Annotated in this window: 59 protein-coding genes and 1 tRNA gene (1 of these 60 cut by a window edge); 24 read left to right on the top strand and 36 right to left on the bottom strand. The window is 36.4% G+C overall.

Features of this window, described 5'->3' with window-relative positions:
• From AC1W31_RS07730 to rlmN, 5 genes are all read left to right on the top strand, one after another.
• Positions 1-612: the final stretch of a 4Fe-4S dicluster domain-containing protein gene (locus tag AC1W31_RS07730; RefSeq protein ID WP_481733846.1), read on the top strand. 717 nt of this gene lie to the left of the window's left edge; only the last 612 of its 1,329 coding nucleotides appear in the window; its start codon lies off the left edge, out of view; its stop codon occupies positions 610-612.
• 31 nt (positions 613-643) lie between these two features.
• On the top strand, positions 644-1,630 hold the full coding sequence (locus AC1W31_RS07725; RefSeq protein ID WP_481733845.1) for an alpha/beta hydrolase: 987 nt from the start codon (positions 644-646) through the stop codon (positions 1,628-1,630).
• A 56-nt stretch (positions 1,631-1,686) separates the two neighbouring features.
• Complete coding sequence (locus AC1W31_RS07720) at positions 1,687-2,556, top strand: sterol desaturase family protein (protein WP_481733844.1); 870 nt, start codon at positions 1,687-1,689, stop codon at positions 2,554-2,556.
• A gap of 5 nt (positions 2,557-2,561) precedes the next feature.
• Positions 2,562-3,353: a (Fe-S)-binding protein gene (locus AC1W31_RS07715; protein WP_481733856.1), complete on the top strand. Its 792-nt coding sequence runs from the start codon at positions 2,562-2,564 to the stop codon at positions 3,351-3,353.
• A gap of 137 nt (positions 3,354-3,490) precedes the next feature.
• Positions 3,491-4,549, top strand: a complete 1,059-nt coding sequence (gene rlmN, locus AC1W31_RS07710) for a dual-specificity RNA methyltransferase RlmN (RefSeq protein ID WP_481733843.1) — start codon at positions 3,491-3,493, stop codon at positions 4,547-4,549.
• Between the two features lie 51 nt (positions 4,550-4,600).
• Here rlmN and AC1W31_RS07705 read toward each other — a convergent pair whose 3' ends face one another.
• The 7 genes from AC1W31_RS07705 to AC1W31_RS07675 form a co-directional block, all read right to left on the bottom strand.
• Positions 4,601-5,098, bottom strand: coding sequence for a DUF456 domain-containing protein (locus tag AC1W31_RS07705; protein ID WP_481733842.1), 498 nt, complete (start codon positions 5,096-5,098; stop codon positions 4,601-4,603).
• A 58-nt stretch (positions 5,099-5,156) separates the two neighbouring features.
• Complete coding sequence (locus tag AC1W31_RS07700) at positions 5,157-6,137, bottom strand: AAA family ATPase (RefSeq protein WP_481733855.1); 981 nt, start codon at positions 6,135-6,137, stop codon at positions 5,157-5,159.
• Positions 6,138-6,285: 148 nt separating this feature from the next.
• On the bottom strand, positions 6,286-7,527 hold the full coding sequence (locus AC1W31_RS07695) for a DUF4350 domain-containing protein (RefSeq protein ID WP_481733841.1): 1,242 nt from the start codon (positions 7,525-7,527) through the stop codon (positions 6,286-6,288).
• A 6-nt stretch (positions 7,528-7,533) separates the two neighbouring features.
• A complete protein-coding gene (locus AC1W31_RS07690; RefSeq protein ID WP_481733840.1) occupies positions 7,534-8,073 on the bottom strand; it encodes a hypothetical protein in 540 nt (179 codons plus the stop codon).
• 9 nt (positions 8,074-8,082) lie between these two features.
• Positions 8,083-8,766, bottom strand: coding sequence for a DUF4129 domain-containing protein (locus tag AC1W31_RS07685; RefSeq protein ID WP_481733839.1), 684 nt, complete (start codon positions 8,764-8,766; stop codon positions 8,083-8,085).
• A 118-nt stretch (positions 8,767-8,884) separates the two neighbouring features.
• A complete protein-coding gene (locus AC1W31_RS07680) occupies positions 8,885-9,886 on the bottom strand; it encodes a hypothetical protein (RefSeq protein WP_481733838.1) in 1,002 nt (333 codons plus the stop codon).
• Between the two features lie 127 nt (positions 9,887-10,013).
• Positions 10,014-10,961: a stage II sporulation protein M gene (locus AC1W31_RS07675; RefSeq protein WP_481733837.1), complete on the bottom strand. Its 948-nt coding sequence runs from the start codon at positions 10,959-10,961 to the stop codon at positions 10,014-10,016.
• A gap of 213 nt (positions 10,962-11,174) precedes the next feature.
• On the opposite strand from AC1W31_RS07675, the gene AC1W31_RS07670 reads away from it, so the two are divergent.
• Positions 11,175-11,903, top strand: coding sequence for an RDD family protein (locus AC1W31_RS07670; RefSeq protein ID WP_481733836.1), 729 nt, complete (start codon positions 11,175-11,177; stop codon positions 11,901-11,903).
• 7 nt (positions 11,904-11,910) lie between these two features.
• Here AC1W31_RS07670 and AC1W31_RS07665 read toward each other — a convergent pair whose 3' ends face one another.
• Positions 11,911-12,771: an AraC family transcriptional regulator gene (locus tag AC1W31_RS07665; protein WP_481733835.1), complete on the bottom strand. Its 861-nt coding sequence runs from the start codon at positions 12,769-12,771 to the stop codon at positions 11,911-11,913.
• Between the two features lie 241 nt (positions 12,772-13,012).
• Between AC1W31_RS07665 and AC1W31_RS07660 the strand changes: the two genes are divergently transcribed.
• Entirely contained in the window at positions 13,013-13,828 is an 816-nt protein-coding gene (locus AC1W31_RS07660; RefSeq protein ID WP_481733834.1) for a phytanoyl-CoA dioxygenase family protein, read from the top strand.
• Positions 13,829-13,834: 6 nt separating this feature from the next.
• Here AC1W31_RS07660 and AC1W31_RS07655 read toward each other — a convergent pair whose 3' ends face one another.
• From AC1W31_RS07655 to AC1W31_RS07635, 5 genes are all read right to left on the bottom strand, one after another.
• On the bottom strand, positions 13,835-14,032 hold the full coding sequence (locus AC1W31_RS07655) for a hypothetical protein (protein WP_481733833.1): 198 nt from the start codon (positions 14,030-14,032) through the stop codon (positions 13,835-13,837).
• A gap of 132 nt (positions 14,033-14,164) precedes the next feature.
• Positions 14,165-15,013 (bottom strand): dienelactone hydrolase family protein, encoded by an 849-nt coding sequence (locus AC1W31_RS07650; protein ID WP_481733832.1) that lies wholly within the window; start codon positions 15,011-15,013, stop codon positions 14,165-14,167.
• A 104-nt stretch (positions 15,014-15,117) separates the two neighbouring features.
• Complete coding sequence (locus AC1W31_RS07645) at positions 15,118-17,175, bottom strand: penicillin acylase family protein (RefSeq protein ID WP_481733831.1); 2,058 nt, start codon at positions 17,173-17,175, stop codon at positions 15,118-15,120.
• A 33-nt stretch (positions 17,176-17,208) separates the two neighbouring features.
• A complete protein-coding gene (locus AC1W31_RS07640) occupies positions 17,209-18,093 on the bottom strand; it encodes a PIG-L deacetylase family protein (RefSeq protein ID WP_481733830.1) in 885 nt (294 codons plus the stop codon).
• A gap of 81 nt (positions 18,094-18,174) precedes the next feature.
• A complete protein-coding gene (locus AC1W31_RS07635) occupies positions 18,175-21,144 on the bottom strand; it encodes a TonB-dependent receptor (protein ID WP_481733829.1) in 2,970 nt (989 codons plus the stop codon).
• A gap of 159 nt (positions 21,145-21,303) precedes the next feature.
• Between AC1W31_RS07635 and AC1W31_RS07630 the strand changes: the two genes are divergently transcribed.
• Together AC1W31_RS07630 and AC1W31_RS07625 are read left to right on the top strand one after the other, a co-directional pair.
• The gene (locus AC1W31_RS07630; protein WP_481733828.1) at positions 21,304-22,356 is read left to right on the top strand and encodes a DUF3089 domain-containing protein; all 1,053 of its coding nucleotides are present in this window, start codon (positions 21,304-21,306) and stop codon (positions 22,354-22,356) included.
• 89 nt (positions 22,357-22,445) lie between these two features.
• The gene (locus tag AC1W31_RS07625; RefSeq protein WP_481733827.1) at positions 22,446-23,513 is read left to right on the top strand and encodes a mannose-1-phosphate guanylyltransferase; all 1,068 of its coding nucleotides are present in this window, start codon (positions 22,446-22,448) and stop codon (positions 23,511-23,513) included.
• A gap of 81 nt (positions 23,514-23,594) precedes the next feature.
• Here AC1W31_RS07625 and AC1W31_RS07620 read toward each other — a convergent pair whose 3' ends face one another.
• The 7 genes from AC1W31_RS07620 to AC1W31_RS07590 all read right to left on the bottom strand — a co-directional run bounded on the left by AC1W31_RS07620 (position 23,595) and on the right by AC1W31_RS07590 (position 29,575).
• On the bottom strand, positions 23,595-24,473 hold the full coding sequence (locus tag AC1W31_RS07620) for a MerR family transcriptional regulator (protein ID WP_481733826.1): 879 nt from the start codon (positions 24,471-24,473) through the stop codon (positions 23,595-23,597).
• A gap of 205 nt (positions 24,474-24,678) precedes the next feature.
• The gene (locus tag AC1W31_RS07615) at positions 24,679-25,389 is read right to left on the bottom strand and encodes a carotenoid biosynthesis protein (protein ID WP_481733825.1); all 711 of its coding nucleotides are present in this window, start codon (positions 25,387-25,389) and stop codon (positions 24,679-24,681) included.
• 48 nt (positions 25,390-25,437) lie between these two features.
• Positions 25,438-25,513 (bottom strand) — tRNA-His (locus AC1W31_RS07610).
• Between the two features lie 121 nt (positions 25,514-25,634).
• On the bottom strand, positions 25,635-26,243 hold the full coding sequence (locus AC1W31_RS07605) for a superoxide dismutase (protein ID WP_481733824.1): 609 nt from the start codon (positions 26,241-26,243) through the stop codon (positions 25,635-25,637).
• 111 nt (positions 26,244-26,354) lie between these two features.
• Positions 26,355-26,792: a nucleoside deaminase gene (locus AC1W31_RS07600; RefSeq protein ID WP_481733822.1), complete on the bottom strand. Its 438-nt coding sequence runs from the start codon at positions 26,790-26,792 to the stop codon at positions 26,355-26,357.
• Between the two features lie 112 nt (positions 26,793-26,904).
• On the bottom strand, positions 26,905-27,984 hold the full coding sequence (gene aroC / locus AC1W31_RS07595; protein ID WP_481733821.1) for a chorismate synthase: 1,080 nt from the start codon (positions 27,982-27,984) through the stop codon (positions 26,905-26,907).
• A 94-nt stretch (positions 27,985-28,078) separates the two neighbouring features.
• Positions 28,079-29,575 carry a BatD family protein gene (locus tag AC1W31_RS07590; RefSeq protein WP_481733820.1) on the bottom strand — a complete coding sequence of 499 codons (1,497 nt, stop codon included), beginning with the start codon at positions 29,573-29,575 and terminating at the stop codon, positions 28,079-28,081.
• Between the two features lie 174 nt (positions 29,576-29,749).
• On the opposite strand from AC1W31_RS07590, the gene AC1W31_RS07585 reads away from it, so the two are divergent.
• Together AC1W31_RS07585 and AC1W31_RS07580 are read left to right on the top strand one after the other, a co-directional pair.
• Positions 29,750-29,965, top strand: a complete 216-nt coding sequence (locus tag AC1W31_RS07585) for a hypothetical protein (RefSeq protein WP_481733819.1) — start codon at positions 29,750-29,752, stop codon at positions 29,963-29,965.
• 129 nt (positions 29,966-30,094) lie between these two features.
• A complete protein-coding gene (locus AC1W31_RS07580; protein ID WP_481733818.1) occupies positions 30,095-30,766 on the top strand; it encodes a hypothetical protein in 672 nt (223 codons plus the stop codon).
• Between the two features lie 45 nt (positions 30,767-30,811).
• On the opposite strand, the gene AC1W31_RS07575 is transcribed toward AC1W31_RS07580, so the two are convergent.
• Positions 30,812-31,978: an acyl-CoA dehydrogenase family protein gene (locus AC1W31_RS07575; protein ID WP_481733817.1), complete on the bottom strand. Its 1,167-nt coding sequence runs from the start codon at positions 31,976-31,978 to the stop codon at positions 30,812-30,814.
• A 177-nt stretch (positions 31,979-32,155) separates the two neighbouring features.
• Here AC1W31_RS07575 and AC1W31_RS07570 point away from each other — a divergent pair, with 177 nt between their 5' ends.
• The 3 genes from AC1W31_RS07570 (at position 32,156) to AC1W31_RS07560 (ending at position 35,114) form a co-directional block, all read left to right on the top strand.
• A complete protein-coding gene (locus AC1W31_RS07570) occupies positions 32,156-32,677 on the top strand; it encodes an HNH endonuclease (RefSeq protein WP_481733816.1) in 522 nt (173 codons plus the stop codon).
• A gap of 182 nt (positions 32,678-32,859) precedes the next feature.
• Complete coding sequence (hemE, locus tag AC1W31_RS07565; protein ID WP_481733815.1) at positions 32,860-33,885, top strand: uroporphyrinogen decarboxylase; 1,026 nt, start codon at positions 32,860-32,862, stop codon at positions 33,883-33,885.
• A gap of 152 nt (positions 33,886-34,037) precedes the next feature.
• The gene (locus AC1W31_RS07560; RefSeq protein ID WP_481733813.1) at positions 34,038-35,114 is read left to right on the top strand and encodes a T9SS type A sorting domain-containing protein; all 1,077 of its coding nucleotides are present in this window, start codon (positions 34,038-34,040) and stop codon (positions 35,112-35,114) included.
• 49 nt (positions 35,115-35,163) lie between these two features.
• On the opposite strand, the gene ribD is transcribed toward AC1W31_RS07560, so the two are convergent.
• Positions 35,164-36,243, bottom strand: a complete 1,080-nt coding sequence (gene ribD, locus AC1W31_RS07555; RefSeq protein ID WP_481733812.1) for a bifunctional diaminohydroxyphosphoribosylaminopyrimidine deaminase/5-amino-6-(5-phosphoribosylamino)uracil reductase RibD — start codon at positions 36,241-36,243, stop codon at positions 35,164-35,166.
• Between the two features lie 50 nt (positions 36,244-36,293).
• On the opposite strand from ribD, the gene prmC reads away from it, so the two are divergent.
• Complete coding sequence (gene prmC / locus AC1W31_RS07550; protein WP_481733811.1) at positions 36,294-37,145, top strand: peptide chain release factor N(5)-glutamine methyltransferase; 852 nt, start codon at positions 36,294-36,296, stop codon at positions 37,143-37,145.
• Between the two features lie 115 nt (positions 37,146-37,260).
• On the opposite strand, the gene AC1W31_RS07545 is transcribed toward prmC, so the two are convergent.
• Together AC1W31_RS07545 and AC1W31_RS07540 are read right to left on the bottom strand one after the other, a co-directional pair.
• Positions 37,261-39,153 (bottom strand): amidophosphoribosyltransferase, encoded by a 1,893-nt coding sequence (locus AC1W31_RS07545; protein WP_481733810.1) that lies wholly within the window; start codon positions 39,151-39,153, stop codon positions 37,261-37,263.
• Between the two features lie 214 nt (positions 39,154-39,367).
• Positions 39,368-39,610: a MoaD/ThiS family protein gene (locus AC1W31_RS07540; RefSeq protein WP_481733809.1), complete on the bottom strand. Its 243-nt coding sequence runs from the start codon at positions 39,608-39,610 to the stop codon at positions 39,368-39,370.
• Positions 39,611-39,764: 154 nt separating this feature from the next.
• On the opposite strand from AC1W31_RS07540, the gene moaA reads away from it, so the two are divergent.
• Entirely contained in the window at positions 39,765-40,748 is a 984-nt protein-coding gene (moaA, locus tag AC1W31_RS07535; RefSeq protein ID WP_481733854.1) for a GTP 3',8-cyclase MoaA, read from the top strand.
• Between the two features lie 11 nt (positions 40,749-40,759).
• On the opposite strand, the gene AC1W31_RS07530 is transcribed toward moaA, so the two are convergent.
• The 3 genes from AC1W31_RS07530 to AC1W31_RS07520 all read right to left on the bottom strand — a co-directional run bounded on the left by AC1W31_RS07530 (position 40,760) and on the right by AC1W31_RS07520 (position 42,545).
• Positions 40,760-40,999 carry a FixH family protein gene (locus tag AC1W31_RS07530; RefSeq protein ID WP_481733808.1) on the bottom strand — a complete coding sequence of 80 codons (240 nt, stop codon included), beginning with the start codon at positions 40,997-40,999 and terminating at the stop codon, positions 40,760-40,762.
• Between the two features lie 19 nt (positions 41,000-41,018).
• A complete protein-coding gene (locus tag AC1W31_RS07525; protein ID WP_481733807.1) occupies positions 41,019-41,675 on the bottom strand; it encodes a leucine-rich repeat domain-containing protein in 657 nt (218 codons plus the stop codon).
• Between the two features lie 72 nt (positions 41,676-41,747).
• A complete protein-coding gene (locus AC1W31_RS07520; RefSeq protein WP_481733806.1) occupies positions 41,748-42,545 on the bottom strand; it encodes a prohibitin family protein in 798 nt (265 codons plus the stop codon).
• A gap of 179 nt (positions 42,546-42,724) precedes the next feature.
• On the opposite strand from AC1W31_RS07520, the gene AC1W31_RS07515 reads away from it, so the two are divergent.
• Positions 42,725-43,702: a bifunctional heptose 7-phosphate kinase/heptose 1-phosphate adenyltransferase gene (locus AC1W31_RS07515; RefSeq protein ID WP_481733805.1), complete on the top strand. Its 978-nt coding sequence runs from the start codon at positions 42,725-42,727 to the stop codon at positions 43,700-43,702.
• Positions 43,703-43,745: 43 nt separating this feature from the next.
• On the opposite strand, the gene AC1W31_RS07510 is transcribed toward AC1W31_RS07515, so the two are convergent.
• Together AC1W31_RS07510 and AC1W31_RS07505 are read right to left on the bottom strand one after the other, a co-directional pair.
• Positions 43,746-44,057: a hypothetical protein gene (locus AC1W31_RS07510; protein ID WP_481733804.1), complete on the bottom strand. Its 312-nt coding sequence runs from the start codon at positions 44,055-44,057 to the stop codon at positions 43,746-43,748.
• Positions 44,058-44,220: 163 nt separating this feature from the next.
• Entirely contained in the window at positions 44,221-44,607 is a 387-nt protein-coding gene (locus AC1W31_RS07505; RefSeq protein ID WP_481733803.1) for a RidA family protein, read from the bottom strand.
• 107 nt (positions 44,608-44,714) lie between these two features.
• Between AC1W31_RS07505 and AC1W31_RS07500 the strand changes: the two genes are divergently transcribed.
• From AC1W31_RS07500 to AC1W31_RS07480, 5 genes are all read left to right on the top strand, one after another.
• Positions 44,715-46,070 carry a HAMP domain-containing sensor histidine kinase gene (locus AC1W31_RS07500; RefSeq protein ID WP_481733802.1) on the top strand — a complete coding sequence of 452 codons (1,356 nt, stop codon included), beginning with the start codon at positions 44,715-44,717 and terminating at the stop codon, positions 46,068-46,070.
• Positions 46,071-46,162: 92 nt separating this feature from the next.
• Positions 46,163-46,450 (top strand): hypothetical protein, encoded by a 288-nt coding sequence (locus AC1W31_RS07495; protein WP_481733801.1) that lies wholly within the window; start codon positions 46,163-46,165, stop codon positions 46,448-46,450.
• 149 nt (positions 46,451-46,599) lie between these two features.
• Positions 46,600-46,758: a hypothetical protein gene (locus AC1W31_RS07490; RefSeq protein WP_481733800.1), complete on the top strand. Its 159-nt coding sequence runs from the start codon at positions 46,600-46,602 to the stop codon at positions 46,756-46,758.
• A gap of 28 nt (positions 46,759-46,786) precedes the next feature.
• Positions 46,787-47,476, top strand: coding sequence for a response regulator transcription factor (locus tag AC1W31_RS07485; protein ID WP_481733799.1), 690 nt, complete (start codon positions 46,787-46,789; stop codon positions 47,474-47,476).
• A 47-nt stretch (positions 47,477-47,523) separates the two neighbouring features.
• The gene (locus AC1W31_RS07480; RefSeq protein WP_481733798.1) at positions 47,524-48,150 is read left to right on the top strand and encodes a LysE family translocator; all 627 of its coding nucleotides are present in this window, start codon (positions 47,524-47,526) and stop codon (positions 48,148-48,150) included.
• A 32-nt stretch (positions 48,151-48,182) separates the two neighbouring features.
• On the opposite strand, the gene AC1W31_RS07475 is transcribed toward AC1W31_RS07480, so the two are convergent.
• The 3 genes from AC1W31_RS07475 to AC1W31_RS07465 are packed head-to-tail and all read right to left on the bottom strand — an operon-like array spanning position 48,183 to position 49,724.
• Positions 48,183-48,866, bottom strand: coding sequence for a Crp/Fnr family transcriptional regulator (locus AC1W31_RS07475; RefSeq protein ID WP_481733797.1), 684 nt, complete (start codon positions 48,864-48,866; stop codon positions 48,183-48,185).
• 1 nt (position 48,867) lies between these two features.
• Positions 48,868-49,266, bottom strand: coding sequence for a DoxX family protein (locus AC1W31_RS07470; protein WP_481733796.1), 399 nt, complete (start codon positions 49,264-49,266; stop codon positions 48,868-48,870).
• On the bottom strand, positions 49,263-49,724 hold the full coding sequence (locus AC1W31_RS07465; RefSeq protein ID WP_481733795.1) for a YHS domain-containing (seleno)protein: 462 nt from the start codon (positions 49,722-49,724) through the stop codon (positions 49,263-49,265). Before AC1W31_RS07465 ends, AC1W31_RS07470 begins: the two co-directional genes overlap by 4 nt.
• 264 nt (positions 49,725-49,988) lie before the next feature.
• Between AC1W31_RS07465 and AC1W31_RS07460 the strand changes: the two genes are divergently transcribed.
• A complete protein-coding gene (locus AC1W31_RS07460) occupies positions 49,989-50,435 on the top strand; it encodes a DoxX family protein (RefSeq protein WP_481733794.1) in 447 nt (148 codons plus the stop codon).
• Between the two features lie 132 nt (positions 50,436-50,567).
• On the opposite strand, the gene rpsJ is transcribed toward AC1W31_RS07460, so the two are convergent.
• Positions 50,568-50,873: a 30S ribosomal protein S10 gene (gene rpsJ / locus AC1W31_RS07455; protein WP_481733793.1), complete on the bottom strand. Its 306-nt coding sequence runs from the start codon at positions 50,871-50,873 to the stop codon at positions 50,568-50,570.
• Between the two features lie 202 nt (positions 50,874-51,075).
• Between rpsJ and AC1W31_RS07450 the strand changes: the two genes are divergently transcribed.
• Positions 51,076-51,975 carry a 3-keto-disaccharide hydrolase gene (locus AC1W31_RS07450; RefSeq protein WP_481733792.1) on the top strand — a complete coding sequence of 300 codons (900 nt, stop codon included), beginning with the start codon at positions 51,076-51,078 and terminating at the stop codon, positions 51,973-51,975.
• A 51-nt stretch (positions 51,976-52,026) separates the two neighbouring features.
• On the opposite strand, the gene AC1W31_RS07445 is transcribed toward AC1W31_RS07450, so the two are convergent.
• The 3 genes from AC1W31_RS07445 to AC1W31_RS07435 all read right to left on the bottom strand — a co-directional run bounded on the left by AC1W31_RS07445 (position 52,027) and on the right by AC1W31_RS07435 (position 56,991).
• Positions 52,027-52,824 (bottom strand): LytR/AlgR family response regulator transcription factor, encoded by a 798-nt coding sequence (locus AC1W31_RS07445; RefSeq protein WP_481733791.1) that lies wholly within the window; start codon positions 52,822-52,824, stop codon positions 52,027-52,029.
• A gap of 2 nt (positions 52,825-52,826) precedes the next feature.
• The gene (locus tag AC1W31_RS07440) at positions 52,827-53,948 is read right to left on the bottom strand and encodes a sensor histidine kinase (protein ID WP_481733790.1); all 1,122 of its coding nucleotides are present in this window, start codon (positions 53,946-53,948) and stop codon (positions 52,827-52,829) included.
• A gap of 478 nt (positions 53,949-54,426) precedes the next feature.
• The gene (locus AC1W31_RS07435) at positions 54,427-56,991 is read right to left on the bottom strand and encodes a DUF5686 and carboxypeptidase-like regulatory domain-containing protein (RefSeq protein WP_481733789.1); all 2,565 of its coding nucleotides are present in this window, start codon (positions 56,989-56,991) and stop codon (positions 54,427-54,429) included.
• Positions 56,992-57,547: the final 556 nt, after the last annotated feature.

The raw sequence follows: 57,547 nt of genomic DNA, 5'->3' as shown, positions 1-57,547 counted from the left end.
CTTCATATTTTCTTAGCATTTCCGAATACGTATTTCTCAAATCTTGAACCAAAAGGTGAAATGCCAAATATGCCTGACGTAACCAAAGAAGTTCAAATTATGTTGGGATTGACGCAACCCGATGCCAACGCACCCACAGAAATTGCTCGTTTTGGCGCAAAAGACGTGAAGGATTTGACTTGGAAAAACCTCATGGATGCCTACTCATGTACGGAGTGTGGGCGTTGTACCGATGCCTGTCCTGCCAATATGACTGGGAAAAAACTTTCTCCAAGAAAAATCATGATGGATACTCGTGACCGTTTGGAAATTGTGGGAGCAAACATGGCTGCCAATGGAGGAAATTTTGTGGACGATGGCAAATCTCTCTACGGCGACCATATTTCTGCCGAAGAACTCCGTGCTTGTACGACTTGTAACGCCTGTGTGCAGGAATGCCCCATCAATATTTCGCCTTTAGATATTATTTTACAAATGCGTCGCTACCAAATTATGGAAGAATCTGATGCTCCAGCCTCTTGGAATGCGATGTTCTCGAACTTGGAAAATAATCAAGCTCCTTGGAAATTCTCACAAGGGGATAGATTTAATTGGGCGGAGGGAGTTAAATAGTTTAAACATAAAATCAACAAAAACCACCCAAATGAAAACATTCTCAATCATCATAATTGCTTTATTGAGTTTCGGAACAATTGCCTATTTATTAGGCCCAAAACCCGAAGCGCCAAAATTGGAAGTTCCGATGTTTAAACTCACGGGCGATTTACCTACTTTGGAAAAACAAATCAACGAAGGAGAAGCCGCCGAAAAAGGCATTCGTCCTGATTGTCAAGCTCGAATTGTTTGGGCCGATTCTACCAAAAAGGAGAAAACTAAAATAGCTTTTGTCTATATTCACGGATTCTCGGCAACGCAAGAGGAAGGAAACCCTATCCATAGAAATATTGCCAAAAAATACGGTGCAAACCTTTATTTGGTACGTTTGGCGGGACATGGCGTAAATTTGGGAGACTCCACAATGGAAAAAGTAACGGCTGATGATTTTATCCATTCGGCTGAATACGCTTTGGCAGTTGGTAAAACTTTGGGCGATGAAGTCGTGGTAATGTGTACCTCTTTCGGGGGTGCTTTAACGACTTATTTGGCATCTAAACATCCCGAAATTAAGGCAATCGTGATGTATTCGCCCTGCATAAAAATTTATGATGATAAGGCAGAAATATTGGATAATCATTGGGGCTTGGAATTAGGAAAGACTGTTTCTGGCTCATACGTGCGTGATTTTGCGGCTACTAACCCTCAACACGCTAAGTATTGGTGTCAGCATTATCATCTGAATGGCGTAATTGCTTTACAGAATTTTCTCACAAATGTGATGATTCCAGCGACTTTTGAGAAAATAAAATGTCCTGCTTTTATGGGTTATTATTACAAAAATGAAGAAGAGCAAGACAAAGTGGTTTCTGTGCCTGCAATGTTGAAAATGTTCGATGAATTAGGCTCAAAAATTAAACAAAAAGTCGCTTTCCCGAATGCTGGCAATCACGTGTTGGCATCCCCGATTTTGTCAAAAGATGTGCCGAATATTCAGAAAGAGACAGAGAAATTTTTAGATGGGGTTTTAAAATAATTTATTGTGTAAATCTATCGTTTTCAAACTATTAATTGTAAACCGAAATAACGCTCATGCCACCCAATTTAATCCTTTACGCAGTTCCTTTCTTTGCCATTTCGATATTGGTAGAAGGCATTTTCTTGTACCGTGAACAACGAGAACGGATTGATATTAAAGATACATTTACCTCGGTTGCACTGGGTTTTGGTAATTTGTTTTCAGGACTAATTACGAAAACCATCATGGCGGTGATATTTTGGTATCTCTACGACAATTTCCATATTTTTACCCTCGATGGTTCGGCTTGGTGGATGTGGGTTTTAGCATTTTTTGCCGATGATTTCAGCTACTATTGGTTTCACCGAGAAGCTCATTTGGTACGTTATTTTTGGGCATCGCACAAGGTTCACCATTCCTCTGAAAAATATAATTTGGCTACGGCTGTTCGCCAAACTTGGACGGGCAACATAACGTTTTCTTACGTATTCTATCTGTGGATGCCCATTGTGGGGTTTCATCCGATTGTCATTTTGGTGATGCAACAGATTAGTTTGTTGTATCAATATTGGATTCATACCGAAACCATCGGCAAAATGTGGCGACCTTTCGAGTATATCTTCAACACGCCTTCGCACCATCGGGCTCATCACGGTTCGGATGTAAAATATTTGGATAAAAATTATGCAGGAATCATGATTATTTGGGACAGAATGTTTGGCACTTTTATCGAAGAAACCGACCGTCCAACGTATGGATTAGTCGAAAATGTTAATACTAATAACCCAATAAAAATTGCTTTCGGGGAATGGGTTGATATGGGAAAAGATATAATTACAAGCCCAAAACATACTTTAAATTATGTCTTTGGACGACCTGGCTGGAGCCATGACGGTTCAAGAAAGACGGCGAGAGAAATGCAGAAAGAATTAAATCAACAATAACAATGATGCAAGAAATGGAATATAAAGTGCCTACGATGGCAGAAATGATGGCTTCTGGTGAAACGCCCGAAGTGCTTTTTTGGGTAGGTTGTGCAGGTTCATTTGATGACCGCTACAAAAAAGTAACGATTGCCTTTTGTAAAATTTTGAACCACGTGGGCATAAAATTTGCCGTTTTGGGTACGGAAGAATCCTGCACAGGCGACCCCGCCCGTAGAGCAGGAAACGAATTTCTGTTCCAAATGCAAGCCACTATGAACATTCAAGTGTTGGATGGTTATGGCGTTAAGAAAATCGTAACGGCTTGCCCGCATTGTTTTAATACCTTGAAGAATGAATATCCAGCTTTGGGAGGAAACTATGATGTTATTCACCATTCTACTTTTTTGCAAGAATTAATTGACTCAGGAAAAGTAAAATTAGCGGGAGGAGGAGAGTTCAAAGGCAGAAAGATTACTTTCCACGATTCTTGTTATTTGGGGCGTGCCAATGATATTTATGAAGCTCCAAGAGCAGTTTTGGAGGCTTTAGACGCTGATTTAGTGGAAATGAAACGTTGCAAAACCAAAGGGCTTTGTTGCGGTGCGGGCGGTGGTCAGATGTTCAAAGATGCCGAAAAAGGAACGAAGGAGGTAAACATTGAACGCATTGAAGATGCTCTTGAAACGGGCGCAACAACCATTGCCGTAGCGTGTCCATTTTGTATGGTAATGATGTCTGATGGGGTGAAAAACAAGGAAAAAGAAGATTCTGTAAAAGTGTATGACTTAGCGGAATTGTTGTTGGAGGCGATGTAGAAATTAGCTTTGAGCAATTAGCTACGAGCATTGAGTTTTTAGCATTATCGTTTCTTGATATTTCTTCGTAAATTTGTAGAAATAAAACCTAAAAGAGCTAAGACACAATCTTTGCTCTTTTTTTGTCGAAAAAAATCATGCTAATTAACGTTAAAAAAGATATACGTAAACAGTCAATTGCTCAAATAAAGGAGTTTTTGACCGAACATAAAGAACACGCATTCAGAGCGAAACAAGTTTACGAATGGCTTTGGAAAAAATCGGTGCAAAATTTTGAGGAAATGACCAATCTTTCCTTAAAAACCCGTGAATTATTGGCGGAACATTTTGAAATTCGTTCGGTGAAAGTGGCGGAAAAACAGGTTAGTTCCGATAGAACCATCAAATCATCATTTGAATTATTCGATAAAAATTTGGTCGAAGGCGTGCTGATTCCTAACGATGACCGCATGACTGCCTGTGTGTCTTCGCAAGTAGGTTGTTCGCTTACGTGCAAGTTTTGTGCAACGGGTTATATGGACAGAAAGCGTAACCTCGATGCTGCCGAAATCTATGACCAAGTAGTTAGAATTCGTGACCAAGCAGAGTCACATTATCAAACGCCACTGACAAATATCGTATATATGGGCATGGGTGAGCCCTTATTGAATTATGCAAATGTCTTAGAATCAGTTGATTATATTACATCTCCTGAAGGTTTAGGAATGTCTCCAAAACGTATTACGGTTTCTACGGCGGGTATTGCTAAGATGATTACGAAGTTGGGCGATGATGAAGTGAAGTTCAATTTGGCATTGTCGCTTCACGCTGCTAATGACATAAAACGCAATGAAATTATGCCCATCAACGAGTCAAATACTTTGGAGGCTTTGAAAGAATCGTTGCTGCATTTTTATAAAAAAACAGGTAGTAGAATTACGCTTGAGTATATTCTTTTTTACAAATTTAATGATTCCTTGGAAGATGCTCGTGAACTTTGGGAATTTGCCAAACAGTTTCCTTGTAAAATTAACATCATCGAATATAACCCGATTGCGGAGGCAAGTTATACCAATACCGATCCACAAACCTTGGCAAAATTTGCAGGATATTTAGAAGCAAAGAATATGATTATAAACGTCCGCCGTTCACGTGGAAAGGATATTGATGCGGCTTGCGGACAATTGGCAGGGAAGAAAGCACCTGTAATTGCGTAATTATTAATTGATAGAGAATAATGAATAGATCTTTCCATTCATTATTCTCTATCAATTATTAACCATCATAAAATACTCCCCAATTGCCAATCCCGCCAACACAATCATTGCTAAGCATAAAATTACCTTTCCAACGATTCCTGTAATCAAGCCAATAAATGAGCCAATGGCAGCTTTTAGAGCAATTTTAGGCTCAGTTTTACCAATTATCTCTCCTATAAAAGCCCCGAGAAAAGCACCCAAAAACATTCCGATTGGCGTGAAGAAAAGTCCTACCAATAGCCCAATCGTTGAACCCCACGAACCGTATTTTGTACCCCCAAATTTCTTAGTTCCCCAAATGGGTGCGTAATAGTCGAAGATGCTCATGCCTACCGTTAATAAAACGAAGAACGTTAAAGTTGTACGGTCAAATTGGGCATATTTTGAGTAATGTAAAAGGAACAGTCCAATCAAACTAATGGGAGGTCCAGGTAAAGGTAACACTGCACCCGCCAAGCCTGCGAAAAGGCAAATTATTGAACCAATTAATAGAAGTATATCATTCATTTTGATTTATAATTTATCGATTTTGTAACATTTTCATGATTCTAAATTTCGTTTAAAATCATCTTGGTACTTCAATTTTCTGTAAAATCTGGGCAATAACATCTTCTGCCGTTGAGCCTTCCATTTCCTTTTCGGGGGTAAGAATTATGCGGTGACAAAGTACGGGTTTTGCTAATTCCTGTACATCTTCGGGTGTTACAAAATCACGTCCACGAATGGCGGAAAGGGCTTTTGAGGCGTTCAATAATGCCACCGAAGCACGGGGAGAAGCACCCAAATATAAGAATTTTGAATTTCGAGTTTCGTGAATAATTTTGGCAATATATTCCAATATTTTCTCCTCAACCAATACCAATCTAACTTTCTCTCGAAGGCTCTGTAATTGTTCAGCACTCATGACCGCTTGTACCATGGCGACGGGATTATTCGCCTGATTTACCGAACGCTCGTGATTTCCTTGAAGAATCTTGATTTCTTCTTCGAAAGTGGGATATTTAATGACAATTTTGAACAAAAAACGGTCTAATTGGGCTTCAGGCAAACGATAAGTTCCTTCTTGCTCAATCGGGTTTTGAGTAGCCATCACCAAAAATGGGAAAGACATTTGGTAAGTTATGCCACCATTGGTGATTTGACGTTCTTCCATCACCTCAAATAAAGCCGCTTGAGTTTTGGCTGGTGAGCGATTTATCTCATCAATCAACACAATATTTGAGAAAATTGGCCCTTGTTTGAAGTCAAAATCAGTCGTTTTAGGATTATAAACGGCCGTTCCCAAAACATCCGAAGGCATCATGTCGGGCGTGAATTGAATTCTACTAAAATTTGTCGAAATAGTTTTGGCTAATAGTTTGGCTGTTAGTGTTTTAGCTACGCCGGGAACGCCCTCCAAAAGTACATGACCATCGGCAAAAATGGCAGTCAATAAAAGATCAATCGTATTTTGTTGTCCGATGATAATTTTACCTACTTCGGCTCTAATATTGGTTACGGCTTCGTGTAGATCACTAAGGTCAATTCTTGATTCAAATTCCATTATAATTGTATTGATTTATTGTGAGAATGAGGTTACACAGAAAACCGCAGAGTTTAAAAAAGAGAACCACAGGGTATTGAATGAGTCACCTCCATGGCTCTCTATTTTTTTCTCTGAGGCTTTCTGTGTAACCTCATCGGCAACTCTTAAACTACACATTTTTATAAAAATTTTCTATCTGTTCGTTCAAGGTAATTAATTGATCTTCAGTGATAGAATCATTATTTTGAACAAAAGAAATATGGTCAAAAAGGTCGTTAATTTCTCGGGGTGAAATACCCGATTTATTACTCAAATCGCTTCTGAATTCTTGGTCTATTTCAGTCGTTTTTAGGTAAAATTTTGTGCGTATATAAGCCAGTAAATGCGTGATTTTCTTTTCAGCAATGGCTTTATGATCTTTTTGATGATAATAAAGACTGCCAATCGTTTCCACAAATTGTAAGGAAGTATTTTTGGGAGATTCCATTATTGGAATAATTCGCTGACGGCGTTTTCCTTCAAAAATTAAGTAAATCAATAAGGCAGACAACGTAATAAAATACGCCCATTTCAAGGCAGGTTGGCTGACAATAAACTTAAAAGGGGACTCTTGCGTATCTTCTTCTCCTTTAGCTTCACGAGATTTTAAGGTACTTCTGGCCAACTTTCCGATTGACATAACATTCACATATTCATCCCAAAAAGTGGGTTGTTCGGGTAAGTAGGAAAGGGCTTTGAAAACGTAATCAGAATTGTCATTTTTCACCATATAAAAATTGGTAAAAGCCATGGGAACGGTGTTCAAAAAGAAGGTTCCTTTTCCAAAATTAACTTGAATAAAATTAGGAAAACCTTTGCTATTTTTTCCTAAAACCGTAAAATGATTTCTATTTTTTGTACTATCTTTTATGTCAAAATAAGTATCCGCTGCTTGCTTTTGATATTTGTAATCAATTGATTTTCTGATAGTTGTATTAGTAAAATTAATACTAACAGAATCATTTAAAGCTAAATCTTGTACGTATAAAGTTTGGAAATGGAGCGTATCGTCAAGTCCAAAAAAGTTCTCGGAAGCAATGAAAACGGAATTCCCTTTTTGAACGTAATTCAATAGTTTTATAAGCGACAATGAATCTGCCCGAAAATACCTAAAAACGTATAAATAATTACTTTTAGGGGGAAGTTCTACGGCTCTTTTTTTACTAAAAATGGGTACTTTTTCATCCGAAATTTTCTGATTTGGAAAAACATCAGGTAGCACTTTATACAACAATTCGCAACCGAAGGGAATTTTGTCCTTGTTGGAAAATGTTGGTGTCCAATCGGTTAGTTTTGGTTTATAGATTTCAAATAAAACAAAACTTATGATGGTAATCAATAAAATGATGAGGTAAATTCGGTGTTGTTTCATACTTTGTTATTCCTCCGTGCCGTCATCGGTAACCGTTGCCAAACCCACAATTTTATCATTCTGCACGGTGATTTCCAAAAACGAATCGCTCTCACCAAATTGCACGCTGACGGTTGTAACCCAATCATCCACCGTGTTATCAACATCACGAAGTTTATACGATTTTGGGAAGCGTTTTTTGACTTTATTCATTGGGTCGCCGACCTTTAAACCGCCTAAATTTTGAAGATTAAATTTGGGCGTTGTCAATTCAAAACCACTCACATTTTCATCTACCACAAAAAAGGCATCTTTTCCATACAAATACATTTCAAAATGGTTAGATGTCTGAGAGTCAGGAGTTTCTTCTTTACGAACGGAGTCTGGAGTCCCTAATTTTTCTAAGATTATACCATAATTTGTTCCTAATTTTATGCCCGAAATACTCATAGATTGGAAGTTGAGCGTGTCATAATCTTCGTCGTTCACTCGTGTATGAGACTTGAAAGAGGATAAAGTAAGACTGATTAAAAACGTAACAAGAAGAGTAATACTGAATGATTTCATGGGTTATTTTCATTGTCCATTCGCAAAAATGGAATTACTGAACGTTAAAAATTGATTTTTTATATGTATAAATTGTACTTCATCAACGGGGAAATCGCCGTACCAAGCGTATTCAAATTGAAGCGTAATTTGTTCAAAATCTGGACGCAAAGTTGGTGAATTTAGTTCATAAACGTATGAGCGATTGGTTTTATTGATTCGCCAATCAATCATTTCACGGTCGGTTAATTCCTTCAGGGCTTTTAAGTAATATAAGCGAATTGCCAAACGATAGTTTTTTTGTGTAATTGCTTCGGTGATTGATTCTGTGAAATCAATGGCATGAATATTTTCTCCGAGGGTTTCGTAAGGAATGTCGTTGTTATCCTTCTTTCGGTATAATCCAGCAAAATTAACGCCCATTAATTTCAAAGTTACATAAACTATCACGCTCGCCACAAAAACGTAAGCTGCTGTTTTCCAGAATGTTGGATTGCCAACACCTGTAAAAAGGTTACCAAACCAATTGAAAAATCTTCTCAATAAACGTCTCCACCAAGTATCCAAAACCTGCGATTCTTGAATGCCATATTGATAATCTCTCGATTTTTTCAAAGCCGTCATTTTGCTTTCTAAAGGCTTTCTGACAGTTATTTTGGATGAATCGTGGGTTAAGGCTTCTGATTTTGGCGAATATTTTTTTATATCTGCCAAAGTTGAAAAACTTATGAAGATGAATGTATAAATTACAGTGAATAGAAAAATGCCCAACTTTCGTCTAAAAGTTAAAAGCTGACTTCTATTCACTATTCTCTGTTCACTATTCTCTAAATTAATATTCCTCATCTTCATTCAAATCTAATTTCTTCTGTCCAATACCTTCAATGAGCATTTTCAATCCATTTCCTTCTCGTTTTTCTACCAAATTAAAATACTGAAAACTGATGGCCACGTAGGTAAGCGAAGACACAACCACTTGCCCAACCGTAGAAATTACTGTAGTAATAATCAAAGGAGCGTTTCCAGCAATACCTCCGCCAACTTTCAGTACTTTCATAAAAGTAACAATCATGGCGGGAGCGCCAAATATCATCGAAACAAATGAATTGATAATGGTAATAATCATAATTAACCCAAAAGTTGACCACCATTTATCTTTTATCAAAAACCTTGCTCTGCCGAGTGCTTCCCAACCATTAATGCCCTCGTAGGCAACAATAGCGGGGCTGAGTGAATACATAGTGCCAAAATAAAAGAAGGGAATAAAAGCAATTAATCCAAACATAACCGCTAAAAAACCGCCTAAAAAACCGTTTCCTACACTAATTAATGCGCCAATAATTCCTCCGAAAGCCAATAATATCAAAACGATAATCAGAAATATAATTCCATAACTACCCAAAACGGGCAGAAAAATAGTTTGCATTCTCGCCCAAACAGCTTCAATCGTAATAGATGCGGGATTTTCGGTTTTGTTATATTCAATCATAAAAGCATATACCGTAATGGCCACCGTAACCGATGCTAAAATCAAGAAAATGATAGCAATCAAATAATTTATACTAAAAAGATGGGCAAAACTATCTCCGAAAGAATTAGCAAAAATTTCACCAGCGTTTGTGCCACGGGGTTTGGTTGCTCCAGGCGAAGCAAAGCTTAAATTATTACTTTGAACAATGCCGTTAGCAATTCCGCCAATCAAACTCAATGGGCCAGCAAAATAGAGTAGAGATAAAAATAAGGTTTTGAAATTTTGGGAAACAAAGCTAAAACTGGCATTGATTTTATCGCCAAAATCACGTTCTTGTTGTAGTATTATTGTGTCTTTTTTCATTGAATAGTGTTCGTTTTTAGTAATTGGGAATTAGTTATTGGGTAATTAGGGATTAGTTATCAGATAATCAAAAATTAGATAATTAAGACTTTAAATTTATCGTGACGTGGAAAAACTAATTACCTAATTACTCAATTGCCTTCTTATTCAAAACAATCGGATAAATAACAAAATACCAAATAATGAATAATCCCGAAGGAATAATGATCATCAAACTCGGCCAAAGTCCCAAGTGTTTACGGGTCAAGAAACTCTCAATAAATCCTGCCGTAATAAACAAAGGAACCAAGCCAATTATTATCTTTAAACCTTGTTTTGCCTCATTTTTGAAGGATTCTAAGCGAGTAAAAGTCTTTGGAAAAATGAGACTATTTCCCATTACCAAACCTGCACAACCCGCAATCACAATGGATGAAATTTCTAACGTTCCGTGAAGCCAAATCGTTAACAAAGACGTTTCTAAAAATCCGTGTTCATAACAAAAATACTGAAAAACACCGACCATAATTCCGTTGGTAATTAGAAAATATCCCGAACCAATGGAGAAAAATACGCCCATTACAAAGACAATAAACGAAACTCGGATATTATTTATCGTGATCATAAAAAACATATTCAGCTCGTCTTGGCTTCCATAAATAGCCAATGGGTCGCCTTTTTCTACATTTTCTAAAGTCATATCCACATAATCGCTTCCCAAAATTAATCTCGCAAAAGAATCATCATAAGCCGCCGAAACCACGCCAATTAATGCCGCAATCGTGAAAATAATGAAGGAATAAAGTAATTCTCTTTGGTAATTATACAAAAGAAAAGGTAATTCTTCTTTCCAAAATAAAATGAAACGGCTGGCCTTTTCTCTTTTATTAGCATAAATTTTTCCGAAAAATTTACCCGTCAATCCGTTCAAATAGCTTGTTGTGGGCGATTCTGGGTAAAATGTTCGAGCATAAGAAAGGTCGTCGGTGAGTTGGATAAATCGTTCAGAAAGCACGTCAGGGTCGGACGTGAGCGTATCTTGCTCAAATATTTGCCATTTATCAATGTTCTGTTTTTTGAATAATGCTTCCCGCATGAGGCTTTGGGTGTATAAGTATGCAGCAAAAGTTAGTTAGCAGTAGGCAGTCATTTAAAAACATGATTTGCTAATAATAAAGCGGTTGAATCTGAATTGAAAATACTGCCTACTGCTAACTAAGTACTGCTAACTAAGTTTGGAATTTGCTAAAACCAGCTATCTATTTTATCTTTCGGAAAGATACAAAACTTTTATAAAAACACAGTATCAATGAGTCAAATTCAAATACAGACTACCCAAAATGTAGTTCTTTCGTTCACACCTGCCAGCGTTGGCGACCGCATCTTAGCTCATGTTATCGACTGGACAATTTTTATTGCTTGGTTTTTGATTTTCGCACTCGTGGCTTCGGGCATGGGTGATGCTTTATTTGGCAGTAAGATTGGAATGGTTGTTTTCTTTGTCTTTATGTTATTGCCCGTGATGCTTTACGACCTACTTTTTGAAGTTTTTATGAACGGACAAACCTTAGGAAAACGGGCCATGGATGTTCGAGTATTGGCTTTGGATGGTACTCCACCCACACTCGGAGCCCACATTATGCGGTGGATGTTCAGGTTGGTAGATACAGGAATATTCGGTTCGATGGTGGCTTTAGTCGTGGCAGCAGTCAATGGCAAAGGGCAACGTTTAGGCGATATTGCCGCAGGAACCGCCGTTGTAAAATTGAAGCAAACTGTTAGTTTAGCGCAATTGAAGCAAGAAAAAATCCAAGAAGACTACGTTCCTGTATTTCCAGAAGCCTCTCTTTTGTCCGACCGTGACGTAGTAACTATCCGAGCCGTTTTGAAAAAAGGGAAAGATGAAAATAATTCTGTTTTAGTATTTGAAGCCGCCCAGAAAGTAAAAGAAGTAATTGGTGTTCAGTCAGAAATGGAAAATATGGCGTTTTTGCAACAGATTCTTCAAGACCATACGTATATGATGATGGTGGAATAAATTACCCTCAGATCGTAGCTAAAAACATCTTCCGATAGTTTAGCGGACTATATCCCGTCACGACTTTAAACTGTTTATTGAAATGTGAAATATTGCCAAAACCGCTTTCAAAACATACTTCTGCTACTTGTTTATCGGTAGAATTGAGGAGATTGCAGGCGTGTTTTATTCTAAATTCGGTCACTAAATCTAAGAATGTTTTCTTGGTTATTTTCTTGAAATACCTACAAAAAGCCGTTTCGGTCATGTTGGTTAAATGAGCCGCCATTTCAAGATGAATATCTTGGGTGTAATGCTCAATTACGTAGGCATAAACTTTGTTAATTCTACCTAAATCAATGGCTGATAAATCGTACTTATCGGGTTGATTATCAATGATTTCGAAGTCTTTTGAAGTGGCAATGGTATTCAATAAATCCAACAAGCCCAATAACTTTTGAAAGGGAGGAACGGTTAGCAAAAAAATCATCTCTCTGGCTACTCTATCGCTTGTTTTTCCCGAAATTAAAATACCCGATTTTGCTTTTTCCAACAAGTTTCTGATGGGTAATGTCTCAGGGTTTTTAAAGAAGCCTTCTCCCAAAAAATCTTCCCTAAATTGCACTACAATTGAACGGGCAGAATTCTCATTTCCGATACCATCATTCTTCCAACAATGGGGTACATTTGAACCCAATAAGACTAAATCTCCTTCCTTAAAATCTGACACTTGATTCCCCACAAAACGCTTTCCTTCACTTTTGAGAATAAGCGTTAATTCAAATTCGGGATGAAAATGATAAGGGGCATCAAAGTAGGGAAGCGTAAATTGGCGGAATAAAAAAGAGCCGTCTGTGGCTTTATCTAATTGTTCAAGGGAAGCTTTCATTAAAGGAAAATTTCAGCAAGTGGATAAAAGTAGGGTTTAGGATTTAGGCGTTAGCCATGAGTGAAACAACCAATTAAATATCAGCTATTTACACCAAACGAAACATTGTTTAAATACATACGACTACTTAACAAAGTATTATGATGATAAAATTGCACAAAAAATGGCAAAAAATGACAATAAGTATCTGAAAACTAATGAATTACTTTGTGAAAGATTTACAATTTAACAAAAATGAGAAATGAATATATTAACACAATTGCCAGATTTATTGCAAAATTATACGATTACTCAAGAGCAACAAGCTGATTATCAAGCAAATGGGCATGTTTTATTGAGAAATATTCTGAATCAAGAAGAAATAAAAAGCTATCGGGATGTTATTGTGAATGCTGCCGAAAAATTTAATACAGAGAAACGAAAAATGGAAGACCGTGACACGTATGGGAAAGCCTTTTTGCAAATTATGAATCTTTGGGAAGTTGATGAAGACGTGGCAAAATTTACGTTAGCAAAACGTTTTGGTAAAATTGCCGCTGACTTAATGGGCGTTGAAAAAGTGAGGATTTATCACGACCAAGCTTTGTTTAAAGAAGCAGGTGGAGGACATACACCGTGGCATCAAGACCAGTATTATTGGCCCCTCGAAACCCAAAAAGCCATCACGATGTGGATGCCTTTGATGGATATTTCCGTTGCAATGGGAATGCTTACTTTTGCCTCTGGGTCGCAGGAATTGGGATTTATGGGTAATTTAGAAATTTCGGATAAATCAGAAGAAATTTTAGGAAATCTGGTGAAAGAAAAGAATTATCCCATCACACGGGCGGAGGTTATGCAAGCGGGCGATGCTACTTTTCATGCTGGTTGGACGCTCCATTCTGCACCAGGAAATTATTCGGATAAAACACGGGAAGTGATGACCATTATTTTCGTGGAAGACGGGGCAATTATTACCGAACCTAAAAATAAAAATCAAGAAGCAGATCGTTTAAAATGGTTCAAAGGTTTGCCCGTGGGAAGTCTGGCAGCTTCGGTAATAAATCCATTGATTTAAAACTAATCAATGTTTTGGACAACCACAGTCATTTTTCTTAAATAATCCCCATAAAAAACCTTTTTTACGACGACGTTTCACCGCTGTTTTTGCGACGAATGAAGTTTCGGAAATAGTCGTTTTTTTGTAAGAAATACTGTTAGATGCTTCGGTTTCAATTTGAAAACAAGCAAAAATGACGGTTAAAAGAATTAGCTTTTTCATGGAACGAAATTTTTGTCAGATGATTTCAAATATAATATTACAGGTTAATTATCGTCTGACCTATAAATTGTAAACGAAAAAGCCGTGCCAAATTGTATTTTGACACGGCTTTTTCCCCTATTAATTTTCACATTAAAATTTACTCTTCAAATAAGCAAGCGCTAAATCGTAAGCATCTTCGCCTGCTACTTTATCATATTTTGGATTTGATGGATTCGCAAAAGCGTGTTCTGCATCGTAGCTTTTTACTTTAATTTTTTTGCCAGCAGTTGCCATATCTTTCTCAAATTGAGCCACAACTGCGGGTGAAATCCATTGTTCTTTTCCTGCAAAAAGTCCCAATACATCACAATTAAGGGTTTTTAGTTTCTCTACATCTTTTTCGGGCATTCCGTAATACATCACGCAACCAACGGCTTGTTTACCTTCCAATAACGCCGATTTCAACGATAATCCACCGCCAAAGCACCAACCTACCGAAGCAATTTTCGCCTCTTTTCCTACGTGATTAATTGCTCCTTCGATAATAGCAGCCAAACGTTTTTGGTCAGCGCCTCCCATCAATTTTCCGGCTTCTTCCGGACTTGTGGCCACTTTACCGTCATACATATCAATCGCCATCACGTTTACATCTTGTAAATCGTTATAGAAAGTCTCAGATTGTTTTTTGATATAATCATTTAAACCCCACCATTCTTGATAAACGAAAAGGTATTTGTTCGATTTTTTAGCTGATTTAATCAAAAACGCATTGGCTGTCTGGCCATCGGGCGTTTTGAATTTTATCATTTCGCCACCCGCCAAACTTACGTGCGTGTATGGAAGCGGAGACTCGTGTGCTCTTTGGAATTCTTTCGTTGAAGCCATTAATTGCATATCGTCTTTATTGCAATCAGCTTTTGAAATTGGTGAGCAACAACTTTGTGAAAAACCGAAATAACTTACGGTTGATAAGATAAGGGTTAATAGTAATTTTTTCATTGGATAGTTATTTTGTTTGTGAAGTATTAACTGATAAATTTAAGAAAAGGTTTATAGGTTTTAAGGAAGTCGCCCTTTTAAAGGACGAGTTTTTGAATATAATTTTATTTAGGATGATAAATTTGCTTCGCTTCCTTCAAAACTACACTTCTATCCAAGGTCATTTTCTTGGTTTTTTGTTGTGAAAATAACTCCATTTGATCAGCATAATGTGGACTATCAGGGTGATTTGAGGCTCCGTAGCAATTAATGCTTTCGATTTCTGGCAGACCATCTTTCGAGAATTTGACCAATTCAATGTATGACTCTCCCGCATTTGCCTTGACTTTACCATTTTTGTAGGGTACCGTTCCCATGGCCGCTAACACATCTGGAATCCCAAAAATCGGTAGTTCTTTATTTCCACGAACCAATTTTTGCATATCGCCTAATTTTATATCCACCGTTCCAAAATTATTGAGCAGATGATTTTGGGCAAAACGCAATCCTTCTAAACAATTATCCACTGTCAATTTTTGAATATTTCCATCTCGTAGATAATATTTGTCATTGCAATAATCATAGAATAATTTGAAAACCGCCGCATCTGGATTATCGGCTTCGGCACGTTTATTCCAGTTTTGTATTTTCTCGATAATGTGTTTTAATTCTGGATAATCGCTTGGTTTTAAGGTATATAGCGCTGATTCATTAATGAAATAACTCAATTTTGTGGGTAATTGTAAATCGTATTTTATCTTCTTGAAATCATCGTAACTCACTTTTTGATACTGCGAAACCAATTCCATAAAACGTTTACTTCTATTAGTTTCCCAACGTTCAACGCCCATCGTAGCATCAAAATTTTCGGGCTTTAAATTTTCTTCAGGAGCAGTGGCACTGTAGGGAGTATTGTTTGAATTATACACATAGCCAGCTTTTGGATTCAAAATTTGGGGCAAATCTTGAATCGGATGGTAAGTATTCCACAGATTTTCTGAGGTATTTCCTGCCAATGTTCCCGTCCAATTGAACTTTGGATTTCTGAGAGGGATTTTTCCGTTAGTGATGTAGAAAATATTATCCTCTTTGTCGGCATAAATGATGTTAAACCCTGGGATCGAAGTCATTTTTAAGGCATCATAAAATTCAGTATAATTTTTTGCCTTATTCATTCTATACCATTGTTCCATCGGTTTTATATCGAAAAGCGAAGCAAATCTGATAGAAAAAGTGCCCGTTTTTCCCACAACCGTTGGGCCATATTTACTCCAATAAATTTTCTTTTTTACCCCAATCACAATGCCCTTAATCTTCACTTTTAGCTTAACGGTTTCTTCTTCCAAATCAAGCCATTGGTTATCAAAACGATACTGATTTTTGTTTTCGGGATTGATTTCTAATTGGTACAAATCTAATTTATCGTGATAATTTACGGTGTGAGCCCAACCTAAATGCTCATTTACGCCGTGCAAAATGGTGGCTGCCCCAGGAAAAAGCCCTCCCAAAGCATTCCAACCCTGTTCGCTACAAACGTGGGCTTCGTACCAAGAGGCCGGCCCTTCAAGCGGTTGATGTGAATTGATATTGAGGTAAGTTTTTCCATCGGTAGTTTTTCCAGCACTAAACGCAAAAGCATTAGAGGCCTTCGGGCGAAATTCTTCCAAAGTGGCAACTTTACCATTAAAAATTGATTGCAAAGCACGGTCGAAACCCGAAAAAGAGGCAATCGAAAGCATGGAAGCCGTTAATTGGTCTTCAATCGTAGCGGGGAATTCTCCTTTCACCAAAACTTCTTTCGGATGGGTTCTGGCGTAAGCATTTATGCCTTCCACATAGCCGGTAAGCAAGGCTTTATATTCGGGAGAAATCGTGTTAATATTATCCTGAACGGTTTTTCTGGCACGAATCAAAGCTACCGCATAATCGACGGCGGCGCCATTTTTACCCAAATATCTCCCCAATAATTGCTTACCACCCAAGAGTGTAAATTGAATCGTTTTGAAATCATCTTCGGCATGAGCGTACGCTAACCCATACGCTACTTCGGGGTCAGTTTTGGCAAAAATATGAGGAACTCCCCACGAATCTCTGGCAATGGTTACATTTTCGGGATTTATCTGCGCATGAATGAGTTGCGGGATAAAAATTAAGAGAAAAAGGATGTTTTTTAGTATTTTCATGAAATGGTTTGTCTTTGAATAATTTTTAAAATTCTATTCAATCAAATGGAAATATTCTCGGTCAAAAACTCGGAAATATAGCCACGGAGGTAAGGTTGCAAAGCCCGGTTGCATATCATCAAAAGTTGGTCGTTGACTCACATGAGCGAGCATACAATCACGTTTGTAACGTCCGTAAGGCGCAATATTTACGCACAAATCAGCTTGTGGAAGTCCTTTTTCTGGGTCTTGGGGATAATTTTTTCTAAAACCTTCGGCAATTTTTAACGCAAAAGCAATCATATCTTTTGGCAAAGTAACTTGATATAATTTCTTAGGAGAAAAATTAGGTTTCCCTTTATCTTCTTGAAAAACTTCCAATACTGCTTTTGAAACATTTCGATGATCAGGATGTCCGTATAAACCCACTTTATCATCCAACGTAAAAAGTACGGAAGGCTGGTACTTTTGGATTAACGAACGAACTACTTTTTTTAGCGAATCCAGCGGTATATTGGATGTCCCAGAATCGGGAAAATCAAACATTTCGTGGTGATTCAACTCCAAAATACTCGCTATTTTATCCACTTCTTTGGTACGTCTTTGTCCCAATTGTTTTTTGAGTCGATTCAAAGAGGTATCCGCTAACTCTTTAATTTTAGAAACATCGATAATACTTCCATTTAATCCCGCTTCGCCACGAGTCATGTAGCAGATACTTGTTTCAACGCCTTGCGATTTCAACATTCTCATGGTGCCGATAATCGTAATTTCATCGTCAGGATGAGCAAAAATGGCTAATGCTTTTTTTTGTAAATTCTCAGGAATTAAATTTTCGGTTTGCGATACATTTTCATCCTGAATTTTGGAACGGAGATAAAATAACCCACTGAATATCAGTAATATTATAACGGACAAAATGATGATTAGTTTTTTCATGTCGAAAGACTTCAAACAAAAAAGAGGCACGAAGCCCCTTTTTTGATATTTATAAAGATAGTTTGGTACAGTGTACGCTAATTACTTATTCAATAATTCGTCGAATGTAATACCCACATAGAACATTGAACCAACTGTTGGATTTCCAAAACCTGTTGAATATGCGTTACCCAATATGTTGCTTCCACCCACTTTCAAGATTGATTTAATGCTTGGAATTTTCTTACTTATTTGAGCATCAAGCGTATTGAATTGTGGAACGTAAGCAAGTCTTTGTTGTGACACTAAAGTGCTTGCAATGCCTGTTGGGCCATCAAACGCTTCTTGGTATCTCCAAGCTACTGAGAATCCAAAGCCTGTTCCGGCAACATTACGATTTCCTACACTTGCATTCACACGATACAATGGCGTGCTAAAACCTACTTGCTGATTTTCGGCTGGAATATCTTTTTGATTAGTAATTTCGTTACGAGCACCATTCAAACCTAAAGTGAATCCACCAGGTAATGAATAATCAAATCCTAAACCCCAACCTGCTGTTTTAACATCAACAGGCGTGTTAGTTGAAATTGAGAAAACATTCAAAGCATTAATATCTGATGCTTTAGCTGCCGTAGTAACAGAGACACCATTGATGAAATCTTGGTAAGTGCTTTGGTAATAATAAGCGTCAAAAAATAATTTTTTGCCTAACAATCCTTTATAACCAATCTCCCAAGTATAAACTTTTTCTGGTTTGTACTCACCAAAAGTAACGGCAGTTGGATTTGCTTTTCCAGTGGCAATATCAGTAACGCTATACGCAGGTTTACCCTGTAAATATTTATCACGAAGGAATGGAAGACCACCCAATAAGCGAGCGCTACCCACAAATAAGTCAATGTATTGATTTTGTGTGGTTGGCATTCGGAAACCTGTTTGATAAGATACACGGAAATTATTGTTATCATTAAGCGATAAAACACCGGAGATTCGTGGCGTAAATTGTCCCGCAAAATTTTGGTTTTTATCGTAGCGCATTGAACCTGATAACTTGAATTTGTCGTCAAACATTTTCTTGGCTAATTGTACATATCCACCAAACTCCGTAATGGTAAATTCTTTGCCTGATTCGTCTAAAGAAAAGATTGTTCCACTTGAATTAAGGTTATAACTACGAAGATTAGCACCCACAATTACTTCTACGGCATCATCAAATTTCTTGGTTAAATTGTACATACCTTCAGCATGATACATGGCTGTTTTATCTAAGAATTTTGCCCCAATTGCACGTGCCGAAGCGGGTGCTAAAATGCCTGGAATTGCTCTGTTTTTTGAAGCATCAGCCGCATTGTTAAATTCTGGAGTTCCTGGCAAAAAACGACCTTTGTCGGCATTTGCTCTGGCTGAACCGTAGAATGTTGCTGGGCTGACAGCAGCGACCGCCGCATTGGCAGCCGTTACACCCGCTGTTAATGCTTGAAGTTGCGTTTGACCTGCTTTCAAGGCATTACCAAAAGCTGTTGAAAAACCAGCACCGTAAGCTCCTAAAGCAGTTGCTCCGTAAGTTCCAGCAAAACCAGCTACATAATCACCATACCAAGCTTCACTTTTTTTCCATGCTTCGTTGATACCACTGGCTAACAATGAATTAGCGTAAGAATCGCCCGAATTTTCTTGCGTAGTGTAGGCACGTAAATAAAAGTCTGAGCCTTTCAATTCAGCCTTTGCTTGCCATAAAGTAAAGTTTTTGATTGAATATCGGTCTGAACCTGTGTAAACGCTGGTTCCATAACCATAATTTCCTTGAAGAACTGCTTCCACTTTATCATTCAAACGATAGTGCAACGCAGCATTTAATTTTAAACTTTTAGTTGTATAATCAGCTAAAGTATTTTCTTCGTAACCTGTGCGTGAAACAAAAACAGTGCTACTTGGAAAAACAGAGTTGAAAATAGCCGTTGGCGTTAAAAAACCACCCGTAGCGGCCGAAATTTGATTAATGCCTGCCGTCAATCCATTAGTTGGGTCTTGAAGAATTGGTCTCAGTAAACTTTGGAAATTCAACCCCTGATTCGATTCATCACCGTAAGTATTTACGCCATTGTATGCTTGGTCAGAAGCTCTTGTACCAATGCCCACACCATTTCCATTGACTAAACTTTGGTTACTATAATTATTGGCTTGCCAATCTTGTGCTTGCAAATAAGCAAAATTAACCTTGAAGGCGAATTTGTTATTGAATGCTTTTGCATAACGGAAACTATAATCCGTATATCCCGTTGAAGGAGTAGTACGGCTACTTTCATTCATCGTTCCAAATTTTAAATTGGCACTCAATCCTTGGTACAGGAATGGACTTTTTGAATTCATCAAAATAATACCATTCATGGCATTTGGTCCATAAAGAGCTGATGCTGCACCTGGAATTAACTCAACGCTTTCTAAGTCTAATTCACTAATACCCACGATGTTACCAACTGCAAAGTTTAAACCTGGCGCTTGATTATCCATTCCGTCCACCAATTGAACAACTCTTGGATTACCGCTTCCGTTGAACCCACGAGTTGTCACTGATTGAAAAGTCAAACTTTGTACGTTTACATCAACACCTTTCAAGTTTTTTAGGGCATCATAAAAAGAGGCCGATGGTGTATTTTGAATAGCACGTAAGTCCATTTTCTCTACCGAAACGGGTGATTTCATCACACCTTCTTCAACTCTTGATGCTGAAACCACAACTTCCTGACCCAAGATGTTCTGCTCTTCCATTTTAATGTCAAAGTCAGACTTGCTCCCAGTTACCGTAATTTCTTGTGTTTTGTAACCAATGCTCGAAACAGCAATGGTAAAGGGTGTTGGTGTGGTGGTAGAAAGTGAAAAAGTACCTTTGGTATCAGTTATCGTACCAATTACTTTTCCTTTCACGGCAATGCTTACCCCAATTAGTAATTCTTTCGTGGCTCCATCGCTAACTTTACCCGAAATTTTAGTTTGTGCAAACGACGATGCCGCAAGCAACATGATTGAGGCAAAGAAGCTAAGCCCCATCTTAGTAAAAAAGTTTTTCATAAAATGACTTTTTAGTGAATTAAGGTTAAAATACATTAATTTTGTAATACAAAATTGCAAATTATTCTGTAAAAATTAAATTATTTTTTGAATTATTATGCAAGCATACCAAAATATTTTACAATTTTTTCAGATAATTATACAAAAATAAATAATCCTATGTTTTCTTACAAATGTCTGTTTTTATATTTTTTCTTCTTAATTGTCTCATTATCAGGATGTAATAAGATGCCTTATCAATTGAAGAGTCACTTTTCTGAAAACTTAATACCCTCACAACCAGACTACTCAAAAACTGGAAATTGGGCGGCACTTCCCACAAAAAATGACCCAGCTGACCGAGTGCCACTTAAATCTGATTTGAAAGATGGGCAAGCAACTGCAGAAGTGGATGTATTTTTTTTGCACCCCACCATTTTTACGAAAAAACCTGAAAATCAATACGAATGGAATGCGGATGTAAACGATACTAAAATGAATGAATCAGTTGACAATTCTACCATTCTCAATCAGGCATCAGCTTTTAATGGTTCTGGAAAAATTTACGCTCCACGCTACCGCCAAGCGAATTATCACGCTTTTGTTACCGCTGATAAAGATGACAAAAATAAATCGCTGGATTTGGCCTATACTGACATAAAAGCAGCATTTGATTACTATCTAAAAAACTACAATCAAGGTCGCCCGATTGTGATTGCTTCGCACAGTCAGGGAACGGTTCATGCCACCCGACTTATCAAAGAATATTTTGATGGAAAACCCCTACAAAAACAGTTGGTGGCGGCTTATATCATCGGAATTGCTACTCAACCTGATGCTTTCGACAATATAAAACCTTGTAAATCAGGTGATGAAACGGGCTGTTTTGTTTCTTGGAATACGTATGGAAAGGATTTTTATCCGAAAAGTCATAAATCTGGTTTGAATACCGCAGTAAGTACAAATCCATTAACTTGGACATTAGATTCAATGTATGCGCCTGCAGGTTTGAATAGGGGAGGCGTAGGTAGAAACTTTACGATGTACCCCAACATTGTTGATGCTCAAAATCACCAAGGAATGGTTTGGATAAACCGTCCCCACATTGCTGGAAGTAAACTCGTAAAAAATCAAAGTTGGCATATTGCTGATATTAATTTTTTCTATGTAAATATTAGAGAAAATTTAGCCCAAAGAATTGAAAAATATTTAGCAATGAGCCATGAGAAGTAGGCTTTGAGCGAATTCAAGTATAACATTTAAAATAAATCTATCACAATAAAAATCTGTGTTTATCGCTCATGGCTCAACGCTAAAAAAGTATGAATAATAATTATGTCGTAATTATGGCTGGTGGAGTTGGAACCCGGTTCTGGCCATTCAGTCGCTCAAAAAATCCCAAGCAATTTCACGATGTTTTAGGAACAGGCAGAACGCTTTTGCAACAAACAGCTGACCGTTTTGAAGATATTTGTCCGAAGGAAAATATCTACATTGTAACGAGTGCCGATTATATCGAAATCATCAAAGAGCAGTTGCCTTTCATGAGTGATAGCCAGATTCTTGCCGAACCTTCTCGTAGAAATACTGCCCCATGTGTGGCGTATGCTTGTTATAAAATTGGGTTACAAAATCCAAAAGCAAACATCGTCATTGCACCAGCTGACCATATTATTTTACGGGAAAAGGAGTTTGAGAAAAGAATAAATATTGCACTCGAAGCCTCTGCGAAAGACGATGTTTTGGTAACCTTGGGAATCACCCCTACTCGACCAGATACGGGTTACGGATATATACAATACGTACAATCGCAGGAAGAGGTGAAAAAAGTAAAAACTTTTCGTGAAAAGCCAAATCTTGAACTTGCCAAATTATTTGTTACCAGTGGTGAATACGTATGGAATGCGGGAATTTTTGTCTGGAATGTTCAAGCAATTAAAAAAGCATTTGCCAAAACAAGCCCCGCAATTCACGAGATTTTTACCCGTGGGGAATCTTTTTATTTCACCGATAGAGAAACCGATTTTATCAATGAAGAATACAAAACCTGCGAAAGTATTTCTATTGATTATGCCATAATGGAGAAAGCTGATAATGTTTTTACCGTTTTGGGAGATTTTGGTTGGTCAGATTTAGGCACTTGGAAATCCCTGTATGAAGTATCAGAGAAAGACGAAAATGAAAACGTAGTGGATGGTCAAACAATGCTTTATGGTGTAACAAATAGCATCATAAAAACACCGAAAGATAGATTGGTAGTTATTCAAGGTTTGGATGGATACATCGTGGCAGAATACGGTAATGTTCTAATGATTTGCGAAAAAGAGCAAGAACAGTTTGTGAAGAATTTCGTAGCCGATGCTGGTAAGAAAGGTAACGAATTTGTGTAGAAGATAGGAATGAATTGTTTAAAAATAGAGGTCATCGACTGGATATTGAAATCTATTCTATGACCTTTATTCTTTTAAATTTTATTTTGAAGCAATATCCATCAAATATTTTATTTGCGTAATAATTTCTACATTGTCAGGACAATCAATATCTTGTCCAACCACTTGATAACCAGTCATTAATATTTTAGAATTAGGAAATTCTTTGGCTAATTTATACACGTATCGTTGAATTTCATTTTGTCCAGGAACCGATGTTATGACAGTAAAAATATAATCTGGTTTGTACATTTCGTGGGCAAAACCTAACTCACTAAAAGGTAAACTTTGCCCCAAATAAATGACTTTATTCTGTCTTGACCGAACGATATAATTAGCGAAAAGTAAGCTAATTTCGTGCATTTCGCCTTCTGGTAGATACAACAAATACTTTTTCGCTCCAGGTCTCAACGAAGGAAGTTGCCCATCAATCGCTACAATCAGTTTCTGACGAATTAGATTAGAAATAAAGTGTTCCTGAGCCGGCCCAATTGAACCCGTAATCCACAATGTTCCGATTCTGTTGAGAAATGGATAAATAATATTTATCATCATATTCTCGAAACCGAATTGAAGGGTATTGGTGCTAACAATTTTTTCAAAACGCTCTTCGTCTAAATCCAGCATAGAAATGGTTAGGGCATGAATTTGGTCAGGATAATTAAGTTGTTTATCCGAAATCAGCAGAATTTCATTTGAAAGTTCTTCGGGAGACATTTTGGAAATCTCCGAAATTTTATGCCCGTGGTCTTTCAACAAAGAAATGTTCAATACTAATTTCAAGTCTTGATCATCATAAGCACGAATATTAGTATCTGTGCGGTCTGGTCTAAGAATGTCGTAACGTTGTTCCCAAATCCGTAATGTATGTGCCTTGATGCCAGAGAGTTGCTCAAGGTCTTTGATAGAATAAGTACTCATGGCTTTAATGTATAGTCAGATTACCTGACAAATTTTACGCATAAATTACTTTTAAGGATTAAAAAGTAATTTATATAGTAGAAAAAATATCGAGTAATAAAATCAATATCAGTTCAAAATTTAATTAATAATTATTGATTGTAAATAGATGATTAACAGGTTGTTCAATATAAAGTTTGAAAAGAATAAACAAAATTCAGAATTATCAAAATAGCATTTTAAATATATTGATTGAAATAAAGAATAAAAATTGAAGTGCAAATAGTAAAGTAGCTAATGGATTTAATTTTTGAAACTTACTATTTAAAAAAATGCAACTCAGTAAAAAAGCGATTACAAACCATGCTTGAAAGTTCTGAAAAGGTATTTTTTCAAATTGCCAATGCCAAAAATCTAAATGAATTGCCACGGGTTCAATTAAATAATCTAAACAAACCATCAAAAGGGAAGCAAAAGTGGCTTTTGTGAAAGTATAATCTAAAATTGATTTTTTAAGGGTACTGTTTTTAAATAATTCAAAAAAAACAATGGTTACTATATTTGAACAATAAATTAACAGCAACCAATTTGCACCGATTACTAACGGTACGCCCAACACTTTTGTGCCGAGGGTTTGTCCATACCAATATTTTCCAAAAATTAAACCAGATTGTACACCAATGACTTCTATGAAAAAACCAGCCAAGAAAATGCCAATGGAAGTAACAATAAATGATTTATTAACTTGTTGATGAAAAAGGAGAAGTAAAATTAACGATACCCACAAATTAAAGGGGGCGGCAAGTTTTAAATAAGGTTGCGTGCAAGGCAATATCAACCCAAGTGTTCCGACAATATACATCAGAGTAACGACTATAAAAGTTGTTTTTCGATAGCGTATGGTTACAAGAGATTTGATTTGGAATAAATTTATCATATTAAATATATAACAACAAAAAAGCCTTGTCTGTTCGACAAGGCTTTTGGCAGGAAGATGGGGCTCGAACCCACGACCTCCGGCACCACAAACCAGCGCTCTAACCAACTGAGCTACATCCTGCATATAAGTTTTGGGACTGCAAAAGTAGTGAATAATTGATAATTAACAATGAATAATGGATAATTTTTCAAAAAAATATCTATTAAACTACTAACTGTCAATTATCAATTATTAACTGTCAATTATAAAGCTGCTTTGTAACGAGTTTCAGCACCATTCCAATTCACTAAATTCCAAAAAGTATCAATATAATCTGGGCGTTTATTTTGGAATTTTAAATAATAAGCGTGTTCCCAAACATCTAAACCAAGAATTGGAGTTCCTTTTACTTCGGCTACGTCCATTAAAGGATTGTCTTGATTTGGCGTTGAAGTGATGGCTAATGAACCGTCAGTTTTCACAATTAACCATGCCCAACCCGAACCGAAACGTCCGACAGCCGCTTTTTTAAATTCTGCTTTCAAATTATCCAATGAACCAAAAGTTGAATCGATTGCGGTTGCCAAAGTTTCAACGGGTGAACCGCCAGCGTTTGGCGCAAGGATATTCCAAAAGAAAGTATGGTTGTAATGGCCACCGCCATTGTTACGAACAGGCGCAGGCGCTTTGCTGATACCAGCCATTAATTCTTCGATTGTTTTTCCTTCTAAATCTGTTCCAGCAACGGCTGCGTTGAGATTTGTAACGTAGGCTTGATGATGACGGTCATGGTGAATTTCCATAGTCAATGCATCAAAATGAGGTTCTAACGCATCATTTGCGTAGGGTAATGGGTCTAATACGAATGCCATTTTCTTTGAGTTTTATTGTTTGATTTAGCTTTAAGCAATGAGTTTTAAGTAGTATAATTTCTCATAGCTCAAAGCTCATCCCTGATAGCTTAGAAACTATGAAAAAGATTATTAAGTTCTAAGATGGGCAAAAAAACGCTTTAAAATTTCTTCGCAATCTGCTTGAAGAATGCCAAAAGTGACTTGGGTTTTGGGATGGAGTAGGTTGGATTGGACTCGTTGAAAACCTCTTTTTTCATCGGAAGCTCCCCAAACAATTCGTCCAATTTGTGACCAAAAGATGGCTCCCGCACACATAATACAAGGTTCGAGGGTTACGTATAACGTGCAGTCTTTTAAATATTTAGCGCCCAATTTTTGACTTGCTGCCGTCAATGCCAACATTTCTGCATGAGCTGTTACATCATTGAGTTTTTCGGTTTGATTATACCCTTTCGCAATAATTTGATCTTGACAAACGATTAATGCTCCGACGGGAATTTCTCCTTCATCAAAAGCATTTTCGGCTTGTTGGAGGGCGAGTAACATGAAATATTCGTCAGAAAACATTTATTGCAAGTTTAGTACTAATATTAGGCCACGGATTTTACAGATGATACGGATTGAACGGATTATTTTTATCCGTTTAAATTCGCCCAATCCGTGGTCTAATATCATTTGCTTATTTTACGTAAGCCTTATTTCTTAAATAAAAATCAACTAAAACCAATGCCGCCATAGCTTCTACAATAGGAACGGCACGTGGCACAACGCATGGGTCGTGGCGACCTTTACCTGAAACAATCACTGCATTTCCATCTGCATCAACGCTATCTTGGTCTTGCATAATGGTGGCTACGGGTTTGAAAGCTACTCTGAAATAAATATCTTCTCCGTTTGAAATCCCACCTTGAATACCGCCAGAGTAATTAGTTTTTGTTCTAACTCGTTCATTTCCATCCAGATACATTTCGTCGTTGTGTTCTGAACCGTACATTTCAACCCCTTCAAAACCACTGCCATATTCAAAACCTTTTACGGCATTGATGCTCAACATGGCTTTGCCCAATTCAGCGTGAAGTTTGTCAAAAACGGGTTCACCCAAGCCAACGGGTGTGCCTGTGATAACGCAATTGATTACGCCACCGATTGAGTCTCCTCTTTTACGAGTTTCGTCAATCAGGTCAAACATTTGTTGCGCCACGATTGGGTCGGGGCAACGAACCGCATTTTCCTCAGCTTTCAGAATATCTAATTGTTGGTAAGGCGTGGTTAATTTTAATTTTCCAACTTGCGAAACATACGATTGGATTTCGATGCCAATTTCTTTCAAAATCAACTTTGCAATCGCTCCTGCAGCTACACGAGCAACGGTTTCACGGGCAGAGCTGCGTCCTCCTCCACGATAATCACGATTGCCGTATTTGGCTGTGTAAGTATAATCAGCGTGCGAAGGGCGGAATTGCTGGGCAATATGAGAATAATCTTTGGAACGTTGGTCTTCGTTACGAATCACCATGGCAATGGGTGTTCCCGTGGTTTTTCCTTCAAAAATACCGGATAGCACTTCAAATTCATCATCTTCACGACGTTGTGTTGTGATGCGAGATTGTCCTGGTTTTCTACGATCTAATTCTGATTGAATATAGGATGAGTCGAATGTTACACCCGATGGGCAACCGTCTATAATTACGCCCACACCAATCCCGTGTGATTCTCCGAAAGTACTGATTTTAAATAACTTACCGTATGTACTGCTCATTTTTGAGTTGTGAGTTATGAGTTATAAGTTATGAGTTACACCTGTCAGCCTTGCTTATTAACTTATCCACTCTACTCTATTTTTAATTAACAAATTATTTTTTTCTATTTGGAAGAAAGATATAAATCATTCCTACCAACATAATTACAATCAGAATATTTGCTTCGTCTTTGAGGAGTTTTGTAAAATTATTCTGCTCTATTGAGGAATCTGAATTTTCCAGACCGTCGTAAACCGTAGTCGCTTCTGTTGGCGTATCTGCCGTTTGAATTGTTTGTCCAGAAACGCCTAAACGTATTTTGGATCTTAAAGTGTCATATTTTTCGGTATTGGTATTAAAATATATCCACCGAAAATATTTATCTAATGCAAAGTTACCAGCCCGCTTTGGAATTATCTGAAAAGTTAAAGATTTTGTCGTAATAATTTTATCATTTTGTGGATTTACGTTACCTACAATTTTAGGAGGAAAAAAATCAAAAATACTATCATTTTTAATTTGAGACAGCTTTATGTTATAGCCATCTCCGGTAATTTGTAAATGATAACTCACTGATTTTCCAGTGTTTACCTTGTATTTATCTAAGGATTCTTTCAATGAAAATTGCCCAACTGATAATTCATTTTTTAAAGGGTGAGGGGGTAATTCTTTGGCAACAATTGTAAAAGGACGACTACTAAAAGACACAAAACTGGATTTTTTTTGTCCATTTTTTTCAGGCGTAAATTTTAATAATCGGAAACTAACCGAAGGAAAAACGATGGGTCGGTTATTAAGCGGATAGAAAGTTGCTTCGTAAAATTTGTACTGCATATACTTTTTGCCCTTAATCGTAACTTGCGTTTGCTGGGTTTCGGTGATTCCAAAAGATTCTTCCCAACAATTTTCGGGTTTTATTTTTTTAGTAATGGCAGCAATTTGAATCCCATTTTGGTCAAAATCAAGTTCAGCCGTATTGTTTTCAGCAACGTATAAGGCAAATGTTACTGTGAATCCTTCGCCCACATAAGGGTGTAATTTTGAAGAGCTTAGTGACAAAAAAGCATCTTCTTTTATGTTTAAATCAGTAAACTCTGAATTAGTATTACCTTCAATAAAATCTGTAAAATCTTCTTTTTTATCCGAATTTTCAAGATTTTTATTATTGGGAGTATCTTGAGTACTTGCTTCTTTTTTATCGCCATTCGCACTCGTAGGTTTCCCAACTTTCACCACAAAACTTTCCGACTTCAAGTCAGTTCCATTGACACTTACTTTGAAACTGGGTATTTTGAAAATACCCTCTTTTTTGGCAGCATAATTTTGAGTGATGGTACACGTACTAAGGGGTTGCCCACTCACAAATGAGCGAGAAGTTGATTTTGAGAAGCCTCTTTTTGAAAAATTGGGTAATTCTGGGAAGGTACAATTGGACGTTTGTGCGTCACCCACAAATTTCACGATGACCGTTACAATAAATGGATCTTCGAGTGTAATATTTTTCTCTCCAATTATCAGGGAGACGTCATTGTTTTGTTGGGCTTTTGTCGCAAAGCATCCTAAAAAACAAATAAATATTGAAATATTTATATAATAAATCTTAACTTTCACCGTTCCTTTTGATATTCATTTAACGTATTATCTTTTAGTGGATGGTATTTAAAATAAAATATTTTGAGTATTTAACACTAATTTAATTGTTAATGCTTGGTAATCAGAACTTTATACTTTATTTTTATTGAATATTAATCCCTCCCCTCAAAAATTTAAAAACATATTAAAGCTATGACAACTTTAGATTATGTCAAAGTTATACTTGAAAAAGTTAGCTTCGATGCAAAGCTATTTGAAAAAGAATTAAGAAAAGCAATTAAAACCTTATTAACCGAAGAAATTAAAGATTTACGAGCGTGGTGTTCAGACCAATTTGGAAAAATGTATTATCAAGTAATCGAAAAATGTTTTAATAGAATTCGTAGAAAAAAATTAACTTTGACTTAAACCAGTATTTTTTGCAAAAGAGACCTTCAGAATTTGGAGGTCTCTTTTGTTGTTTTATGTTACTGTTTTTTAGGTATTTACGACTAAATATTTAGGAAAGAATTTTAACATAAGAGCATTATTCGAGCCATGAACTTCGATTCAATTTTCAATTTTAATGCGCACAAACACAGCATTTTTGGCATTGTGATTGTATTTATTTGGTTGGGGTTATTTTGTGTAGGAATGCTGATTGATTCAAAGCCTTACCGAGATGCTTTGGCAGAGAGAACAGATACGCTTAAAAAAGATACGACAAAAATTGTTCAAGTAGCTAAAAATCAAAGCATTACCGTAAATAAATCAGCTAAACCAGAATATCATAACAATAGCAATGATGTATTTGATCAACCATTTAAGAAAGTTACTTCAATGGTTATGAAAGTAATTATATTCTGGACACCTACCAATGTGGCACTTTTGAGTATGTTAGCGGGTTTGGCAGGTGGATTGAGCCGTAGAATTTGGCGATTGAAACCCATTGCAACAAATGCTACTAAAGACCCAAATGCGGAAATTGATTTCAGTAATACTTCTTCATTTTCTGGGGTTATTGTGGGTTTTGTGGTCTATTTAGCCTTTATTTCGGGAACACTTTTAGCCATGGATAATCCTTTTGCCAATACTTCTCAAGGGCAATACATCCGAACGGCTGGATTTATTTCCCTTTTTGCGTTTTCGGCTGCCTACGAACCCAGTATTTTTATTAATATTTTACGATATTTAACTTCCTTGAAAAAAAACTCGGATGAGAAAAAATGATTTTGAGAAATTTGTAAATAGTAGAGAAAATAATTTCCTTGGCGCTTAATAAACCTTTTGATAAGCCGCTCCATCCACTACAATTTTACTGATAATTTCTTTCATAATTTCCGAAGTTCCTCCCGCAATTGTGCCAACACGGGCATCACGGTAGATTCGACAAATTGGGTAGTCTTCGATGTAGCCAAAGCCTCCAAAAAACTGCAAACAACCGTCTGCTACCCGTTTGGCGAGTTCGGAACTGAAAAGTTTTGCCATCGAACATTCTTTTACCATGACTTCACCCTGCATAAATTTCCAACAAGTTGAATAAACGAATTCTCGGGCAATGTCCACTTCAGTTGCCATTTCAGCAATTTTATGACGAATGGCTTGGTATTTGGCAATCGGACGGCCAAAAGTTTCCCTTTCGTGGAGGTATTGAATCGTTAACTCTAAACTCAATTCAGCGCCCGAAACAGCCATAATCGAAGCAACTAAACGCTCCAATTGCAAACTCTCCATTAGATAATAAAAACCCGCATTTTCCTGCCCGATGAGGTGCGTTACGGGTACCCGCACATTATCAAAACTAATTTCCGCAGTATCGGAACTGTGCCAACCCATTTTGTTTAATTTTGTACGGGAAATACCCTCTGCATTCAAATCTACTACAATTAAGCTGATACCATTTGTCCCAGCTGTGGTATTTGTCTTGCAAGTTAGCGTAATGAAATCTCCATAAGTACCGTTGGTAATAAAGGTTTTTGAACCGTTGATGACATATTCATCGCCATCCAGAACTGCCGTTGTTAAGATGGCCGAAACATCAGAACCAGCATTGGGTTCAGAAATTCCCAAAGCCGCAATTTTGTCACCCGCAATGGCTGGAATTAGATATTTTTCCTTCAAAAACGAACTTCCAATTTTTGCAATATGATTAATTGCCATGTATTGATGCACACTAACGGCGGTTGAAAAACCACCCATCGTAGAACGGGCAATTTCTTCTAAAAATACTACTGAATACCACAAATCGGCATTTGTTCCTCCGTATTCTTCCGAAAAATTAATGCCTAAATAGCCTAAATCTCCCATTTTTTTGAAGATAGATTTTGGGATTTGGCGTTCGGCTTCCCATGTTGAAGCGTTTGGAATTACTTCTTTTTCGATAAATTGTCGAACCGATTGACGGAATAGTTGATGGTCTTGATTGAAATACTGTGAGATCATAAGTTTGTTTTTGAATTTTCGGTAAGTTCACAATAAAGTTCTGATTAACAAAAGATTAAGTAAAACAAAAATATTTGTCCTTGCGTTATTCCTATAAGATTTATCAGTAATTTAGATAGGTAAAAAACAACAAATAATGATTGACAAATAACGAACATTTTTAAACATCGCAGAATTATGAGTCGGAAAGTATTAATTTTGAATCAAGATTACAGTGCATTAACGGTTTGTTCTATTCCTAAAGCATTTTTATTGGTCTTTTTGAAAAAAGCTGATTTGGTAGCAGAGTCCGCAACGGAGCAACTGCATTCAATTTCGCAATCCTTCCCGATGCCTTCCGTAATTCGTTTGCACCGTTATGTTTACTTGCCCTATAAAGGCGTAATGTTATCGAGACAAAACATTTTTAGGCGAGATAATAGTAGTTGTCAATATTGTGGAAAAACGGAGGATTTAACCCTCGACCACGTAATTCCAAAATCAAGAGGCGGACGAACATCTTGGGATAATCTGACAACGGCTTGCAAAAGATGTAATTCTCGCAAAGGCGATCTAATGCCTGAAGAAGCAAATATGCACTTAAAAATAAAACCTTACAAGCCGTCATTTGTGATGTTTTTGCGTGATTTTGGGGGAATGATTGAAGATAGTTGGTTGCCATTTTTGGGCAAGAAAAAAGAGAAAGTTTTGGTGGATTAATTCTCAGCGATTTTTAATATGCTCAATTCAATGCTCAATATTCAAGTAAATAATAACTTGAATATTGAGCATTTTTTATGATTGATTGATAAAATTCAAATCCTTTCTCATCATTCAATTGTATCTTTGCGGACAATTTGATTCAAATTCGTTTTCGATTTTGGAGAATCGAGATACACTTTATGGAAATATTACAAAACGACTTATTATTACGTGCCGTCCGTGGCGAGCAAGTTGAACGTACGCCCGTGTGGGTGATGCGTCAGGCGGGAAGAATTTTGCCAGAATACCGTGCTGTTCGTGAAAAAGCGGGCAGTTTCATTCAGTTGGCAACTAATCCCGAATTGGCAGCGGAGGTAACACTTCAACCCGTTGATATCTTGGGTGTGGATGCAGCGATTATTTTCTCGGATATTTTGGTGGTTCCCGAAGCGATGGGGTTGCCCTATATCATGGAAGAAAAATCGGGTCCTGTTTTTCCAGAAGTCATTAAAACAATGGCTGATGTTGAAAAATTGAGAATTTCAGACCCCGAAGTGGATTTAAAATATGTGCTTGATGCCATCAAAATTGTAAAACGGGAATTGAATGGTCGTGTACCTTTAATCGGTTTTGCGGGAGCGCCATTCACTTTGTTGTGTTATATGATTGAAGGTCGTGGGTCAAAAACATTCTCGAAAGCCAAGAAATATCTTTATACCGAACCCGAACTTTCGCACGCTCTTTTGCAGAAAATTACGGATTCTACAATTGCCTATTTAAAGGCTCAGGTTGCATCTGGCGCCAATTTAGTCCAAATTTTTGATTCGTGGGCGGGTATTCTTTCGCCTGAACAATACCGCATTTATTCATTGCCTTATATTGCCCAAATTTGTGATGCCATCACGGAAGTACCCGTGACAGTTTTTGCCAAAGGAGCATTTTTTGCCCGTGAAGAAATGGGGAAATTGAACTGTGAAACAATCGGTTTAGATTGGAATATGGACATCGCTGAATCAAGAAAATTGATTGGAACTTCAAAAACATTACAAGGAAATCTTGACCCTTGTGTATTGTACGGAACGTTTGATGAAATCAAAAAACAGACTCGAAATATGATGCAACAGTTTGGTAATCAGCGTTATATTGCTAATCTTGGACACGGTGTTTATCCAGATACAAACCCAGATAAAGTTCGCTGTTTTATTGATACAGTGAAACAAGGGTAGGAGAAAAGACTTTAAAAAACGGGTTGAATAAGCATGAAAATAAATTTTTTCGTGCTTATTCAGCCCTTTTTTTATGGGAAAAACATTTATTTCAGGAATGTTGATAACTTTACGGGAATGATTTATTCTATATTTTTTAAACGTCAAATTTTATGAAGAAATTATCTGCTGTTTTACTCATAATTAGTGTTTTCAACCACTCAATTGCCCAAACTGTTTTTAAGTTCGATTTTACAGGATACACTGGAACGCCTCCAACTTTATTCGCCTCAACGGGTTCTGCAACCTTAAATCATAATGGGCTTGCCAATTTTTTTGAAGATGCCTGTACGGGACAAGGTTTTGCTGCAAATGGTTGGAATGCAGGCGATTATCTTCAAATTAAGACCAGTACTGTGGGGTTTATAGGTCCTTTTTCTTTCGGATTTGACTACAGAATGTCGGATATTGACCTTGGAAATTTTGATATTAGGGTTAGCACCGATGGTAATAGTTTCAACACCATCGGTAATTTGAATGCTACGCCACCCTCTACTGGTTGTAGTAATTTTGGTCCTTTAACTCTGGGAACAGCTTACAATAATCAGCCAAATCTTTATATTAGATTGTATAAATTAAATGATGCCGTGACTGCGCTCAATCGTTTAAGACTTGACAATATAATATTACAAGCAACAGCTTTACCCGTAGAATTGACTTTTTTCCAAACGGAAGTTTCTAATAATCAAAGGGTTAATATTCGATGGGAAACCGGTACGGAAATTAACAGTAGTCATTTTATACTCGAACGTAGCCGTGATGCAGTCAATTACAAAACAATTGCTAATATTGAGGCGGCGGGGTCTTCTATTTCTAAAAAGACGTACAGTTTTATGGATGAATCTGCCTTATTTGGAACGAATTATTATCGACTTTCACAGATTGATAGAGATGGAACGCAACAAGTTTTTCGTCCGCAAGCAGTTATTATTGATGATACTTATTTGCCATTTGGGGTTTTCCCAAATCCTTCGACAGGGGAGAATTTCAAGGTGAAAGTAGAGGATTCGGATGAAGCTATTTTGAATTTAACTGACTTTGCGGGAAGAGTTATTGGGATGAATATTAGTAAATTAACCCAAACTATTTTGGAAATAAATCCTTCCGAACCATTGACATTTGGAACGTATATTTTGGAAGTTCAAACGTTGGGAAGTTTTAAAAAACATAAAATTTTGATTTTGAAATAATGGAAATTGCCAACCGCTGACAGCGGCTTTTCGCCCTTTTAGCGGTTGGCTAAATAGAACGCTTCTTTTTTACCAGTACATTATCACCCAAATTTTCTCTCAAAATTTCTACTCCTCCGATATTAGGAGCTTTAATTCCATCGGCTAAAATCAACTTGCTTTTCAATATACATGCTTCATCCCAAAGTCCTAAATCAATAAAACTTTGCAGTAAAACTGTACCTCCTTCAATGATGATGGATTGAATTTTTCTTTGATAAAGGTCTTGAAGAATACATTCGTTAATTGAACGGAAGTCGTCATTAAAAAGGACGACTTCCGTAGTGTTTTCGAGGACGTTTCTCGAAGTGCCACTTCGAGCTACAGTAGTATAGCAAATGGTAGGTTGAGAATTATCAAAAATATTTAAAGTGTCGGATAATGATAAATCCTTGTCAATCAATACTCTAACCGAATTTTTTCCAGTCCAAAAACGAGTATCTAATTTGGGATTATCGTACCTTGCCGTGTTTGTTCCAACTATAATCGCATCTTCCTCCGACCGCATTTTATGGACATATCTTCTCGATAAAAGATTAGAAATTTGGACGGCTTCGTAGTTTTTTTGGGCAATAAATCCATCGGCAGATTCCGCCCATTTTAGAATTATGTAAGGTCGTTTTTTTTCGATATAGGTAAAAAAACGTTTATTTAATTCTCTTCCCACTTCTACCAATAATCCAATTTCAACCTCAATTCCAGCCTGACGGAGTTTTTCGATTCCTTGCCCTGCCACCAATGGATTGGGATCATAATTACAAACAATTACTTTTTTGACTTGATTTTTTATCAATAAATCGGCACAAGGAGGCGTTTTTCCAAAATGAGAACACGGTTCGAGGGTAACGTAAACGTCTGATTTTGAAAGGAATGATTTTTCTTCAACCGAATTGACTGCATTTACTTCAGCGTGAGCTTCTCCGTATTTTTTATGCCAACCTTCACCAATAATTTTCCCTTCATGTACAATCACACAACCCACCATCGGATTTGGCGAAACTGCCCCTGCACCCAATTGGGCGAGTTGCAAAGCACGTTGCATGAATTGTTGTTGATTTGTAGTTGTGAGGGGCGTTTGTGTATTGGGCATTTTCTGATTTATCTTCTAATTGGATTAACTTTGCTTTTTAACGATAAATTATGACGACTGCAAAAACGCTTTTCAACCAATTAGTTTCCGAAATTACTGCCGTTTATGAAGAAAACGAAGCAAAATCTATTGTTTATTTATTATTGGAACATTCCTTAAATATTTCAAAAACGGATATTTTATTGGATAATGTTGTTAATCAATCGTTTGATTTTCAAGGAACTATTGTCCGATTAAAAGCGCAAGAACCCGTTCAATACATTATCGGAGAAACAGAATTTTATGGAAGAAAATTTAAAGTTACGCCTGATACTTTAATTCCACGACCTGAGACCGAAGAGCTGGTTCAATTGGTAGTTGGCAAAACCAGCCAACAGGAACGCCTGCCGTCCCCAATCCGTATTCTTGATATTGGTACGGGAACAGGTTGCATTGCTATTTCATTGGCTTGCGAATTACCCAATTCACAAGTTTATGCGTATGATATTTCGGAAGAAGCATTAAAAGTGGCAAAAGAAAATGCAGTTAGAAATAACGCAAATATCATTTTTGAGCAAGTTGACTTTTTGAATTTTTCTCCTTTCTCCTTTTCTCCTTTCTCCATTATCGTCAGTAATCCACCCTACGTAATGAATGCTGAGAAGTTGGAAATGGAGCAAAATGTGTTGGCTTATGAACCTCATCTGGCACTTTTTGTGGAGGATTTAAATCCGTTGATTTTTTATAAAGCCATTGCAGAATTTGCAGCTAAAAATCTGATTGCCAAAGGTTTATGCATGGTAGAAATCAATCAAGCTTTTGGTTTGGAAACGGCAGAATTATTTTGGAATCAGGGTTTTCAGTCGGTAGAAGTAGTGAAAGATATGTTTGGGAAAGATAGAATGGTGAAAGCGATTCTTTAGTTAATAGTGTACAATTAATAGAGAACAGTTTTAAAGATAAATATCCCGAAAATTTTAATAATTTTCGGGATATTTATCTTTAACTATTAATTATTCTTTCTCAATTATCAACTAATTAATACGCCCTAATCTCAACGCCTTTCATAAAGTTTACAAAGGCTGTATTTACGACTTTATTTCCGCCTGGGGTTGGATAATTTCCAGTAAAATACCAATCTCCTGTATCATTCGGGCAAGCCTTATTCAAGTTTTCCACGGTTTGAAACACAATGGCTAATTCAGCTTTTAGATTTTTGGGCTTTACTAATTCTGCAATTTTTGCTGAAATTTCTTCTACCGTGAAAGGCTCATAAATTGCCTTTACATAGTTTTTTTCGGTGGCGGTTCCCATTTCGATAGCCGCCAAACAACGTCCCAAAGTTTCCTCCAACACATCATCCATATTACGTTCAATCAATAATTGGTACGCCGCACGGAAAGCAACAAATTCCTTCATTCTCGACATATCAATTCCGTAACAATCAGGATAGCGAATTTGCGGAGCAGACGATACAATGACAATTCTCTTAGGCCCTAATTTATCCAAAAGACTCACAATTGAACGCTCTAAGGTTGTTCCTCTTACGATAGAATCATCAATTAAAACTACATTATCCGTTCCTTTTTTAATTACCTCAAAAGTAGTGTCATACACGTGAGCAACCATGTCATTACGGTCGGCATCGTTGGTGATGAAAGTACGTAATTTTACATCTTTTGAAATCAATTTCTCGACTCTCGGACGAAAAGTCAGTAAATCATCAAGGTCTTTTTCAAAGATAATTCCTTCCAAAATTGCTTTTTTACGTTCTTTGGCAAGATGGTCTTCCAAGCCTTCAATCATACCCAAAAAGGCAGTTTCGGCAGTGTTTGGAATATAAGAAAATACCGTATTTTTTAAGTCGTAATTAACTTCTTGAAGTATTTGTGGAATGGCTAAACGCCCTAACATCTTACGTTCAGCGTAAATATCAGGGTCAGAAGCTCTTGAAAAATAGATGCGTTCAAAACTACAAGATTTTCGCTCGATAGGGTCGATAAATTGTTTTTCTGAGTAGTTTCCTCTTTTATCAACAATCAAGGCATGGCCTGGTTTTATCTCTTTTATTTCGTCATAATTACAATTAAAACTGGTCTTAATTGCTTGCTTTTCAGAGGCTACCACTACAACTTCATCATCGGCGTAATAAAAGGCTGGTCGGATACCTGCGGGATCTCTGGCAACGAACGAAGCGCCATATCCAGTGAGTCCAGCCATGGCATATCCACCGTCAAAATCACGGCATGAACGTTGCAGAACTCGTTGTAAATCAATGTTTTCCTCAATAATATTCGATAATTCTGGATTTTGGTATTCGCTTCTAAAATACTCGAATTGGCGTTGATTTTCTTCGTCTAAAAAGTGTCCTATTTTCTCCATCACCGTTACGGTATCAACCTTTTCTTTCGGATGCTGCCCTAAGGAAACCAATTTGTCGAAGAGTTCATCTACATTGGTCATGTTGAAATTTCCAGCCATTACCAAGTTTCTGCTTCGCCAGTTAGATTGTCTCAACATTGGATGACAGTTTTCGATTTCGTTCTGTCCGTGCGTTCCATAACGTAGGTGTCCTAACAAAACTTCGCCCGAAAAAGCGATATTTTCTTGAATCCACTGCGCATCTTTCAGCTTGTCTTTGTTGCCTTTGAAGGCTTTCTGAAATTTTTTGTGGATTTTTCTGAAAATATCAGGTACGGCATTTTGTTCGACTGAACGATAGCGGCTGATGTAACGATGACCTGGAGAGACATCTATTTTGATATTAGCAACTCCTGCTCCGTCTTGGCCTCGGTTTACTTGTTTTTCCATCATCAAATACAATTTGTTCAAGCCATAAAGCGGCGTGTTGTATTTGTTGATATAATACTGGTAATCCTTCCGAAGACGGATAAGTGCTATACCACACTCGTGTTTAACTGCGTCAGACATGACTTTACTTTGTGATTTTGAATTAAATAACCTTATTTTCAGAAAATAAATTCCGTAAACCAACTGTAATTCAATGAGGGTTCAGTAAAATTTCGCAATAAATCTTGATTAAATTATAATAAACGATGGGTTATCTTTGTGTAAACAAAATTAAACAAATTTTGGGGATTGTCGCAAATGTTTTTGATTTAGTTATGTTTAAAAATTCTCCTAATCAACCACCACTTACAGGCGGAATTAAAGCAATTTCATCATTTTCTGATAAAACCAAATCCGATTCTGCATATTCACTATTTACGGCTACTAATAGCGATTTGATGTCATTCAGTTTTGGATAATTCGTCTTTAATTTGCCCAAAATCGCTTGTACATCAGCCGATTGACTCATTTCTATTTCTGTAATATTGCCACCGACAATATCCCGTGTTATTCCGAAAAGATTGATTTTGTATTTCATATTTTAGTTGTGCGCTTTGGGTTTCTTAAAACGTTTCGTAAAACTCATTGCTCAAATCTCATGGCCAAAAGAATTATTATCGTTTCTACAATGTTATTCACTAAATTTGTTCAACAAAGAAACTGATTAAAAAGTGCCGACTCAAACTCCCAATATCATTTACGATAACCACGGTCGCCCAATAACGTATTTACGTTTGGCGGTAACAGACCGTTGTAACCTCCGTTGCTTTTATTGTATGCCCGAAGTGGGCGTGAAATACCTGCCCAAATCAAAATTACTGACTTATGAGGAAATGTTGCGTACCGTCTCGGTACTTTCTGAATTAGGAATTTCAAAAGTTAGGATTACGGGTGGCGAACCTTTCGTGCGTCATAACATGATTGATTTTATGTATCAATTATCTGAAATTGAGGGAATTAACGAATTGAATATTACCACAAACGGTATTTTGACGGGACAATATATCCGCCAAATGAAGGAAATGGGCGTTCGTGCTGTCAATTTGAGTTTGGATACTTTAGATAAAAAACGCTTCTTTGAAATTGCTCGTCGGGATGAATTTGATATCGTTTATAAAACACTTTTTGATTTATTAGACGCTGGTTTTGAAGTAAAAGTTAATGCCGTAGTGATGGATGGAAAAAATACCCAAGACATTTTGCCTTTGGTAGAATTAACCCGAAATCATCCCGTTTCTATTCGTTTTATTGAAGAAATGCCTTTCAATGGTGAAGGTTCGCATTACCCAAAATTAGAATGGAATTTACACCGAATTTTATCCGAAATAAAAAGTCAATATCCTGATTTACAGAAGCTTATTGATTCTCCTAATTCAACGTCGTATAATTATCAAGTACCCAATTATCAAGGAAATATTGGCATTATTGCTGCCTTTTCACGTACTTTCTGCGGAACTTGTAATCGCATACGCCTAACCGCAACGGGTGATTTGAAAACCTGTTTGTATGACGATGGCGTATTAAATATCAGGGATTTACTCCGTGATGGAATCACGAACGAAGACCTTAAAAATACGTTTTTGCAAGTTTTTAAAAATCGTCCAAAAGATGGTTTTGAAGCAGAACGTGGTCGTAAATCGGTGATTAGAGAATCTATGACCACGATTGGTGGGTAGATTAAATGTTGTCATAAAACCACTAATTTTCCTTCTAAATAGTATTCTTGAATTCCATCCGTCCAAGTAACTTGAATTTCCCATTCACCCTTTTCTAATTTGTCCGTTGAAAAATCAAACAGCGAAATCTTTTTGAAAGGAATAGTAAAGTTCAGTCGTTTGTTGGAAAGATAAGAAAATGTAATTTCTCCCTTACTAACGTGCGTTGGAAATCCAATTCTCAATACCTGTATGTCGGGTAAATAAGTCATTGTCTTAACCATTTATACGCTAAAACTTTATTTTGAAACCTGATTCTTGTGATTGATACAAATTCAAATTAGGTGTTAATGGATTATGATTTATATCTAAGTATTTTAGATATTTCAGTCCAGTTACTTCCTTTGGCACAAAATGAAGGAGATTATTACTTAAATAAAGTTTTTCTAAGTGCTTTAATCTTTGAATATTAATGGGGAGTTTTTGAATATTATCGTTATCCAAGTGCAAAATTTTTAACTTCGGAAGTTTACCTAATATGTCAAAATCCTTTGATAAGTTCAACTTTTTGTCTTCATCTAAATACAATTCTTCCAAATTTTTGAGTTTAGCAAATTCAATCGGTAAAATCTCAAAATCATTCCCTCCTAAATCTAAAATTTTCAATTTTTGTAGAGAAGCAATCTCCTCTGGAATTAATTTTAGGTGGTCGTTACGAAGACTCAAATACTGCAAGTTTTTAAACTTAGATAATCCAATTGGAAATTCTTTCATTGATTTATTGCTCAAATTAAGTCTATATACTTGTTCAGGTACTTTAAAAGCCTCTTCGAGTTCGGTAAATTCTTTTGTAGTTTGAAGGGAATCAATACTTTGAGCGAATATTTTAAAATTATGAACCAATAAAATATTCAGTAAGATTGGCAATAATAAGATGAGCCTTTTCATAGTTTGAGATGTTTAAGAATTTTTTAATTGATGGCTTCGAGGGTTTAATTCAAACCCTCAAAGCCATATTTATTAATTCCCTTTATTGTCAATATTCATCATAAGCGGTTGGTCGCCGTTGGTAATAATTACCTTTGAATTGGGTGAATTTGCCAATTTATTGAAAGCCTCAATGGTTTTAAATCGAATCAAAAGAGGTGTTAATCCTTCGGCAATTATTTTTTGTGCATCTCTTACACCCACGGCTTCGATAGTACGGCGTTTTGCTTCCTGTCTTTCTTTATCTAAAACAAATTGCATCCTTTGGGCATCCTGTTCAGCTTCGAGTTTATCTTCAATGGCTTTGGTTAATCCCGCTGGCAAAACGATGCTTTTCAACAAAACAGCTTCCACAACAAAGCCTCGGTCTTTCAACTGATTCATCATTAAATTCTTGATAGATTTTTCGATGACTGAACGTTGCCCTGAGTGCATATCTTTGGCAAAATATTGAGAAGAAATATCTGCTACCGCCGACCTAAAAACGGGTAAAATAACCACTTGTTCGTAATTTCTGCCTAATTTCTCCACTATTTTGGGGGCATAACTTCCTTCCAGACGATAAAGAATGGATACATCAGATTGCACTGTAAGACCTTCTTTTGAGGGCAATGGTGACCGCACTTCAATATTCATTGTGCGAGTAGGCATCTTGATAATTGTTGTCACAAATGGATTAAAAAACTTAGCTCCTTCCATCAAAGTTTCAGATTTAATTTTACCAAATGAGCGTTTAACGCCCACCTCTCCTTGTCTAATCACGGTGCAACTCCCCATCAATAAGATGAATAGTGTTGCGAGTGTTGCGAGAAAAAATATTTTCGTTTTCATATTTTTTTTGTTAAAATTTGTCAGAATGTCTTATTGTTTAAAGACACAACAAAAGTATATTGCTAACATTAAACTGGAATTAGGGTGAGATTAAAAGGTAATTAGAGTTTAATTTAACGAAGTCATAGTCCATTTTTTGTGAACTTTTGGTACTTTTGTACTATAATAATTACCTCAAAATGACAATTCCAGAAATATTCGATAATTTCAATAACCTAAAAGTTCTCATCATTGGCGATGTAATGCTCGATGCCTACACGTGGGGAAAAGTAGAAAGAATTTCACCCGAAGCGCCTGTTCCTGTGGTAAACGTCAGTAGCCGAGAAATTCGTTTGGGAGGGGCTGGCAACGTTGTTATGAACGTCCAAGCCCTTGGCGCTCAACCCATTATTTGTTCCGTTATTGGCACGGATTCTTACGGTGATTCTTTGCTGAATTTATTGAAAGAACAAAACCTTTCTACGGAAGGAATTATCCAATCCGAAACCCGAATCACCACGGTTAAAGAACGAATTATTGCGGGTTCTCAACAAATTGTAAGGGTTGATACTGAAACGGATAACTTAATTAATACGACTGAACGTCAGATACTTAGCGATAAAATCAAAGAGTTGGCTCAAGATGCAAACGTTATCATTTTTGAAGATTATGATAAAGGCGTTCTTTCAAAAGAATTAATCCATGACATTATTTCTTTTGCCAATGATAACAATCTTCCCACCATCGTTGACCCAAAAAAACGCAACTTTCTTTTTTACCAAAAAGCTACCCTTTTTAAACCCAATTTAAAGGAATTGAAAGAAGGATTAGCCATTCATTTTGACGTAAAAAATCTGGATGAATTATCCGCTGCGGTGGCAATGTTGAATAAAACCTTAGCGTTGGGCGGTGTTTTTGTAACACTTTCAGAAAGAGGGGTTTATATAGATTTTAACGACGAACAAAAAGCTATTCCTGCTCATATTCGTACTATTGCGGACGTATCGGGTGCGGGCGATACCGTCATTTCAATTGCGGCTTGTTGTTTGGCTTTGGGACTTTCGCCCGAACTTATTGCGGGACTTTCAAATTTGGGTGGAGGTTTGGTTTGTGAATCGGTGGGCGTTGTCCCGATTGATAAAGAATTATTGAAACAAGAGGCGCTTTTGCATTTGTAATCTGATTCTCCAGCATCGGGAGTTGAAGTAAGATGTAAGATGCTTACACGGGTTTTTCCTCAACTCCCAACATCGTCAAGGCAGGATTTATGGTTCTGGGCGTAATCATAACTTTGAAAATTTTATTGCCTGCCAAACTAAATTCAGCCACAAATTTTCCTTTCTCCTTCAAACTCCGATAAACAGCCGTATAGTTAATTTTCGAGTCCCAACCATTAATTGCCAAAGCTGTTTTCAATTGGTCGAGGCATTTACTGAGGTTTGAAAAGTAATTAAAAATAGTTTCTTTTTGTCGGATGGTATTCAACGAACCAATCGGAATAACGGCTACTTCATAGATAATTTGTTGCTTCATAAAATTAATTGCAATTAAAATGAAAAATTATCTCACTATTTTTCAAACGTAAAACTTTTTATAAACGTTCGGCGTTTTAACATCATACGTATGGAATAAGACAAAAAAGCCCCGCTTACAAGCGAAGTTTTTTTGTTTTTTACTGATTCCTGATTCTGGAGAATTATGCTGACAAAACAGCGGTAAATTCTATTTCTACTAAATATTCTGGCGCTACCAATTTACTAATTTCATAAATCCCTGTGGTTGGTTTGATATCTTTAAAAAATGCTCCATGAGCCTTAGCGATGTTATCAAATTGGGTAATATCCGTCGTGAAAATTCTGGTTCTTACTACATCTTTTAGATTTGCTCCCGCTTCCTCCAACACTTTTGCAATGCGTTCGATAATATTATTTGTTTGGGCAAACGCATCATCCGCTTTCACGATTTCACCGTCCACAATGGCAACAGTGCCTGATACTTCAATAATATTCCCGATTCTGACGGCACGGCAATAACCCATTTTATCTTCCCAAGGTGAACCTGTGAGTATATTTTGTCTTGACATTTTTTAAATTGTTTAATTGAACTACAAATATAATGGACAAAAAAATCTAAAGGAATTCTAATATAATTATGTCGCAATAGCTCGATACTTCCTCGTATTTTTACCACATGACGATTCGTACAAAACTTACGCTCCTTTTTTCAAGCATTGTTTCTACTCTGCTATTGATTTTTTGTATGGTGATTTATCTCGAAAATGAGTTCAATCGGCAACAAGAATTTAAGGCACGTTTGCGTGAAGAAGCCCTAATATCGGCTGAAATTCTGTTTGGAAAAGAAGATATTAGTCCTGATTTATTGAAGTTATTGGATAAAAATCAAATGACCGTTTTGCCCCAAGAAGAAATTGTGGTGTATAATAGTCGAGATAAGTTGATTTATGAAAGTGGTACTGACTACTTGAAAGTTGAGCCGAATATTCTCAACCAAATTCGCCAAGAAAAAGAACTTTTATTCCAACAGGGTAATCATGAAGTATTGGGTTTGGTTTATAATAATGGAAAAGAAAATCTGCTCATAATTGCCTCTGCAAGGGACAAATACGGACTTAGTGAACAGGGAAATCTTGGATTTATACTCACCAGTGGGGGATTATTAATGATTTTAATTTTTTGTTTGACGGGATGGTTTTTTGCGGGAAGAGTACTCAAACCCATTCAAAATATTATTAAAAGCGTTGATAATATCAGTGCTTCACAATTAGATTCACGGCTTGATGAAGGCAATCAAACCGATGAAATTGCGCAACTTGCTCAACGATTTAATAAAATGCTCGACCGTCTGGAAAAGGCGTTTAGACTTCAACGTTCGTTTGTATCGCACGCATCGCACGAGCTACGGACACCGCTCACGGCTATTACTGGACAAATACAGGTTTCGTTATTGGCAAATGATAATCCGCAAGAATTGAAATTGATGATTCAATCTGTTTTGGAAGATGTTCAGCAACTTAATCGTCTGACAAACAATCTGTTGGATATGACCAGTATTGATTCGGATGATTCTCAAACTAATTTCAAAAAAGTCAATATTGCCGAAATAGCGTGGCAGGTTAGGGATATTCTGGTGAAGAAAAATGCTAATCATCAGGCAATTATTCAGTTGGATGATACATCTGATTTGCTACCCGAAATCAAAGGAAATGAAGCTTTATTGTACACTGCTTTTCTCAATTTGATGGAAAATGGCATTAAATTTTCGGGAAATCAATTAGTAAAAGTCAATTTTAAAATCAATGCCAAAGATGTGGTGATCAGTTTCCAAAATGGCGGTACAATCATTCCAAGTTACGAATTGAGTGGCATTTTTGAGTCTTTTCGACGTGGGACAAATGCTCGAAATACCAAAGGGCATGGCGTAGGATTGTCATTAACCCAAAAGATTGTTAACCTTCACAAAGGAAAAATATCGGTAAATTCTTCAGAAAACGAAGGAACTACGTTTACCATCGTACTTCCTAAATAGTAAATTAACATTCTAATTCAATTCTAATTCTGTGCTAATGTTGTGTTAAGTATGAGGTTGTAGTTTTGTTCAAGAAACAAAATCTCAAAACCATGGAAACGATAATTTTGTTAATGGAGTTACTCAACTCCAGCAACATTTCGCAAGAAGGGTATCCGCAAGACCCGGGATATAGCATCCATAACTATAAGCATCCTAATAAGGCAAAAGCCGCCGCCGCAAGGGATCCCAATCGGGGTATTAGGGTTTCATTTGGTGAAACCAGTCGAGACTATAAAAAACCTGCGATGAAAAATAGAGAAAATGTATTGCAGATTTTTAGACGAATAGATGAAAAAGATTATTTGAAAGTAAAAAATTATAAAATGCCTAATAACTAAGAAATTAGATTTGAATTATTTAGTGCTCTCCAAAACAATTGATGGAGATTATGAGATAAGGATGAATAAAATAAATCTTTTCTATGTTATCAAAATTATAAAAAAATAATTACCTTAAATTTATAGTACTCATGATTATTTCCAAAAAGATGTCGCCATTAGAATATGCCAAAATGATTTTAGAAAAGGTTAGCTTTGAGCCTAAAATCTTCAGAAAGGAATTAAGAAAAGCACTTAGAAGAGCTTCTAAACGTGACTTTAAACATTTAATGGATTGGTGTAGAGAGAAATTTAGCAGAAAAAGGTAGAATTTTCGCTATTATTTAACAAAAAGGAATGATGAATATCAAGAAAATTTTAGTGGTCGAAGATGAAACAAAGGTGGCAACCTTTATCAAAAAAGGACTTCAAACACAGTCTTTTGAGGCAGAAATTGCCAGTGATGGAGAGGAAGCTAAAAGGCTTTTTTCAACGCATAAATTTGACCTAATTATCTTGGATTTGAACCTCCCAGACATGAGCGGCTTGGACGTATGCAAATATGTACGTGCATACAACACCCAAATCCCAATTTTGATGCTAACGGCTTTGGGAACTGTGGCGGATAAACTGTCAGGATTTGAAGTCGGTACGGACGATTATATGGTTAAACCCTTTGATTTTATGGAACTTTTAGTCCGTATAAAAGCACTTTTGAAACGGACTGAAGCTGTTCAACAACCCATTGAAAAACTGCAAATAGCCGACTTGGAGCTGGATTTGAGTGAAAAAGTGGCTCGACGAGGAGGAAGTGTTTTTGATTTAACGGCTCGTGAATTTAATTTGTTGGAATATTTGATGCGAAATAATGGAAGGGTTGTCTCGAAGGTAGATATTGCCGAAAAAGTTTGGGATATTAATTTTGATACAGGTACCAATTTTGTGGAAGTTTATATTAATTATCTTCGCAATAAAGTCGATAAAAGCTTTCCTAATAAATTGATTCACACCGTTGTAGGAATGGGATACATGATGAAAAGTAAGTGAATTACCACCAATAATTCTTATCTTGTTTTTCAAAAATCTCCTTAAACTTGAAAGCAATCATTCTTTACTTCGTCACTGCCATTATTAGTTATATTACCACAATTCCGCCTGGCCCTTTGAGTATTTATGTCGTGGATACAACGCTTCAAAAAAATATCAAAATAGCCCTTTGGGTGGCTTTGGGTGGTATTTTGGGCGAAATGACTTATACTTATCTGGCCATAGAAGGCGTGATGATTTTTGATAAATACCCGAAAGTCGTTTATGTAATTCAATGGGCTATCATCGTTTTGCTCTTGGTGGTGGGAACTATTACTTTTTTTCAGAAAAAGACGAATATAGAATCAGAAAAAGTTTTGGTGAGAGGAAAATTATTTTCAGTTTTCAAAGGTATTTCACTTTCTGTGCTCACGCCAGCCTTATTCCCATTTTGGATAGTTGTTCTGTTGGAATATCAGAAATACGACTTCTTGAAAATTAACAGTATTTTTGATAAAGTATCTTTTGTGGCGGGAGCAGAAACAGGGACTTTTTTATTAATGTACACCTACGCATTTATCAGTAATAAAAAACGAAATTTAATCTTTAACTATTTGTCAGACGGTCGTTTAAAGAAATTAATGGGATGTCTTTATATTGGTTTGGCGATTTGGCAAATGGTGAATTTAATTTAGGAGTTTTGATGTTAGTAGGATAAACTTCAAATTTATCCTAATTTCTTCACGTCATGCACCGTAATTTCGCTACGAGTATAATCAATAATTCCTGCATTTTTCAACTCATTAAATAGAAGCGTAACCGTTTGGCGGGTGCTACAAATTAGTCCAGCAATATCGTTGTGGGTCAGATAATTTTTGATGGTAATATCCCTATCTTTTCCGCTTCCTTCTTTCATCGCCCAATCTTTCAAAAATAAAGAAAAGCGGGTTTTGACATCCTTGAACATCAAATTAGTGTAATTATTGGTAACTCGTTTAATTTTGAAACCCACTAATTTTGTGTAGCGAATGGCTAATTGCGGATTTCTTTTCAAAATTTCCTCAAAATCATTCATTTTAAAACTACAAATTACCACCTTTTCGGAAACGGCTACGGCAAATTCATCCTCATTCTCATTTACTTCATCAAAAGTATATTGCCCAAATAAATCGCCCGAGCGTAAGACTTCTTTCACCGTTTCGTTGCCTTCTTCATCTACTCGTACAATTTTGAGCGTTCCACTTTTAATGGTATAAAGTCGGTATTCGTCATCGTGCGAAAAATAGAGAATTTCGTTTTTCTTAACGGTCTTGAAACTTGGAATTAAGCATAAGGCACGGTTTTCTTCACGGCTCAAAACCGAGAATAATTGATGGTCGTGGAGGTACCAATATTTTGCGTCTTCTTGCATATTATGTTAAGAAATAAAATCGGGCTAAAATGTCACTTTTTCGGATGTAAGCTACTGTGATACAGCAAATTAACGTAATTAAAGCCAAGAAAAAAAGATATCCGCCATCGCCATTACTTTCAATTCCTAAAACCGTTAAATGTGCCACAATTGCCCCACCCATGGTAGCAATGCCTAAAATTGCCCCAATCCATGCTTTGCGTGGAATTAATAATAAGATGAACGTAACTAATTCCATGATGCCAGCAAAATATCTTCCGAACGGTTCAACGCCCAATTTAGTAAATATTGCTACACTTTCGGGTGCTGCTGTGAATTTAAAAAAAAGTGTTTGGGCCAAAATGATGGCTGCTACAATCTGGGCAGTCCAACTTACGTAAATTAATTTTTGAGTTTTCATTTTTTGATAATTTTCGACCAGTTTACATCAGCTTTTGCTTTCAAGGCATTTTCGTCAGCGTTCCAATCGGTTAATGTGTTGCTAAAAAAAGTGTGATAAAATAAATACAATTTTCCGTTTACAATCTTGAAAGTTTCAGGGTCAACTTCCACTTTTTCACCCTTCGAACCCATGGCGTATGCACACCAACCACCGTATTGAGGTTCATATTTGGTCGGATTCTTTTTGAAATTCTCCAAATTGCTGGCATTGACAAACTGATAATTTATGCCTTCGTACGTGTAGGACAATTCTTTTTTGCCTTTCTGCGCTTTTCCTGAAAAATACGCCGTCGGGTCATAACCACTACTAGCAGTTCCCTTTTCTAATAAAAATTCCTTTTTACGAATACTAATGTCCTGTGAAAAACCTTGAAAGGTTAATATCATCAAGACCGTGAGTTTTAGTAATGACTTCATTTTTTTATGGGTTCACGGTGAACAGTTTCGTTAATAATACTAAAATTGAATATTGATTTTGCCAAAACCGTTCACCCTTGACCGTTTACCGTGAACCGTTTTAACGATACAAAGTTGGCAGATTCCAAAATATAACATAGTCGGATAAATTACCAATTAAGTAATTTTATTCATTTTTTCATAAAAAAGTACAAGAGTCTCTTGACAATATAATATTTATTTTATAAATTCATTAAAAGAAAATCAAAAAACGTAATAAATACTATGACAGCTATCGAACGCATTGAACATTGGGGTGACTCGCATCACCCAGCTTGGCTCGACATTGTGAGAATCGGATTAGGGCTTTTACTGATTTATAAAGGAATGAGTTTTATCGGGGATACGTCACAATTATCAGCTTTGACGGAGGGATTGCATTTCAATGCCTTCTCGTATGTAGCCGTACATTACATCGCCTTTGCTCATTTAGTAGGAGGATTATTGATTTCGCTGGGTTGTCTAACTCGATTAGCATCGGCATTTCAAGCGCCAATTTTGTTTGTAGCGGTTTTTTTTACCAATATTAGAAATGGCTTTACCTTTGTTAATTCAGAACTTTGGTTGTCTTTGATTGTGTTTGTTTTGTTGGTGCTTTTTTGGATAATCGGTTCGGGAAAATTCTCGTTTGATGAATATATGAAAAATCATCCTGCTTATAAGATGAAGTGAATTTTCGGTTCACGGTGAACGGTCAACGGCTCACAGAAAGCATCAAAGAAAAAGGGCAAATAGAAAATTTCTATCTGCCCTTTTTAACTGACTTTTTCCATGAACCGTTCACCGTGAACCGTTTACCGAAAACTACACCTTGATTTCAACATCAACACCTGAAGGCAATTCTAATTTCATCAACGCATCAACTGTTTTAGGAGATGATGAGAAAATGTCGATTAGACGCTTGTAAGTACATAATTGGAACTGCTCACGAGCTTTTTTGTTAACGTGTGGAGAACGTAAAACTGTGAATTTCTCAACTTTCGTAGGTAAAGGAATTGGTCCTGAAACTACTGCACCCGTAGCGATTACCGCTTTAACGATTTTCTCAGCCGATTTGTCCACTAAAGTATGGTCAAATGACTTCAATTTAATTCTGATTTTTTGATTCATTGTGTTGGTACGTTAAATTTGAAAGCCAATTTCGAAAGTACCATAAACTTCGATTTTGGGACTGCAAAATTAATGGAAAGGTTTGATAATTAATAGTTTAACGATAAAATATTATAAACTTATTCAACAAGTACTATCGTTCAAAACAAATTTTCAATAAATAATCTTTATCTTGCATCTCTTTGAATAAACCAATCAAACTATGAAAAAGATTTCAATGCTCTTATTATTATTATCCAATTTGGCTTTCGCTCAAAAAAAGGCTGAAGTTAAAGATTGGGTGTCAATCTTCAATGGCAAAGACCTTGCGGGTTGGGCCATCAAAATTTCAGGACAACCCTTGAACGATAATTATAAAAATACCTTTCGGGTTGAAAACGGTATGATGAGAGTTATGTACGATAAATACCAAAATTTTGATGAAAAATACGGTCACATTTACTACAAAAAGCCCTATTCATATTATATCGTGCGCTTCAAATATCGCTTTAATGGCAATCAAACGCCTGGTGGAGCGGTGTGGAATAATCGAAATAGCGGTATTATGTTACATTCGCAATCTGCCCAAAGCCTTACTTTTGAACAAACTTTCCCAGTATCTTTAGAAATGCAATTGTTAGGCGGTTTAGACAAAGGCGAACGTCATACAGGAAATCTTTGCTCACCAGGCACACAAGCGTATATGCAAGGAAGCCTGCGACCAGCTCATTGTATAGATTCGGATTCAAAAACCTATGATGGCGACCAATGGGTTAGTGCCGAAGCGATTGTTTTGGGGGATTCAGTCGTGCATCAAATAATTAATGGAGATACCGTTTTGACTTACAATAAAACGCAAATTGGTGGAGGATTTGTGGGTGGACAACAAGATTGGGAAGTTGCCAAAATGGATAAAGCAACGATAGAAGAATGGAAGAAAAAAGCCGGAACTGCTTTGAAATCAGGCTATATTGCTCTCCAAGCCGAAAGCCATCCCATTGATTTTAAAAGTATTGAAGTCTTAAACTTAGAAGGTTGTACCGACCCTAAAGCCTTGAACTACAAATCGTATTTTATCAAAGCTAATAATTCAGCGTGTCGATATAAAAAGAAGAAGGTTTAACGGGATTTTCGTTAAACCTTCTTCTTTCAAAATAACAGTCTCCTGATATTTTTATTCAGGTCTTAGGCTTCTCTTCACTCGTTTGCCTAAAAGTACCGCTGTATCTTGTTCTTTAAAATAAACACTTCCTTCAATATAACCTGCAAAAGTATCTTTATAAGTATCGCCAATTGGTATTCTCAAAACTTTATCCAATACCACTTCATCTCCTTCAATGCCCGTTATTTTATCTTTGGCAATAATATACGAACGATGTACACGCATGAAACGGTCGATTGGTAAACGTTTTTCTAAATCTGAAAGCGTCAAATTTGTGGTAACTCGCTCACCATTGGTCGTGATAGAAGCGTAGGTTTTTTGTGCTTCGATATAAATAACGTCTTTGTATAAAACCTTATGGAATTTCCCTTTGGCATCCACCTTCACGAAAATGTATTCTTCTTTCGTAGGCATGGGTTCTGGTTCTGGTTCTTCAACGGGGGCATCAACTAAGGTCATTTCAAAAGGCATTTTACTTACAGCTTTCAAAAAACGTTGATACCCAAATGGTTTTACCAAATAATCCATTACGCCAAATTCAAAACTTTGTAAAGCGTATTCTTGATAACCAGTAGTCATGATAAATTTTACCTTTCCATCAAAAAGGCTTACCAAGTTTAACCCATTCATGCGAGGCATTTGAATGTCGGCAAAAACTAAATCTACATCACTATTAGACTGCAATATTCCAACAACTTCCATAGGATTTGTAGTGGCGGCTACCAAATTCAAAAACGGAGTATCTTTTATGTAGCTAATCATGATATCTAAGGCCGACTGTTCATCATCTACTGCAATAACATTAATCATTTTTATAAAAGTTTATAATTTATGGTAAAGGTTACTATGTAATCATCTTTTAAATCTTCGGATTCCAAGGTAAAACCGCCTTTTTTATAGACTGCATTTAACCGTTTAATAATATTTACAATGCCAAGACCCGTATTACCTTTTCCTGAAACATCGTTTGGATAAGGATTCTTTTGATTACTAACCATAAATGCAAAAAAATCATCAATCAAACTTACTCTTATAATTAAAGGATTATTCGCATCATCGACTAATCCATGTTTCAAAGCATTTTCTATTATCGTAATCAAAACCATCGGTACAATTCTGTGCGAATCCATATACCCTTCTTCATCGTAATCAATGTGAGCATTATGTTGATTACGTGCTTTAAACATTTTTAAATAACGTTTCACAAAGTCAAGTTCACCACTAATATCTACCGTATCTTCCTGCATTTTAGTGCTCGTAGCATATTGCATCATGGCTGAAAATTCTAAAATCATATCTCCCGCAATCTCTTTTGTGGAGGTGATAATTTTTCCATAAATTAGATTTAAGGTATTAAATAAAAAATGCGGATTTATTTGAGCTCTTAGGAAAGCCATCTCTGCTTGTGCTTTTTCCTTCGCTAAGATAGCATTTTTCTCTTTCTCTTCTGCAAGTTCCTTCTCTTTTTTTGCAATATCAATCTTCTGATTGGCAATTTCTCTTTGTTGATGAATTACTCTTTGGGAAAAATAATAGCCAATACCGAAAATTGTAAAATTACTGGCTTGCAAAATTGACTGTGTAATTACTTGACTAACAATAGGAACATCATTAGGCATAGTAATTCTTAAAAATTGGAAAATGTAAAATTCAAGTGAATAATAATATGCAAGATATAATAGAACAGAAAGGGCAAAAAATAAAATGAAAAGAAATGATTTTCTTAAAAAGAAGTATGTGGGGAAAATCCATAGAGCTAATACATAAAATAATGACATATCGCCTAACCTGTGAAGAATAGTTTGTCCTACAAAGGCTATTGAAACAGGAACATTATAAAAATATTTTACCAATGAAGTTAGATATGTAATATAAATTAGCCAAACAACAACATGAGTCCTTAATACTTTATTTGATAGAGTTATTTTGAGCATTTATTAGTCAATCAATTAAATTTTAAAAACGAATGATTTTAGTAAAGACAAGACTTGCTTCTGTTGGGATTGTGAAAAAGCAATTTAGGATAATATTTTAAAATCACCGCTGAAAGCGGTGCAAATTTGTATCATAAATAACAACAAAAAAACCGTAAATAACGAAAAACATGAAAAATTCAAACTTCAACTCAAAATTGTCAGTAAGTAAATCAGTAGTTTCAAAATTTAGTAATGAAAGAAGTTCTTTAATGACTGGTAGTATTTCTATGAGTGCTAATGTTATGACTGGTAGCATCAGTATGTAATAAATTCGCACCTTTGTTGGAATCATTCCCAATAACGAGAGTGACAATAATAGCACCAAGGTAATCGCAACAGTTAGGCTATTATCAGCAAACCACAAAAAAACTCCCTCTCATACATTTGTCAAGAACATAGTAAAAGAAGGAGCCTAAGGCAAAAGTAACAAGAATTTTTAGAAAGAAAAATGTACTGATGCTTTTAAGGCAAAAGATTTTGGCAATGCACCATCTGGAGCTTTATGATCAAGATACGTTAGGCGGTGAAATGCCTGAATTCTGAAAATCTTAAAGATATTATCAATCCCGTAACCGACTTCAACGAAAGGTATGTTGGGGTCGAGAGCTGAGAAATTATACCTTGGACGAAATTCATTTCCTCTTACTCGTGGATTGATTACTGGAACGGCTTCTTTCATCAAGTCAAGATTTGATTCTCGCTGACTTCCAAACAGAACGTTAGCCGATGCAATTAAACGCCATTTCAGTTGTCTAATTAATGGAATACGGTTAAAGAGCAAGCCCTCAAAGTTGTGATTATAGTTGAGTGATACAAATTTATCACTCACAAATTCAAAGAAGTGCATCGTATTAAAGGCGGCACGGTTATAAAAAAACGTTTGATTTCCTAAATGTGGAAACAAAAGTGGTGCAGGTAAATCAGAGGGAATATATCCTGCTTGTATCGTATAATCTGAACGCCCAAGATTTCCTAAGCGAAATGACTGATAAATTTTGGCCGTAAACTTATTATAATTGAAGTTACTACCCAGTACACCCTTCATGCCATGTTGATAGGCAAGCGTAACTACGGGAACACGCTTTGAACCAAGTGCTACTCGTTCGTTCCCATCCATAATGTATGTCTCTCCTTTAGCAAATCTTGCCTCAACAGTAATAAAACTATCATCGTAGCCATCAAGTGTGTGTGACTTAATGCCCAGATTTGGCTCTGTTCTGAATTGAAAGTTGAACAAGGGGTCGAAATTTCGACTCGTGAAAGCAACATTAAAGGAAATTCCTTTTGTCGGTTCAGTTTTTATAAATATTTCATTTTCTCGGCGATAAAAAGCTCCTGAGAAACTACCCCAACGGGTAAATGCGTAAAAGATTTTGTTATCCCCGATCAATTCAGGCGTTAAAGAAAGACGTTCAATGTCATAACTATGTTTAATACCAACCATAGTCCAATGACGACGTGAAAGTATATAATCTACTTCTCCACCGTACTTTAGCACTAAATCTTTTGTTCCGAAGCCTAACCAACCTTTAAATATCCATTTTTTATCGAAACCCGATAAGGTTTTGAATCCAAAGCGTGTACGTAAACCTTCCTCTGCATTAACGGCAAATAAATTGATGTACGGCCCAATGGCAAATTTGTTGAAACGCTTGTAACCACTGGCAATAATTTCGGCAACCTCAACATAGGTTTTTACAATGGGTACATTCCGAATAGTATCAATCAGTTTTTCTGCCAGAATATCTTGAGCAGATAATGATTCGTGACGGGCCTCCAACCAATATTTTGGGTCTTCTTCTTTTGAATCCTCGGCTACTTCGATTGGCAAATCATAAAAACTCAAATCTTTTGGATTGTTAATCACAAAGTTTTTGTTTGAAATGTACATTTTCAACAACATCCCCGCCGAATTCTTAGAAATCTCGGCAATATCAATCAAAAAACGAGTTTTAGAAGGCAACCATCCACCTTCAGAAGTCTGCTCTAATTCTTGAGAAATTTTGATTTTATCAATAAAGTTGATATTCGCTTTCTTGCCTACCGTTGCGTCTATCTGCACAAGGGCAAAAGAGGTGCTATCAATAAAGACTTTTCCAGTAAAAACTAAATCCTTATCATTTTTTGGGTCGAATTCCATTCCGTAACAGATATGACCATCAACATTAGTGGTATCTGCAATGTACCAAGAATACGTTCCCTTCCAGTTGTTGCCCACGGGAGAAATAATATCTTTGCCCAAAAATGGCACGTAGTTATCGTAGAAATTATAATTGGCAAAAATATTTCCTCCCACCAACTGCGAAACGAAACTGCCTTCTTTTACGCCTACACCTTTGATATTATTTTTCAAAACCATTTCTTTCTTACGTTCAGGAGATCCACGGTAATAAAATTTAGAAATCGTTTCGGAAATAAAAGTTGGAATCACGGCTTTTCCATCTTCTCCTGCAATTTTTTCAAACTTTTCAATGGCGCCTTGAATCTGTTTCATAATCTTCTTCTTCTTAAATTTTTCAGAAATATTATCCACATCCAATTCCATTTTTGAATATGAATCATATTCAAAAGCCGTCAAACGCTTACGGTCATTTTTATCTACATTTTCACGAAGTTTTCTCAGAATTTTGAACGCAGGATTTTCGCCAGAATAAACCACTACTTCATCCAATGATTTTGCCTCGCCTTGCAACTGAAAATCAATGGTTTGTGTAGCAGCATTCTTATCAAGAACTTTTATTTTTTTCTTGTAATTAACCGTACTGACAAAGATAGAATCTGCTTTATATTTGGTTTTGATAGTGTAAATACCTTCAAAATTGGTTTGAGTCCCAATGTTCATAGCACTTATCCCTTTTAAGCCGACGGTTGCAAAAGGAAGAGGATCTCCATTTTTAGCATCCGTGATTCGTCCTGTAATAATATATTGAGAAAAAATACTGTGATTAAAAAAAGCTAAAATACAGAAAATCAGTATTTTAATAAATTTTTGGTTAGTCATTACTTTGTGTATGAAGAGTTTAAGTAATCGAAATCTAATTTCAATATTTGTTTATCGAAATTAATTGATTTCGACAAATTTTCCAATTTCGTCTCTCTAATGGGACAACTTGTCAGTATTTTACCCCTAATGTTTTTAAGGTTTTTGACTAAATTTATTGGTATATTATGTTAATTCTTTAATTAAATACCAATAAAATTGCCCTTTAAAGATTTGAACTTTTATAGGAATTAAAATATATTAAGTTGTGAAAAGGTAATTATTGAGGATGAAATGCTTAAAAAAGTATATAAAGAGGAGAAAAGCTTAAAATTATTTAAAGTTTTTTTCCACGAATTTTCAAGTTAAATTCGTGGAAAAATGAGCGTATTTTTAACGGAAATATTTTTTTAAATTTATAGAAATATTTTACTCTACACTACTAAAATTTGATATTTGAATAATTGTATGTTTCGGATGATGAATCGGGTAAATATTTTAAAAATTGGGGTCAAATTTTGTTCAGTAAGTGCTGGTTTGCGGAAATTTTCAAAAATCATATTCATTCCTGCTCTGA

It is taken from the genome of Arcicella sp., from assembly GCF_964672035.1.
Note: the sequence above shows the minus strand (reverse complement) of the source record. Positions and strands in the feature narration are given on the sequence as shown.

Excerpts from the sequence above, each read along its gene's own strand:
- AC1W31_RS07615 (WP_481733825.1), bottom strand. The coding sequence starts at position 25,389 with ATGATAAATTTATTCCAAATCAAATCTCTTGTAACCATACGCTATCGA.
- AC1W31_RS07450 (WP_481733792.1), top strand. The coding sequence starts at position 51,076 with ATGAAAAAGATTTCAATGCTCTTATTATTATTATCCAATTTGGCTTTC.
- prmC (WP_481733811.1), top strand. The coding sequence starts at position 36,294 with ATGACGACTGCAAAAACGCTTTTCAACCAATTAGTTTCCGAAATTACT.
- AC1W31_RS07690 (WP_481733840.1), bottom strand. The coding sequence starts at position 8,073 with ATGAAATCATTCAGTATTACTCTTCTTGTTACGTTTTTAATCAGTCTT.
- AC1W31_RS07475 (WP_481733797.1), bottom strand. The coding sequence starts at position 48,866 with ATGCAAGAAGACGCAAAATATTGGTACCTCCACGACCATCAATTATTC.
- AC1W31_RS07495 (WP_481733801.1), top strand. The coding sequence starts at position 46,163 with ATGGAAACGATAATTTTGTTAATGGAGTTACTCAACTCCAGCAACATT.
- AC1W31_RS07560 (WP_481733813.1), top strand. The coding sequence starts at position 34,038 with ATGAAGAAATTATCTGCTGTTTTACTCATAATTAGTGTTTTCAACCAC.
- AC1W31_RS07485 (WP_481733799.1), top strand. The coding sequence starts at position 46,787 with ATGATGAATATCAAGAAAATTTTAGTGGTCGAAGATGAAACAAAGGTG.
- hemE (WP_481733815.1), top strand. The coding sequence starts at position 32,860 with ATGGAAATATTACAAAACGACTTATTATTACGTGCCGTCCGTGGCGAG.
- AC1W31_RS07665 (WP_481733835.1), bottom strand. The coding sequence starts at position 12,771 with ATGAAAGCTTCCCTTGAACAATTAGATAAAGCCACAGACGGCTCTTTT.
- AC1W31_RS07630 (WP_481733828.1), top strand. The coding sequence starts at position 21,304 with ATGTTTTCTTACAAATGTCTGTTTTTATATTTTTTCTTCTTAATTGTC.
- AC1W31_RS07540 (WP_481733809.1), bottom strand. The coding sequence starts at position 39,610 with ATGAAATACAAAATCAATCTTTTCGGAATAACACGGGATATTGTCGGT.
- AC1W31_RS07625 (WP_481733827.1), top strand. The coding sequence starts at position 22,446 with ATGAATAATAATTATGTCGTAATTATGGCTGGTGGAGTTGGAACCCGG.
- AC1W31_RS07725 (WP_481733845.1), top strand. The coding sequence starts at position 644 with ATGAAAACATTCTCAATCATCATAATTGCTTTATTGAGTTTCGGAACA.
- AC1W31_RS07530 (WP_481733808.1), bottom strand. The coding sequence starts at position 40,999 with ATGACTTATTTACCCGACATACAGGTATTGAGAATTGGATTTCCAACG.
- AC1W31_RS07545 (WP_481733810.1), bottom strand. The coding sequence starts at position 39,153 with ATGTCTGACGCAGTTAAACACGAGTGTGGTATAGCACTTATCCGTCTT.
- AC1W31_RS07520 (WP_481733806.1), bottom strand. The coding sequence starts at position 42,545 with ATGAAAACGAAAATATTTTTTCTCGCAACACTCGCAACACTATTCATC.
- AC1W31_RS07695 (WP_481733841.1), bottom strand. The coding sequence starts at position 7,527 with ATGAAACAACACCGAATTTACCTCATCATTTTATTGATTACCATCATA.
- AC1W31_RS07645 (WP_481733831.1), bottom strand. The coding sequence starts at position 17,175 with ATGAAAATACTAAAAAACATCCTTTTTCTCTTAATTTTTATCCCGCAA.
- AC1W31_RS07715 (WP_481733856.1), top strand. The coding sequence starts at position 2,562 with ATGCAAGAAATGGAATATAAAGTGCCTACGATGGCAGAAATGATGGCT.
- AC1W31_RS07655 (WP_481733833.1), bottom strand. The coding sequence starts at position 14,032 with ATGAAAAAGCTAATTCTTTTAACCGTCATTTTTGCTTGTTTTCAAATT.
- AC1W31_RS07460 (WP_481733794.1), top strand. The coding sequence starts at position 49,989 with ATGACAGCTATCGAACGCATTGAACATTGGGGTGACTCGCATCACCCA.
- AC1W31_RS07465 (WP_481733795.1), bottom strand. The coding sequence starts at position 49,724 with ATGAAGTCATTACTAAAACTCACGGTCTTGATGATATTAACCTTTCAA.
- AC1W31_RS07660 (WP_481733834.1), top strand. The coding sequence starts at position 13,013 with ATGAATATATTAACACAATTGCCAGATTTATTGCAAAATTATACGATT.
- rlmN (WP_481733843.1), top strand. The coding sequence starts at position 3,491 with ATGCTAATTAACGTTAAAAAAGATATACGTAAACAGTCAATTGCTCAA.
- AC1W31_RS07445 (WP_481733791.1), bottom strand. The coding sequence starts at position 52,824 with ATGATTAATGTTATTGCAGTAGATGATGAACAGTCGGCCTTAGATATC.
- AC1W31_RS07440 (WP_481733790.1), bottom strand. The coding sequence starts at position 53,948 with ATGCTCAAAATAACTCTATCAAATAAAGTATTAAGGACTCATGTTGTT.
- AC1W31_RS07675 (WP_481733837.1), bottom strand. The coding sequence starts at position 10,961 with ATGCGGGAAGCATTATTCAAAAAACAGAACATTGATAAATGGCAAATA.
- AC1W31_RS07510 (WP_481733804.1), bottom strand. The coding sequence starts at position 44,057 with ATGAAGCAACAAATTATCTATGAAGTAGCCGTTATTCCGATTGGTTCG.
- AC1W31_RS07605 (WP_481733824.1), bottom strand. The coding sequence starts at position 26,243 with ATGGCATTCGTATTAGACCCATTACCCTACGCAAATGATGCGTTAGAA.
- aroC (WP_481733821.1), bottom strand. The coding sequence starts at position 27,984 with ATGAGCAGTACATACGGTAAGTTATTTAAAATCAGTACTTTCGGAGAA.
- AC1W31_RS07525 (WP_481733807.1), bottom strand. The coding sequence starts at position 41,675 with ATGAAAAGGCTCATCTTATTATTGCCAATCTTACTGAATATTTTATTG.
- AC1W31_RS07670 (WP_481733836.1), top strand. The coding sequence starts at position 11,175 with ATGAGTCAAATTCAAATACAGACTACCCAAAATGTAGTTCTTTCGTTC.
- AC1W31_RS07580 (WP_481733818.1), top strand. The coding sequence starts at position 30,095 with ATGAACTTCGATTCAATTTTCAATTTTAATGCGCACAAACACAGCATT.
- AC1W31_RS07600 (WP_481733822.1), bottom strand. The coding sequence starts at position 26,792 with ATGTTTTCTGACGAATATTTCATGTTACTCGCCCTCCAACAAGCCGAA.
- AC1W31_RS07640 (WP_481733830.1), bottom strand. The coding sequence starts at position 18,093 with ATGAAAAAACTAATCATCATTTTGTCCGTTATAATATTACTGATATTC.
- AC1W31_RS07620 (WP_481733826.1), bottom strand. The coding sequence starts at position 24,473 with ATGAGTACTTATTCTATCAAAGACCTTGAGCAACTCTCTGGCATCAAG.
- AC1W31_RS07635 (WP_481733829.1), bottom strand. The coding sequence starts at position 21,144 with ATGAAAAACTTTTTTACTAAGATGGGGCTTAGCTTCTTTGCCTCAATC.
- AC1W31_RS07470 (WP_481733796.1), bottom strand. The coding sequence starts at position 49,266 with ATGAAAACTCAAAAATTAATTTACGTAAGTTGGACTGCCCAGATTGTA.
- AC1W31_RS07435 (WP_481733789.1), bottom strand. The coding sequence starts at position 56,991 with ATGACTAACCAAAAATTTATTAAAATACTGATTTTCTGTATTTTAGCT.
- ribD (WP_481733812.1), bottom strand. The coding sequence starts at position 36,243 with ATGCCCAATACACAAACGCCCCTCACAACTACAAATCAACAACAATTC.
- AC1W31_RS07505 (WP_481733803.1), bottom strand. The coding sequence starts at position 44,607 with ATGTCAAGACAAAATATACTCACAGGTTCACCTTGGGAAGATAAAATG.
- AC1W31_RS07575 (WP_481733817.1), bottom strand. The coding sequence starts at position 31,978 with ATGATCTCACAGTATTTCAATCAAGACCATCAACTATTCCGTCAATCG.
- AC1W31_RS07500 (WP_481733802.1), top strand. The coding sequence starts at position 44,715 with ATGACGATTCGTACAAAACTTACGCTCCTTTTTTCAAGCATTGTTTCT.
- AC1W31_RS07515 (WP_481733805.1), top strand. The coding sequence starts at position 42,725 with ATGACAATTCCAGAAATATTCGATAATTTCAATAACCTAAAAGTTCTC.
- AC1W31_RS07585 (WP_481733819.1), top strand. The coding sequence starts at position 29,750 with ATGACAACTTTAGATTATGTCAAAGTTATACTTGAAAAAGTTAGCTTC.
- AC1W31_RS07650 (WP_481733832.1), bottom strand. The coding sequence starts at position 15,013 with ATGAAAAAATTACTATTAACCCTTATCTTATCAACCGTAAGTTATTTC.
- AC1W31_RS07705 (WP_481733842.1), bottom strand. The coding sequence starts at position 5,098 with ATGAATGATATACTTCTATTAATTGGTTCAATAATTTGCCTTTTCGCA.
- rpsJ (WP_481733793.1), bottom strand. The coding sequence starts at position 50,873 with ATGAATCAAAAAATCAGAATTAAATTGAAGTCATTTGACCATACTTTA.
- AC1W31_RS07490 (WP_481733800.1), top strand. The coding sequence starts at position 46,600 with ATGTCGCCATTAGAATATGCCAAAATGATTTTAGAAAAGGTTAGCTTT.
- AC1W31_RS07570 (WP_481733816.1), top strand. The coding sequence starts at position 32,156 with ATGAGTCGGAAAGTATTAATTTTGAATCAAGATTACAGTGCATTAACG.
- AC1W31_RS07720 (WP_481733844.1), top strand. The coding sequence starts at position 1,687 with ATGCCACCCAATTTAATCCTTTACGCAGTTCCTTTCTTTGCCATTTCG.
- AC1W31_RS07680 (WP_481733838.1), bottom strand. The coding sequence starts at position 9,886 with ATGAAAAAAGACACAATAATACTACAACAAGAACGTGATTTTGGCGAT.